Origin of the sequence: Streptomyces sp. So13.3 (genome assembly GCF_005860785.2) — a bacterium.
GTDB classification, from domain to species: Bacteria; Actinomycetota; Actinomycetes; order Streptomycetales; family Streptomycetaceae; genus Actinacidiphila; species Actinacidiphila fildesensis.
Genome location: NZ_CP048835.1, coordinates 6,018,985 through 6,075,503 on the forward strand (window position 1 = coordinate 6,018,985; position 56,519 = coordinate 6,075,503).

52 protein-coding genes (1 of these 52 running past the window's edge) are annotated in these 56,519 nt (G+C 69.9%); 33 read left to right on the forward strand and 19 right to left on the reverse strand.

The window, feature by feature from the left end:
* From C8250_RS27245 to C8250_RS27255, 3 genes are all read right to left on the reverse strand, one after another.
* Positions 1-905, reverse strand: the 5' portion of a protein-coding gene (locus tag C8250_RS27245) for a fumarate reductase/succinate dehydrogenase flavoprotein subunit (RefSeq protein WP_138351044.1). The gene continues 1,039 nt to the left of window position 1, outside the view; the window shows 905 of its 1,944 coding nt (coding positions 1-905); it begins with the start codon at positions 903-905; the stop codon falls past the left edge of the window.
* 21 nt (positions 906-926) lie between these two features.
* Positions 927-1,769, reverse strand: a complete 843-nt coding sequence (locus tag C8250_RS27250) for a hypothetical protein (RefSeq protein WP_138351043.1) — start codon at positions 1,767-1,769, stop codon at positions 927-929.
* Positions 1,770-1,853: 84 nt separating this feature from the next.
* On the reverse strand, positions 1,854-2,141 hold the full coding sequence (locus C8250_RS27255) for a hypothetical protein (protein WP_138351042.1): 288 nt from the start codon (positions 2,139-2,141) through the stop codon (positions 1,854-1,856).
* A gap of 441 nt (positions 2,142-2,582) precedes the next feature.
* Here C8250_RS27255 and C8250_RS27260 point away from each other — a divergent pair, with 441 nt between their 5' ends.
* Entirely contained in the window at positions 2,583-4,343 is a 1,761-nt protein-coding gene (locus tag C8250_RS27260) for an ABC transporter family substrate-binding protein (RefSeq protein ID WP_244809388.1), read from the forward strand.
* 287 nt (positions 4,344-4,630) lie between these two features.
* Positions 4,631-6,496 carry a translational GTPase TypA gene (gene typA / locus C8250_RS27265; RefSeq protein WP_138351040.1) on the forward strand — a complete coding sequence of 622 codons (1,866 nt, stop codon included), beginning with the start codon at positions 4,631-4,633 and terminating at the stop codon, positions 6,494-6,496.
* Positions 6,497-6,634: 138 nt separating this feature from the next.
* On the opposite strand, the gene C8250_RS27270 is transcribed toward typA, so the two are convergent.
* Entirely contained in the window at positions 6,635-7,087 is a 453-nt protein-coding gene (locus C8250_RS27270) for a nuclear transport factor 2 family protein (protein WP_164295296.1), read from the reverse strand.
* 61 nt (positions 7,088-7,148) lie between these two features.
* The gene (locus tag C8250_RS27275) at positions 7,149-7,559 is read right to left on the reverse strand and encodes a VOC family protein (RefSeq protein ID WP_187144998.1); all 411 of its coding nucleotides are present in this window, start codon (positions 7,557-7,559) and stop codon (positions 7,149-7,151) included.
* Between the two features lie 435 nt (positions 7,560-7,994).
* Here C8250_RS27275 and C8250_RS27280 point away from each other — a divergent pair, with 435 nt between their 5' ends.
* From C8250_RS27280 to C8250_RS27300, 5 genes are all read left to right on the forward strand, one after another.
* A complete protein-coding gene (locus C8250_RS27280; RefSeq protein ID WP_138351038.1) occupies positions 7,995-9,647 on the forward strand; it encodes an ABC transporter substrate-binding protein in 1,653 nt (550 codons plus the stop codon).
* Positions 9,648-9,824: 177 nt separating this feature from the next.
* The gene (locus tag C8250_RS27285; protein WP_138351037.1) at positions 9,825-10,748 is read left to right on the forward strand and encodes an ABC transporter permease; all 924 of its coding nucleotides are present in this window, start codon (positions 9,825-9,827) and stop codon (positions 10,746-10,748) included.
* A gap of 33 nt (positions 10,749-10,781) precedes the next feature.
* Positions 10,782-11,714, forward strand: coding sequence for an ABC transporter permease (locus C8250_RS27290; RefSeq protein ID WP_138351036.1), 933 nt, complete (start codon positions 10,782-10,784; stop codon positions 11,712-11,714).
* A 58-nt stretch (positions 11,715-11,772) separates the two neighbouring features.
* The gene (locus C8250_RS27295; protein WP_138351035.1) at positions 11,773-12,822 is read left to right on the forward strand and encodes an ABC transporter ATP-binding protein; all 1,050 of its coding nucleotides are present in this window, start codon (positions 11,773-11,775) and stop codon (positions 12,820-12,822) included.
* Positions 12,815-13,915 (forward strand): dipeptide ABC transporter ATP-binding protein, encoded by a 1,101-nt coding sequence (locus tag C8250_RS27300; protein WP_138351034.1) that lies wholly within the window; start codon positions 12,815-12,817, stop codon positions 13,913-13,915. The genes C8250_RS27295 and C8250_RS27300 overlap by 8 nt, the downstream gene beginning before the upstream one ends.
* Before the next feature lie 57 nt (positions 13,916-13,972).
* Here the strand turns inward: C8250_RS27300 and C8250_RS27305 are convergent, their stop codons facing one another.
* On the reverse strand, positions 13,973-14,857 hold the full coding sequence (locus C8250_RS27305) for a class I SAM-dependent methyltransferase (protein ID WP_138351033.1): 885 nt from the start codon (positions 14,855-14,857) through the stop codon (positions 13,973-13,975).
* A 169-nt stretch (positions 14,858-15,026) separates the two neighbouring features.
* Here C8250_RS27305 and C8250_RS27310 point away from each other — a divergent pair, with 169 nt between their 5' ends.
* The 5 genes from C8250_RS27310 to C8250_RS27330 all read left to right on the forward strand — a co-directional run bounded on the left by C8250_RS27310 (position 15,027) and on the right by C8250_RS27330 (position 20,741).
* Positions 15,027-16,667, forward strand: a complete 1,641-nt coding sequence (locus C8250_RS27310) for an ABC transporter substrate-binding protein (RefSeq protein WP_138351032.1) — start codon at positions 15,027-15,029, stop codon at positions 16,665-16,667.
* Positions 16,668-16,731: 64 nt separating this feature from the next.
* Entirely contained in the window at positions 16,732-17,655 is a 924-nt protein-coding gene (locus tag C8250_RS27315; protein WP_138351031.1) for an ABC transporter permease, read from the forward strand.
* Positions 17,648-18,631: an ABC transporter permease gene (locus C8250_RS27320; RefSeq protein ID WP_138351030.1), complete on the forward strand. Its 984-nt coding sequence runs from the start codon at positions 17,648-17,650 to the stop codon at positions 18,629-18,631. The genes C8250_RS27315 and C8250_RS27320 overlap by 8 nt, the downstream gene beginning before the upstream one ends.
* 12 nt (positions 18,632-18,643) lie before the next feature.
* Complete coding sequence (locus C8250_RS27325) at positions 18,644-19,669, forward strand: ABC transporter ATP-binding protein (RefSeq protein ID WP_138351029.1); 1,026 nt, start codon at positions 18,644-18,646, stop codon at positions 19,667-19,669.
* Entirely contained in the window at positions 19,662-20,741 is a 1,080-nt protein-coding gene (locus C8250_RS27330) for a dipeptide ABC transporter ATP-binding protein (protein WP_269286780.1), read from the forward strand. The genes C8250_RS27325 and C8250_RS27330 overlap by 8 nt, the downstream gene beginning before the upstream one ends.
* Before the next feature lie 117 nt (positions 20,742-20,858).
* On the opposite strand, the gene C8250_RS27335 is transcribed toward C8250_RS27330, so the two are convergent.
* The 5 genes from C8250_RS27335 to C8250_RS27355 form a co-directional block, all read right to left on the reverse strand.
* Positions 20,859-21,986, reverse strand: a complete 1,128-nt coding sequence (locus C8250_RS27335; protein WP_138351027.1) for a dipeptide ABC transporter ATP-binding protein — start codon at positions 21,984-21,986, stop codon at positions 20,859-20,861.
* A 22-nt stretch (positions 21,987-22,008) separates the two neighbouring features.
* The gene (locus C8250_RS27340) at positions 22,009-23,070 is read right to left on the reverse strand and encodes an ABC transporter ATP-binding protein (RefSeq protein ID WP_138351026.1); all 1,062 of its coding nucleotides are present in this window, start codon (positions 23,068-23,070) and stop codon (positions 22,009-22,011) included.
* A gap of 11 nt (positions 23,071-23,081) precedes the next feature.
* Positions 23,082-24,059: an ABC transporter permease gene (locus tag C8250_RS27345; protein WP_138351025.1), complete on the reverse strand. Its 978-nt coding sequence runs from the start codon at positions 24,057-24,059 to the stop codon at positions 23,082-23,084.
* Positions 24,060-24,151: 92 nt separating this feature from the next.
* Entirely contained in the window at positions 24,152-25,942 is a 1,791-nt protein-coding gene (locus C8250_RS27350; RefSeq protein ID WP_138351024.1) for an ABC transporter substrate-binding protein, read from the reverse strand.
* Positions 25,943-26,045: 103 nt separating this feature from the next.
* The gene (locus tag C8250_RS27355; RefSeq protein ID WP_232484655.1) at positions 26,046-27,080 is read right to left on the reverse strand and encodes an ABC transporter permease; all 1,035 of its coding nucleotides are present in this window, start codon (positions 27,078-27,080) and stop codon (positions 26,046-26,048) included.
* Positions 27,081-27,611: 531 nt separating this feature from the next.
* Here C8250_RS27355 and C8250_RS27360 point away from each other — a divergent pair.
* A complete protein-coding gene (locus C8250_RS27360; RefSeq protein ID WP_138351023.1) occupies positions 27,612-28,598 on the forward strand; it encodes a hypothetical protein in 987 nt (328 codons plus the stop codon).
* A gap of 46 nt (positions 28,599-28,644) precedes the next feature.
* Here C8250_RS27360 and C8250_RS27365 read toward each other — a convergent pair whose 3' ends face one another.
* Positions 28,645-30,813: a prolyl oligopeptidase family serine peptidase gene (locus C8250_RS27365; RefSeq protein ID WP_138351022.1), complete on the reverse strand. Its 2,169-nt coding sequence runs from the start codon at positions 30,811-30,813 to the stop codon at positions 28,645-28,647.
* Positions 30,814-31,002: 189 nt separating this feature from the next.
* Here C8250_RS27365 and C8250_RS27370 point away from each other — a divergent pair, with 189 nt between their 5' ends.
* The 9 genes from C8250_RS27370 to C8250_RS27410 all read left to right on the forward strand — a co-directional run bounded on the left by C8250_RS27370 (position 31,003) and on the right by C8250_RS27410 (position 40,848).
* Positions 31,003-31,197, forward strand: a complete 195-nt coding sequence (locus C8250_RS27370; RefSeq protein WP_138351021.1) for a hypothetical protein — start codon at positions 31,003-31,005, stop codon at positions 31,195-31,197.
* Between the two features lie 31 nt (positions 31,198-31,228).
* Positions 31,229-32,089, forward strand: a complete 861-nt coding sequence (gene mshB / locus C8250_RS27375) for an N-acetyl-1-D-myo-inositol-2-amino-2-deoxy-alpha-D-glucopyranoside deacetylase (protein WP_138351020.1) — start codon at positions 31,229-31,231, stop codon at positions 32,087-32,089.
* Between the two features lie 59 nt (positions 32,090-32,148).
* On the forward strand, positions 32,149-32,520 hold the full coding sequence (locus tag C8250_RS27380) for a DUF6113 family protein (protein ID WP_138351088.1): 372 nt from the start codon (positions 32,149-32,151) through the stop codon (positions 32,518-32,520).
* A 140-nt stretch (positions 32,521-32,660) separates the two neighbouring features.
* Positions 32,661-34,706, forward strand: coding sequence for a hypothetical protein (locus tag C8250_RS27385; RefSeq protein ID WP_187145000.1), 2,046 nt, complete (start codon positions 32,661-32,663; stop codon positions 34,704-34,706).
* A gap of 116 nt (positions 34,707-34,822) precedes the next feature.
* The gene (locus tag C8250_RS27390) at positions 34,823-35,779 is read left to right on the forward strand and encodes an ABC transporter ATP-binding protein (RefSeq protein WP_138351019.1); all 957 of its coding nucleotides are present in this window, start codon (positions 34,823-34,825) and stop codon (positions 35,777-35,779) included.
* Entirely contained in the window at positions 35,776-36,516 is a 741-nt protein-coding gene (locus C8250_RS27395) for an ABC transporter permease (RefSeq protein WP_138351018.1), read from the forward strand. Before C8250_RS27390 ends, C8250_RS27395 begins: the two co-directional genes overlap by 4 nt.
* Positions 36,517-36,622: 106 nt before the next feature.
* The gene (locus tag C8250_RS27400) at positions 36,623-37,804 is read left to right on the forward strand and encodes a sensor histidine kinase (RefSeq protein ID WP_138351087.1); all 1,182 of its coding nucleotides are present in this window, start codon (positions 36,623-36,625) and stop codon (positions 37,802-37,804) included.
* A 150-nt stretch (positions 37,805-37,954) separates the two neighbouring features.
* Positions 37,955-40,183, forward strand: a complete 2,229-nt coding sequence (locus tag C8250_RS27405) for an MMPL family transporter (RefSeq protein ID WP_138351017.1) — start codon at positions 37,955-37,957, stop codon at positions 40,181-40,183.
* A gap of 26 nt (positions 40,184-40,209) precedes the next feature.
* Positions 40,210-40,848, forward strand: coding sequence for a response regulator transcription factor (locus C8250_RS27410; protein ID WP_138351016.1), 639 nt, complete (start codon positions 40,210-40,212; stop codon positions 40,846-40,848).
* Positions 40,849-40,863: 15 nt separating this feature from the next.
* Here C8250_RS27410 and C8250_RS27415 read toward each other — a convergent pair whose 3' ends face one another.
* Together C8250_RS27415 and C8250_RS27420 are read right to left on the reverse strand one after the other, a co-directional pair.
* A complete protein-coding gene (locus C8250_RS27415; protein ID WP_138351015.1) occupies positions 40,864-41,688 on the reverse strand; it encodes a transglutaminase-like domain-containing protein in 825 nt (274 codons plus the stop codon).
* Positions 41,685-42,692 carry a GNAT family N-acetyltransferase gene (locus C8250_RS27420; RefSeq protein WP_138351086.1) on the reverse strand — a complete coding sequence of 336 codons (1,008 nt, stop codon included), beginning with the start codon at positions 42,690-42,692 and terminating at the stop codon, positions 41,685-41,687. Before C8250_RS27420 ends, C8250_RS27415 begins: the two co-directional genes overlap by 4 nt.
* Before the next feature lie 114 nt (positions 42,693-42,806).
* On the opposite strand from C8250_RS27420, the gene fdxA reads away from it, so the two are divergent.
* Both fdxA and dapC read left to right on the forward strand, forming a co-directional pair.
* Positions 42,807-43,133: a ferredoxin gene (gene fdxA, locus C8250_RS27425; protein ID WP_138351014.1), complete on the forward strand. Its 327-nt coding sequence runs from the start codon at positions 42,807-42,809 to the stop codon at positions 43,131-43,133.
* 88 nt (positions 43,134-43,221) lie between these two features.
* Positions 43,222-44,319: a succinyldiaminopimelate transaminase gene (dapC, locus tag C8250_RS27430; RefSeq protein WP_138351013.1), complete on the forward strand. Its 1,098-nt coding sequence runs from the start codon at positions 43,222-43,224 to the stop codon at positions 44,317-44,319.
* Positions 44,320-44,400: 81 nt separating this feature from the next.
* On the opposite strand, the gene C8250_RS27435 is transcribed toward dapC, so the two are convergent.
* Together C8250_RS27435 and C8250_RS27440 are read right to left on the reverse strand one after the other, a co-directional pair.
* On the reverse strand, positions 44,401-44,898 hold the full coding sequence (locus C8250_RS27435; protein ID WP_138351012.1) for an ATP-binding protein: 498 nt from the start codon (positions 44,896-44,898) through the stop codon (positions 44,401-44,403).
* A gap of 275 nt (positions 44,899-45,173) precedes the next feature.
* Positions 45,174-46,115, reverse strand: a complete 942-nt coding sequence (locus tag C8250_RS27440) for a heavy metal transporter (RefSeq protein ID WP_138351011.1) — start codon at positions 46,113-46,115, stop codon at positions 45,174-45,176.
* A gap of 102 nt (positions 46,116-46,217) precedes the next feature.
* Here C8250_RS27440 and dapE point away from each other — a divergent pair, with 102 nt between their 5' ends.
* The 3 genes from dapE (at position 46,218) to C8250_RS27455 (ending at position 49,320) form a co-directional block, all read left to right on the forward strand.
* Positions 46,218-47,288, forward strand: a complete 1,071-nt coding sequence (gene dapE, locus C8250_RS27445; RefSeq protein WP_138351010.1) for a succinyl-diaminopimelate desuccinylase — start codon at positions 46,218-46,220, stop codon at positions 47,286-47,288.
* A gap of 117 nt (positions 47,289-47,405) precedes the next feature.
* A complete protein-coding gene (locus tag C8250_RS27450; RefSeq protein WP_138351009.1) occupies positions 47,406-48,485 on the forward strand; it encodes an alpha/beta hydrolase-fold protein in 1,080 nt (359 codons plus the stop codon).
* A gap of 19 nt (positions 48,486-48,504) precedes the next feature.
* Positions 48,505-49,320 (forward strand): TIGR00730 family Rossman fold protein, encoded by an 816-nt coding sequence (locus tag C8250_RS27455; protein ID WP_138351008.1) that lies wholly within the window; start codon positions 48,505-48,507, stop codon positions 49,318-49,320.
* A 10-nt stretch (positions 49,321-49,330) separates the two neighbouring features.
* On the opposite strand, the gene folP is transcribed toward C8250_RS27455, so the two are convergent.
* The gene (gene folP, locus C8250_RS27460) at positions 49,331-50,191 is read right to left on the reverse strand and encodes a dihydropteroate synthase (protein ID WP_138351007.1); all 861 of its coding nucleotides are present in this window, start codon (positions 50,189-50,191) and stop codon (positions 49,331-49,333) included.
* A gap of 134 nt (positions 50,192-50,325) precedes the next feature.
* On the opposite strand from folP, the gene C8250_RS27465 reads away from it, so the two are divergent.
* A complete protein-coding gene (locus C8250_RS27465) occupies positions 50,326-50,754 on the forward strand; it encodes a cell division protein DivIVA (protein ID WP_244809390.1) in 429 nt (142 codons plus the stop codon).
* Positions 50,747-51,337, forward strand: a complete 591-nt coding sequence (locus tag C8250_RS27470) for a DNA-3-methyladenine glycosylase I (RefSeq protein WP_138351006.1) — start codon at positions 50,747-50,749, stop codon at positions 51,335-51,337. Before C8250_RS27465 ends, C8250_RS27470 begins: the two co-directional genes overlap by 8 nt.
* Before the next feature lie 13 nt (positions 51,338-51,350).
* On the opposite strand, the gene C8250_RS27475 is transcribed toward C8250_RS27470, so the two are convergent.
* Positions 51,351-52,151 (reverse strand): enoyl-CoA hydratase-related protein, encoded by an 801-nt coding sequence (locus C8250_RS27475; protein ID WP_138351005.1) that lies wholly within the window; start codon positions 52,149-52,151, stop codon positions 51,351-51,353.
* Between the two features lie 279 nt (positions 52,152-52,430).
* On the opposite strand from C8250_RS27475, the gene C8250_RS27480 reads away from it, so the two are divergent.
* Positions 52,431-52,598 (forward strand): DUF3117 domain-containing protein, encoded by a 168-nt coding sequence (locus C8250_RS27480; protein WP_069464762.1) that lies wholly within the window; start codon positions 52,431-52,433, stop codon positions 52,596-52,598.
* Between the two features lie 88 nt (positions 52,599-52,686).
* Here the strand turns inward: C8250_RS27480 and C8250_RS27485 are convergent, their stop codons facing one another.
* Entirely contained in the window at positions 52,687-53,325 is a 639-nt protein-coding gene (locus C8250_RS27485) for an O-methyltransferase (RefSeq protein ID WP_244809857.1), read from the reverse strand.
* Between the two features lie 224 nt (positions 53,326-53,549).
* On the opposite strand from C8250_RS27485, the gene sigE reads away from it, so the two are divergent.
* The 3 genes from sigE to C8250_RS27500 are packed head-to-tail and all read left to right on the forward strand — an operon-like array spanning position 53,550 to position 56,465.
* Positions 53,550-54,311, forward strand: a complete 762-nt coding sequence (gene sigE / locus C8250_RS27490; RefSeq protein WP_187145001.1) for an RNA polymerase sigma factor SigE — start codon at positions 53,550-53,552, stop codon at positions 54,309-54,311.
* Positions 54,308-55,099: a zf-HC2 domain-containing protein gene (locus C8250_RS27495; protein WP_138351002.1), complete on the forward strand. Its 792-nt coding sequence runs from the start codon at positions 54,308-54,310 to the stop codon at positions 55,097-55,099. Before sigE ends, C8250_RS27495 begins: the two co-directional genes overlap by 4 nt.
* A gap of 25 nt (positions 55,100-55,124) precedes the next feature.
* Entirely contained in the window at positions 55,125-56,465 is a 1,341-nt protein-coding gene (locus C8250_RS27500; protein WP_346268774.1) for a trypsin-like peptidase domain-containing protein, read from the forward strand.
* Positions 56,466-56,519 lie beyond the last annotated feature (54 nt).

The window sequence follows — 56,519 nt, forward strand, 5'->3', positions numbered from 1 at the left end:
TCCTGCTCGGACTGCGCGTACTTCTCCTTGAACACGTCCGGGATGTAGTCGAACATGAACCGTTTGCCGTCGCTGTTGCGCAGTACCCCGCCGTCGCCGCGGACCGACTCGGTGACGAGGATGCCCTTGACGGACGGCGGCCAGACCATCCCGGTGGGGTGGAACTGGATGAACTCCATGTTGATGAGCGGCGCGCCCGCGAGCAGTGCCAGCGCGTGCCCGTCGCCGGTGTACTCCCACGAGTTGGAGGTCACCTTGAAGGACTTGCCGATGCCGCCGGTCGCGAGGACCACGGCCGGGCTCTCGATGACGAAGAGCCGGCCCGACTCGCGGATGTAGCCGAAGACCCCGCTGACCGCCGGGCCGTCCTTGAGCACCCGGGTGACCGTGCACTCCTGGAAGACCTTGAGCCGCGCCTCGTAGTCGCCGAACTCGGCGAAGTCCTCCTGCTGCAGGGAGACGATCTTCTGCTGGAGGGTGCGGATCAGCTCCAGGCCGGTCCGGTCGCCGACGTGCGCGAGCCGCGGGTACTCGTGGCCGCCGAAGTTGCGCTGCGAGATCCGGCCGTCCTTGGTGCGGTCGAAGAGCGCGCCCCAGGTCTCCAGCTCCCACACCCGGTCGGGTGCCTCGCGGGCGTGCAGTTCGGCCATCCGCCACTGGTTGAGGAACTTCCCGCCGCGCATGGTGTCGCGGAAGTGCACTTCCCAGTTGTCGTTGGAGTTGGCGTTGCCCATGCTGGCCGCGATACCGCCCTCGGCCATCACCGTGTGCGCCTTGCCGAACAGCGATTTGCAGATGACCGCCGTGCGCATGCCCTGCTCGCGGGCCTCGATGGCGGCGCGCAGACCTGCCCCGCCCGCGCCGACGACGACCACGTCGTAAGTGTGCCTTTCGACTTGCGTCATGCTTGTTGGCATCCCCTTCGTTTAGAAGAACCGCGGGTCGTCGAAGGCGCCGCTGGCGACGAGATATACGTAGAAGTCCGCGAGGGCCACGCTGATCAGCGAGACCCAGGCGAGCAGCATGTGGTGCCGGTTGAGCCGGCCGACCCAGCCCCAGAGGCGGAACCGCACCGGGTGCTTGGAGAAGTGCTTGAGCCGGCCGCCGATGATGTGCCGGCAGGAGTGGCAGGAGAAGGTGTACGCCCAGATCAGGGTGATGTTCACCAGCATCACGAGGGTGCCGAGACCCGCGTGCCCCCAGTTGCCGTCCGCGTCCCGGAAGCTCAGCACCACGTCGTACGTCAGGATCCCGGCGACCGGGATCGCGAAGTAGAAGAAGTACCGGTGGATGTTCTGCAGGATCAGCGGGAACCGCGTCTCACCGGTGTACGTGGCGTGCGGCTCGGCGACGGCGCAGGCGGGGGGCGAGGCCCAGAACCCGCGGTAGTACGCCTTGCGGTAGTAGTAGCAGGTGAGCCGGAAGCCGAGCGGGAAGATCAGCACGATCAGGGCCGGGGAGATGCCCCACCAGCTCCCGAAGAGGTGCCAGTCGGCGCCGCCGTTCATGTCGGTGCAGTTCGACGCCAGGCACGGGGAGTAGAACGGCGAGACGTACGGCGCCGCGTAGTAGTCCCCGTTCGCGAACGCGCGCCACGTCGAGTAGACGACGAACGCCCCCAGGCCGAGCGCGGTCACCAGGGGCGGAACCCACCACCGGTCGGTCCGCAGATGTCGGTTCGGGATGGCCGCGCGCCCCTGAGTGTGGACACCGCGGCGGGCGGGACTGCTGTCGGCGGACTCGGTGCTGGAGGTGGTTCCGGTGGCCAATGCGTACTCCGGAGGGGAGCGGAAGGGGCGGGAGCCGGTGACGGCTGCGGTGCCGGGCTGGCTGCGGCTGCGGGGAGGGCGCGGTTACGGCGCGTGGCCGTGGGGCGATCCCAGGCCTTCGTCCTCGCAGTCGGACCACAGCGCGGGGTCGTACGGGGTGTCGGGCACGATCACCATCTCCACCGGGCCCGGTGGGGCGGCGGACGGTGCGGCCTCGCGCAGCAGGGTCAGGCTCTCGCGGAGGTGGTCCGCGTCGGCACGTACACGACGCATGTCGAGGCTGTTCCCGACGTGCTGCTCCAGCCGGCCCACGCAGCGGACCAGGTCGTCCAGCCGGCGCTGAACCGATGTCAGATCGTCTTGCAGGGACATGGATTTGCCCTCAGCTCTGCCGCAGTGCGGTTGGTGACGCTCATGCGGAAGCGAGTGTCGCGCGTCACATGCGCCATTGGGAAGAGCGCGTGCGGGGGAAATGGCGCCCGTTCCGGAATCGCGCCCCGGCCGCACGCCCGCGCGGGCCGCGGGCGGGCGCCCCACCGCCGTTCGGGTGGCCTGTGGCCCGCTTCGCGCCGTGTCGCGGCGCCGTGCGGGTACCTGTCGCTTTCAGTAGGTGCGATAAGCGACAAATACCGCCAACTGAGTATTACTGGTGCACGTCCCGAAGGCGTATGCCGGACCGAAGGCGGCCGGAGAGCCCGCGGAGGTACCTGACCCATGTCCCGCAGCGTCATTCCCGCATCCGTAGGCGGGGCAGAGCCCCGGCCCAGGTACCGCCCCCGGCCCGCAGGTCCGGGGCTGCGCGGTGCGGCCCTCGTGGGCGTCGCCGCGCTCGCCCTCGCCGGCTGCTCCGCCGAGACCACCGCGGCCCCGGCCGTCTCCGGCACCGACATCGCCGCCGCGCCCCGCGCCGGCGTCAAGGACGGCGGAACGCTGCGCTGGGCCGTCGACAGCGTGCCGGCCACCCTCAACGCGTATCAGGCGGACGCCGACGAGGACACGGCCCGGATCGCCGGCGCCGTGCTGCCCGTGATGTTCCGCCTCGACAACCGCGGCGCCCCGCAGCGCGACGCGGACTTCCTGGCCGACGCCTCCGTCGTCGAGACCGAGCCGAAGCAGGTCGTGTCGTACAAGCTCAACCCGAAGGCGAAGTGGAGCGACGGCCGGGCCGTCGGCGCCGACGACTTCAGCGCGCAGTGGAAGGCGCTGGGCGGCCGGAACGCCGCGTACTGGACCGCGCGCAACGCCGGCTACGACCGGATCGCCGACGTCAGCCAGGGCGCGGACAGCCACGAGGTCAAGGTCACCTTCGCCACCCCGTACGCCGACTGGCGGTCGCTGTTCACACCCCTCTATCCCAAGGCCGTGACCGGCAGCCCGGACGCCTTCAACGAAGGCGCCCGCTCCGCGCTGACCGCCGTCGCGGGGCCGTTCAGGATCAAGGACGTGAACCGTACCGGGGGCGCCGTCACCCTGGTCAGGAACCCGGCCTGGTGGGGCCAGCGCGCCAAGCTCGACCAGCTGGTGCTGACCGTCGTGCCGGCCGCCGGCCGCGCCGCCGCGCTGACCGGCGGAAAGCTCGACGTCGCGGAGCTGGACCCGACCGCCCTCGCCTCGGTCCGCAAGGCCGCCGCCGCCAAGAAGCTTGCCGTCCGCAAGGCCCCCGGGGCCGCGTACTCGCAGCTCGCCCTCAACGGCAGCACGGGCCCGCTGGCCGACGAACGGGTCCGCCGCGCGGTGGCCCGCGCCGTCGACCGGCAGGCCATCGCCGACGCCGTGCTGAAGCCGCTCGGCCTGCCCGCCAAGCCGCTCGGCAACCACCTGGTCCTCGCCTCGCAGAACGGCTACGCGGACCACAGCTCGGCCCTCGGCTCCGCGGACGCGGGCCAGGTCCAGGCGCTGCTCGCCGACGCGGGCTGGGAGCACACCGCACCGCAGTCCCGGTCCGGGGCCAAGGCCGCCAACCCGGCCAAGCCCGCCGCTCCGGTACCCACCAAGCCCGACGCGGCCGCCCCGGCCCTCGGTGTGACGGTGGTCGAGCCCAGCGGAACGCTGCGCAAGGCCGGCAAGCAGCTCAGCCTGCGGTTCGTCGTCCCCTCCACCTCGCCGGTGCTGGCCGACGTGGGGAACCGGATCGCGACGATGCTGTCGAAGATCGGGGTCCGCACCGAGATCACCAAGGTCGCCGACACGAGCTTCTTCCACGACCACGTCGCCTCCGGAAACTTCGACCTGGCCCTGTACTCCTGGCCCGGCACGGCCTACCCGGCCACCGACGACCGGCCGATCTTCGCCAAGCCGCTGCCCGCCCCCGACGGATCGCTGACCGTCGAGCAGAACTACTCACGGGTCGGCACCGACCAGATCGACCAGCTGCTCGACCAGGCCGGCTCGGAACTGGACCAGAAGGCGGCCCGCGACCTCACCGCACGGGCCGACTCCCGGATCTGGGCCGCGGCCGGCTCCGTCCCGCTCTTCCAGCGCCCCGAGGTCGTCGCGCTGCGGCCCACGGTCGCCAACGCCGGCGCCTTCGGCTTCGAGTCCCCCCGATACCAGGACATCGGGTTCCGTAAGTAGGGGTCCGCGCGCAGCGCTTTTGCCGGATCGGGCCGCCCCGCCGCCCGGATGGCGGAATACGCCCGGATACCGCCGCTGCCACGGGTCCTTCCGGTTGTCACACCGGTCCTGCCGGCTCCGGAAGGAGCCTGTGGGGCCGGTGATACCGGCGTTCAAACCTCGCTCGGGCGGCCGAGTCGCCGCGGGCCCCGTACCATGGGGTAAGGCCGCGGCTTGTCCTGCCCGGCGGGCGAGTGCGTCAACACGGAACGCGCAGCCATCCACGATCCCGGGAGAAGCGCCGCAGCATGTCCACGCGCCACGATATTCGTAACGTCGCCATTGTCGCCCACGTCGACCACGGCAAGACGACCCTTGTCGACGCCATGCTCAAGCAGGCCGGCGCATTCGCTGCCCACCAGCACCTCGATGACCGCATGATGGACTCGAACGACCTGGAACGTGAGAAGGGCATCACGATCCTGGCCAAGAACACGGCCGTGAAGTACCACCCCAAGGGTGGCGGCGACGTCATCACGATCAACATCATCGACACCCCCGGCCACGCCGACTTCGGTGGTGAGGTCGAGCGCGGCCTGTCGATGGTCGACGCGGTCGTGCTCCTCGTGGACGCCTCCGAGGGCCCCCTGCCGCAGACCCGCTTCGTGCTGCGCAAGGCGCTGACGGCGAACCTGCCGGTCATCCTGTGCATCAACAAGACGGACCGCCCGGACTCCCGGATCGACGAGGTCATCAACGAGACCTACGACCTCTTCCTTGACCTGGACGCGACCGAGGAGCAGATCGAGTTCCCGATCGTCTACGCCTGTGCCCGTGACGGCGTCGCCTCGCTGACCAAGCCGGAGAACGGCACGGTCCCCTCGGACAGCGACTCGCTGGAGCCGTTCTTCTCCACCATCCTGTCGACGGTCCCCGCGCCCGAGTACACCGAGGGCGCGCCGCTCCAGGCACACGTCACCAACCTGGACGCCGACAACTTCCTCGGCCGTATCGCGCTCCTCCGCGTCGAGGAGGGCGAGCTTCGCAAGGGCCAGCAGGTCGCGTGGATGAAGCGTGACGGTTCGGTCACCCAGGTCAAGATCACCGAGCTGCTGATGACCGAGGCGCTCACCCGCAAGCCGGCCGAGATGGCGGGCCCCGGCGACATCTGCGCCGTGGCCGGTATCCCGGACATCACCATCGGCGAGACGCTGGCCGACCTGGAGAACCCGGTCGCGCTGCCGCTCATCACGGTCGACGAGCCGGCCATCTCCATGACCATCGGTACCAACACCTCGCCGCTGGTCGGCAAGGGCGGCAAGGGCCACAAGGTCACCGCCCGCCAGGTGAAGGACCGGCTGGACAAGGAGCTCATCGGTAACGTCTCGCTCCGCGTGCTGCCGACCGAGCGTCCCGACGCGTGGGAGGTCCAGGGCCGTGGCGAGCTGGCGCTGGCGATCCTCGTCGAGCAGATGCGCCGCGAGGGCTTCGAGCTGACCGTCGGCAAGCCGCAGGTCGTCACCAAGACGATCAACGGCAAGGTCCACGAGCCGGTCGAGCGCATGACGATCGACACCCCCGAGGAGTACCTCGGCGCGATCACCCAGCTGATGGCGACCCGCAAGGGCCGCATGGAGACCATGACGAACCACGGCTCCGGCTGGGTCCGCATGGAGTTCATCGTCCCGGCCCGTGGCCTGATCGGTTTCCGTACCGAGTTCCTCACGGACACCCGCGGTACCGGTATCGCGCACAGCATCTTCGAGGGTCACGAGCCGTGGTTCGGCGACCTGCGCACCCGTAACAACGGTTCCCTGGTGGCGGACCGCGCCGGCGTCGTGACGCCGTTCGCGATGATCAACCTCCAGGAGCGCGGCGTGATCTTCGTCGAGGCGACCACCGAGGTGTACGAGGGCATGATCATCGGTGAGAACTCGCGTTCCGACGACATGGACGTGAACATCACCAAGGAGAAGAAGCTCACCAACATGCGCGCCGCCTCCGCGGACAACACCGAGAACGTGGTGCCGCCGCGCAGGCTCTCCCTGGAGCAGTCCCTCGAGTTCTGCCGCGAGGACGAGTGCATCGAGGTCACCCCGGAGACCGTGCGTATCCGCAAGGTCGTCCTGGACCAGAAGGAGCGCGGCCGCGCGTACTCCCGCGCCAAGCGCTGACGACGGCCCGGCGCCTCGCGGTGCCGGTGCGTCCCGCCCGGGCCGCTGAACGGACACCGGGCGGTCGCTGAGACGTCACAGGGGCGCCACTGAGGCGTCACCGGGAGGGGGTTCGGGGATTTTCCCCGGGCCCCCTCCTCAGCTCTTCTCAGCGCGCGCGGACGCGCTTCCCGGGACGATCCAGGCCGGGGGCTGCAGTACCGGGGTCTTCCAGTAGATGTCGAGCCGGGTGATGAGCCCGTCCTCGCCGAGTTCCATGACGTTGGCGAACGACATCACGTTCCGCTCGTCCGCCGCCGTCGGCTGGATCGTCTCGACAGCCTCGTTGAGCACCCGCCGGCCGTCGGCGCTGAGGAACGTCCGGCGGGACTCCAGCCGGTGGAAGGCCATCCGCTCCGTCACCCGTGAGACGAACGCCACATAGGCGTCCCGACCCCGGACGGTGTCGTCCTCGTCGCCGCGCATCCCGACGCGTACGAAGCCCTCCGCCAGGGTGGAGGCGACCAGCCCCCAGTCGTGCGTGTCGACCCCCCGCCAGAACGACTCCACCGTCTCCTGGCGCCGAGCGTGTTCCAACTCACTGTGGGGCACTGGGGATCCCTTCCCGCGGCCGGCTATAACCTGACGGTCAGTCAGATTAGCCGCCCCTCCGTCAGGAGGCGATGGGTGCGACCAGCTCGACCTCGAACCCCTCGGCGTTCTCCAGATAGGCGGCGTAGTGCGCCTCGCCGCCCGCGAAGGGGTGCCGGTCGGGGAACATCAGGGTCCAGCCGTGCTCCGGCGCCCGGGCCGCGAGATCGTCGGCCATGGCGCGGTCGGCCACGTGGAAGGCCAGGTGGTTCAGGCCCGGCCGGAGCCGCTCGTGCCGGTCGCCGGCGAGGGCGGGTGAGCGCTCGACCACGATGTACGTGGGGCCGAGTTTCCAGCTGCGCCCCGCGGGCCAGTCCTGGAACGGGGTGTAGCCGAGCTCGCCCAGCAGCCAGCCCCAGCTCGCGGTGGCGGCGGGCAGGTCGGCGACCCACAGTTCGACGTGATGCAACAGTCCGGAGATCTCCTGGCTCATGGGCCGATTCAACAGGCTCCGGCGGCCGGGCGGGCCCGGTCGTATCGGGGACGCGGGGAGGTGACCCGCGTAGACTTGCCGTGGATTTTTCGGACTCCCCGCAACCGATTTCGCCGGGCCTGCGTCCGCATAGCGGACGCGATTCGCCGGATGTTGCGTTAACAGTCCGTTTCGCGGGTGTCTGTCTACGTTCCAAATGTCCTAATTGTGGGCCAAGTTCATACCCGATGTGATCAAAGCGAGACCATTTGGGTGTGGTTACGCGCCTAAACGTGCCCGATAGTGGGACGCAGTTCAGCTCGGGTCAATGGGTCCAAGCGCTTATGGGGAGCGCCGACTCACGAGCAACAGAGGGCCGGTTTCGCTGTCAGGGGTGTCAGCGGATGGTCGGCCTTCTTTTCACGTAAAAACAGTGAACTCCTGAGGAGGCAATCCATGCGCGGTGCCAAGAGCGCCAAGTGGGTCGTTGGCGCGGTCATCGTTGCTCTTGCAGCGACCGCTTGCGGCGGCGACAACAAGGACGACAAGTCGTCCGCAGGTGCGGGTAAGGGCGGGGGCACCTTCAGCCTCGGCCTCGTGGAACCGGTCTCTATCGACCCGGTCAACGCGCAGGAGTCCGAGGGCATCCTCGTCACGGACAACCTGTTCACCGGCCTGTACGAGCCGACCGCAGACGGCAAGGTCATACCCGCCCTCGCGACCTCCAAGACGGTCAGCGACGACGGCAAGACCTGGACGTTCAAGATCAAGCCCGGCACCAAGTTCACCAACGGTGAGGTTGTCAACGCCGAGGCGTTCATCCGCGGTTGGACCCGTCTGGCGGCGAAGGCTTCCGCTTCGGACGTGGCCACGCCCAACGTCGGCGGGATCGACGGCTTCGAGGCGCTGCAGAAGGGCACGGGGACCACGTTCTCCGGCCTGAGCGCCCCGGACGAGAACACCCTCCAGGTGAAGCTCGCCACCCCGGACTTCGAGTTCGACGTCAAGACCACGCACACGTCGATGTCCCCGGTCCCGAAGGTCGCGGGCGCCGGCAAGAACCAGGCCTACAACGATGCCCCCATCGGCAACGGCCCGTTCAAGATGTCGGGCAAGTGGGAGCACAACAAGTCCATCACGCTGGTCCGCAACGACGACTACGGTCTGGCCAAGGCGCACCTGGACAAGGTCAACATCTCCATCCTGAACTCGGCGAACGCCTCTCAGCTGGAGTACCAGGGCTTCCAGTCGGGTCAGTTCGACTGGGCCCGGATGCCCACGGCGCAGCTGACCGCGGCCAAGGCCAAGTACACCGCGCAGGGCGAGTGGATTCAGGCCGAGACCAGTGGCATGAACTACCTGCTCCCGATCACGGACAACGGCCCGCTGAAGACCGCCAAGGCACGTCAGGCGATCTCCTACGCGATCGACCGTGACGCGATCATCGCGGGTGTCTTCCAGGGTATGCAGACCAAGTCGACGACGATCCTTCCGCCGTCGTTCGCGGATGTGTACACCAAGGACCTCTGCGTCTCCTGCATCAAGCAGGACAAGGAGAAGGCGAAGTCTCTCGCGGCCGAAGCCGGTCTCAAGCCCGGTGACGAGCTGCACTTCGGCTTCAACACCGGTGGTGGCCACGAAGAGTGGGTCCAGGCCGTCGCCCAGCAGGTCAAGGACGTCCTCGGTCTGAACGTCAAGATTGACGCGAAGCCGTTCAAGGAGCTGCTCGCGGCCCAGCAGGCGCCGGGTGCCACCGGTGCCTACCGCTTCGCGTGGGGTGCGGACTACCCGACCCCGGACAACTTCCTGTTCCCGCTGCTGGACTCCAAGTCCATCAACCCGGACGCGTCCGGCAAGGTCCAGGGCGACAACCGTGCCCGCTACAACAGCCCGGCGTTCGACGCACTGGTCGAGAAGGCCCGTAGCACGAAGGACACCACCGCCCGCAACGAGGTCTACAAGCAGGCCGAGAAGCTCGCGATGGACGACCAGGCCCTGATCCCGCTGTGGAACCGCACCCAGTTCCGTCTGGTGAACACCAAGAAGTTCGCCAACGGCGCCATGGACTTCCACGAGGACCCGAACCTCGCGCAGATCACCCTGAAGTAGTCACATTCCGCCGCACGTCGTGCGGCGCGAACCGGGGGCCGGGGAGACCGAGTCGAGACTCGGTCGCCCCGGCCCCCGGCCCCCGTCGGGAGCGGTGTGATCCACCGCCCCGTCCAGGCGCGCCCGATCCGGGCGTTGTGGCTGCTTCGGTGCGGCAGCGAGGTAGAGAGGTAAGTCATGGGAAGGTATGTGGTCCGCAGGCTGGGCCAGCTGGTTGTCGTCGTGCTCGGTGCGACGATGATCCTGTTCGCCTGCCTGTTCGTGCTCCCGGGTGACCCGGTGGGCTCGATCGGTGGCGACAAGGCGCGTGATCCCGCGGTGGTCAAGGAACTGCGCGCGCACTACGGGCTCGACGACCCGCTGGTCGTCCAGTACGTGCACTACGTGGAGAAGCTCGGCAAGGGTGACCTGGGCGAGGATTACACCCAGGGCCGCTCGGTCAACGAGATCCTCCAGCCCAAGTTGGTGAACACGGCGAAGCTCGCGGTGACCGCGATCATCTTCGACGTCATCCTGGGCCTGAGCGTCGGTGTACTGGCGGCGATGCGCAGATACTCGGTCTGGGATGTTTCGGTGACCTTCCTCACCACGCTCGCCGTCGGCGTACCTTCCATCGTTATCGGCATGATCCTGCAGCGCTTCTTCGTTGTGGAGCTGGGCTGGTTCCCGCTCATTTCGGACGGGTCGTTCAATTCGATGGTGCTTCCGGCGGTAACGCTGGCCATCATCGACGCCGCTCTCGTCGCGCAGATCGCCCGGAGCACCATGCTCGAAGTGCTGCGTGCGGACTACGTCAAGACGGCGGTGGCCAAGGGGCTGCCGCGTCGCACCATCCTCACCCGGCACATCATGCGCAACTCGGTCATCCCGGTGATCACCTACCTGGGTATCTCCTTCGGCGGTCTGCTCGGTGGCGCCCTCATCACCGAGACGATCTTCAACTGGGACGGCATCGGACTCGCGCTGATCACGGCGATTCAGTCGCAGAACAACCCGATCATCGTCGGCGTGGTGACGTACAGCGTCGCTGTCTTCATCCTGCTGAACCTGATCGTCGATCTGCTCTACGCCGCGCTCGATCCGCGCATCCGCCTCTCCTGACCCGCAGGGTCGTCCCGAATTAGGAGTCACACCATGACTGAGGTCGTCACGGGCATGGATGGGTCGGGTACCACCGCGGCCGGTCCGGCCCCGGCCGCGCCGAGCGCAGCCGAACCGAGCGTTGCGAGGATCAGCAACTGGAGCGAGATCCGCGCCCGCTTCCTCGCCAACAAGCTGGCCGTCTTCGGCCTGCTGATCGTCGTCATCCTTCTGCTGGTAGCAGTCTTCGCCCCGCTGATCGCACCCGCGGACCCGCTCCACCAGGACCTGATGAACACCCTGAAGGAGCCGAGCAGCAAACACTGGCTGGGGACCGATGCCCTCGGCCGCGACCAGCTGTCCAGAATCATCTACGGCAGCCGGATCGCGATGATCGTCGGCCTGGCCTCGATCCTGCTCGCCTGCTTCATCGGCATCACCCTGGGTGCGATAGCCGGCTACTTCGGCCGCATCTGGGACACACTGATCATGCGCGTGGCGGACGTGTTCTTCGCCTTCCCGCTGCTCGTCGGCGCCATCGTCATCATCCTGCTGATGGGTCGTGGCGTACTGCCCGTCGTGATCTCGCTGGGCATCTTCTCCTGGGCCACCTTCGCCCGTCTGCTGCGCAGCCAGATCCTGTCGGTGCGCGAGATGGACTACGTGCACGCCGCCAAGGCGCTGGGTGCGAGCCGCCGCAGGATCGTGCTGAAGCACATCCTGCCCAATTCCGTCACCTCGGTGGTGGTCTACGCGGCCAGCAGCGTCGGTATCGCGATCGTCGCGGAGGCGTCACTGTCCTTCCTGGGTGTCGGGGTGAGCCCCGAGGTCGCCGAGTGGGGAAACATGATCTTCGCCGGCAAGGACTTCATGGGTGTCAAGGACTACCTGTGGGTGTACCCCAGCCTGTCGATCGTCACCACCGCGCTCGGCTTCGTCTTCCTCGGCAACGGCCTGCGCGACGCGCTCGACCCGAAGCTCCGGTGAGGCGCCCCCATGAGTCGGACCCCCACGAGCTACGAGCAAGCAGGACGAAGGTGACGGCATGACCACGGTTGAAACGGCCGCCGAGAGCATTGGAACGACCGCCGCCGGCGGGCCCCTGCTCGAAGTGCGCGACCTGCACGTGGAATTCAAGACCCGGGACGGTGTGGCCAAGGCCGTCAACGGCGTCAACTACAGCGTGAGCGCCGGTGAGACGCTGGCGGTGCTCGGCGAGTCGGGCTCCGGCAAGTCGGTGACCGCGCAGGCGATCATGGGCATCCTGGACAGCCCTCCCGGGCGCGTGGCCCAGGGCGAGATCCTCTTCCACGGGCAGAACATCCTGGCCCTGCCGGAGAGCGAGCGGCGCAAGCTGCGCGGCAACAAGATGGCGATGATCTTCCAGGACGCGCTGTCATCGCTCAACCCGGTGCTCTCCGTCGGCTTCCAGCTCGGCGAGATGTTCCGCGCCCACCAGGGGCTGTCGAAGAAGGACGCGAAGAAGAAGGCCATCGAGCTGATGGACCGCGTCCGGATCCCGGCGGCCAAGGAGCGGGTGGGCGACTACGCGCACCAGTTCTCCGGCGGTATGCGCCAGCGCATCATGATCGCGATGGCCATCGCCCTCGAGCCCGACCTGATCATCGCGGACGAGCCGACCACCGCGCTCGACGTGACGGTCCAGGCCCAGGTCATGGACCTGCTCGCGGAGCTGCAGCGCGAGTCCAACATGGGTCTGATCCTGATCACCCACGACCTCGGCGTGGTCGCCGACGTCGCGGACAAGATCGCGGTCATGTACGCGGGCCGGATCGTCGAGACCGCGCCGGTGCACGAGATCTACAAGCGGCCGGCCCACCCGTACACCAAGGGCCTGCTCCGCTCGATCCCGCGCCTGGACCAGAAGGGCCAGGAGCTCTACGCGATCAAGGGGCTCCCGCCGAACCTGCTGGCCGTTCCCTCCGGTTGCGCGTTCAACCCGCGCTGCGAGATGGCGCAGGACATCTGCCGGACCGATGTGCCGCCGCTGCACACGGTGACCGAGGCCGACGGCGGCGAGCTGCCGGGCCGTGGCAGCGCTTGCCACTTCTGGAAGGAGACGATCCATGGCTGATCTCAGCAAGGACGATGAGACGACAGTCGAGGCCGTCGAGGCGGCGATCAACGCCCCGGTCGACCGCGGCGAGCCGATCCTCCAGGTCCGGAACCTGGTCAAGCACTTCCCGCTGACCCAGGGCATCGTGTTCAAGCGGACGGTCGGCGCGGTCAAGGCCGTCGACGGCATCTCCTTCGACCTGTACCAGGGCGAGACCCTGGGCATCGTCGGCGAGTCCGGCTGTGGCAAGTCCACCGTCGCCAAGCTGCTGATGAGCCTGGAGACGGCCACCGCGGGCGAGGTGCTCTACAAGGGCCAGGACATCACCAAGCTGTCGGGGAAGGCCCTCAAGGTCGTCCGCCGCAACATCCAGATGGTGTTCCAGGACCCGTACACGTCGCTGAACCCGCGTATGACGGTCGGCGACATCATCGGCGAGCCCTTCGACATCCACCCCGAGGTGGCGCCCAAGGGCACCCGCCGCAAGAAGGTCCAGGACCTGCTGGACGTCGTCGGGCTCAACCCGGAGTACATCAACCGGTACCCGCACCAGTTCTCCGGCGGCCAGCGGCAGCGCATCGGCATCGCCCGCGGTCTGGCGCTCAACCCGGAAGTCATCATCTGCGACGAGCCGGTCTCCGCGCTCGACGTGTCGGTGCAGGCCCAGGTCATCAACCTGATGGAGAACCTGCAGGACGAGTTCAACCTCTCCTACATCTTCATCGCCCACGACCTGTCGATCGTCCGGCACATCTCGGACCGGGTCGGCGTGATGTACCTCGGCAAGATGGCCGAGATCGGCTCCGACGCCGAGATCTACGAGTACCCGACCCACCCGTACACCCAGGCGCTGCTCTCGGCCGTCCCCGTTCCGGACCCCGAGGCCCGTGCCCACCGCGAGCGCATCATCCTGACCGGAGACGTCCCGTCCCCGGCCAACCCGCCGTCCGGCTGCCGGTTCCGTACCCGCTGCTGGAAGGCGCAGGACAAGTGCGCCACGGACGTTCCGCTGCTGGCGATCCCGGAGCGCTTCAAGGGCGTCGACTCGCCCGCCGCCCATGACTCGGCGTGCCACTTCGCTGAGGTCAAGGACGTGGTGGGCGTCGCGTAACCACGCCGCACACCGTGTGAGGGCCCCTGCTGATCCGTCCTGGATCAGCAGGGGCCCTCACGCGTTCCCGCTCGCTCGGTCCGCCACCAGGTGCGTGGTGGCGATGCGCATGTTCATGGCGCAGGGGATCGTGCCGTCCGGGAGGGCGAGGGAGGCCGCGCCCGCGGTGAAGGTCTCGCGCAGCGCGTTCGTGGCCTCCCGGGAGAGGGGGCCGAGGTCGTAGAGGGCGGAGAGGGTGACCCATACGTCCTCGAGGGAGCCGCTCAGGTCGATCCGTACGGTGTCCCAGCCGACCGGCGCGAATCCGGCCGGGGTGAGGATCGCGTCGAGCCCCGCGCGGTCGCGGGTCCGCCGGTCGCCCAGGCGGGGGATCCGGTGGGTGTCGGGCACCGCCTCGACGACGGGTCCGGTCAGGGCGATGAAGAGCTCGTACGCCTCGCCGCCCGCGGCTCCGCCGCCCAGGGCGAGCGCCAGCAGACCGCCGGGGGCGAGGACCCGGGCGAGCTCGGCGGCGACCCGGTCGACGTCGTTCATGAGCATCAGCGCCATGTGGGAGACACAGGCGTCGAAGTGGTCGCCGGGGAAGGGCAGGTCCTGGGCCCGTGCCTCCAGGAGCGTCGCACCGGCCAGCGCCGGCCGCCGGCGCGCGAGGGCCAGGTCGTCGGGGGAGAGGTCGACGCCCGCGAGCTCCCGGCCACCGGCCGGCGCCTCAGCTGCCCCCTCGTCACCGGACTGCGCGCCGGCCGTTTCCGCCACCTGCTCCAGCAGGAACCCGTCACCGCAGCCGAGGTCCAGCACCCGCCGGTGTCCGCCCACCAGGTCGCTCAGGATCCGGTAGCTGGAGCGGCCGGCGGCGTCCCGGCCGCGGGCCAGGGAGCGCGATGTCACGGCCGGGTGCTCGGCGTGAAAGGCGCGCAGGAACGATTCTTCGGCTGGTGGCATCACCCTTCTGACCCTATGTCGGACAACGTCGCTGAGTGAGGCGTTGGCCCACACGGGGTGTCGGCCGGGAGTTCGTGGGGCGACACGGGTGCGCTAGAGGTGCGTCGGTGACGGGTTTGGGGTGTCATGAGGAACTAAGTGTCATTTGTGACCCATGAGGAGGCACGCGATGCGCGGATCCACGCGCTTGAAGTGGGCCGTCTGTGCGACGGCCGTCGCCCTGGCGGCCACCGCCTGTGGCGGAGGGGGCAGCGACAGCGGTGGTGGAGGCGGCGCATCGGGAATCGTCAGTGCCTCGTGGGGAGACCCGCAGAGCCCGCTGGAGCCGGCCAACACCAATGAGGTGCAGGGCGGCAAGGTGCTGGACATGCTCTTCCGCGGTCTCAAGAAGTACAACCCGAAGACCGGCAAGGCCGAGAACATGGTCGCGGCGTCGATCACCACCACCGACTCGCAGAACTTCGCGATCAAGCTGAACCCCGGCTGGACCTTCAGCGACGGCGACCCGGTCACGTCCGACTCCTTCATCAACGCCTGGAACTACGGCGCGCTGCTGAAGAACGCCCAGAAGAACGCGAGCTTCTTCCGCTTCATCGACGGCTACGACGCGGTGCACCCGGAGAAGGAGGGCGCCGCGTCCACCGCCCAGACGCTCGGCGGGCTGAAGAAGGTCGACGACCTGAACTTCACCGTCAAGCTCGGCGCCAAGTTCTCCACCTGGCCCGACACGCTGGGCTACTCGGCGTACGACCCGCTGCCGAAGTCGTTCTTCTCCGACCACGCCGCCTGGCTGAGCAAGCCGATCGGCAACGGCCCCTACACGGTGGACTCGTACACCAAGGGCCAGACCATGAAGATGCGCAAGTGGGCCGGGTACAAGGGTCCTGACGCGGCCCAGAACGGCGGCATCGACCTGCGGGTCTACACCGACAACAACACCGCGTACACCGACCTGCAGGCCGGCAACATCGACCTGGTCGACGACATCCCCGCGTCGCAGCTCAAGAACGCCAAGTCGGACCTGGGCGACCGGTTCATCAACCAGCCGGCCGGCATCATCCAGACCGTCTCGTTCCCGCTGTACGACGCGAAGTGGTCGGGGCCGAACGCGGCGAAGATCCGCCAGGGTCTGTCGATGGCGATCAACCGCGCGCAGATCACCGAGCAGATCTTCCAGAAGACCCGTGAGCCCGCCAGCGACTGGACCTCGCCGGTGCTCGGCGAGGCGGGCGGCTTCAAGGCCGGGCTGTGCGGTGACGCCTGCACGTTCAACCCGACCGAGGCCAAGAAGCTCATCACGGAGGCCGGCGGCCTGCCCGGCGGGCAGGTCACCCTGACGTCCAACGTGGACACCGGTTCGCACAAGGACTGGTCCGACGCGGTCTGCAACAGCATCAACAACGCGCTCGGCAACGACAAGGCCTGCGTCTTCAACCCGATCGGCACCTTCGCGGACTTCCGCTCGAAGGTGACGAGCAAGCAGATGACCGGCATGTTCAGGACCGGCTGGCAGATGGACTACCCGCTGATCCAGAACTTCCTGCAGCCGATCTACTACACCAACGCGTCGTCGAACGACTCGCACTACACGAACGCGAACTTCGACAAGCTCATCAACGAGGCGAACGCCGAGCCGGACACCGCGAAGGCCGTCGCGCTGTTCCAGGACTCGGAGAAGCAGCTCGCCATCGACATGCCGGCCATCCCGCTCTGGTACCAGAACGGCACCGGGGGCTACTCCACCAAGATCTCCAACGTGACGCTGAACCAGTTCAGCGTCCCGGTCTACAACGAGATCAAGGTCAGCTGACCCGCGCGGTGGCCCGGCGCGGTGACACCGCGTCGGGCCACCGCCCGACTTTGGGGAAGGCCCCATGGGACGCTATGTGATCCGGCGCCTGCTGCAGATGATCCCGGTGTTCATCGGCGCCACGTTCCTGATCTTCGTGATGGTGTACGCGCTCGGCGACCCGGTGGCCGCGTTCTTCGGCGACCGCGCCCCCGACCCCGCCACGGCCGCGCAGATCCGGCACCAGTACGGCCTCGACAAGCCGTTGTGGCATCAGTACCTCGACTACATGGGGAACATCTTCACCGGTGACTTCGGGACCGCGTTCAACGGGCAGCCCGTCACCGAACTGATGAAGAGCGCCTTCCCGGTGACGCTGCGCCTGACGCTGGTCGCGATCTTCTTCGAGATCGTCATCGGCATCACCTTCGGTGTGATCACCGGTATGCGCCGCGGCCGCCCCATCGACACCTCGGTGCTGCTGATGACGCTGGTCGTGATCTCCATCCCGGTCTTCGTGCTCGGCTATGTGCTGCAGTACGTGATCGCGGTGCAATGGGGCATCGGCGAGCCATCGGTATCGCCGGAAGCACCGCTCAACGAACTGATCCTGCCCGGCATCGTGCTGGCGCTGGTCTCCCTGGCGTACGTCACCCGGCTGACCCGGACGTCCATCGCCGAGAACACCCGCGCCGACTACGTCCGCACCGCCGTTGCCAAGGGGCTGCCCCGGCGCCGCGTCATCCTGCGGCACCTGCTGCGCAACTCGCTCATCCCGGTCATCACCTTCATCGGGACGGACATCGGCGGCCTCATGGGCGGCGCGATCGTCACCGAGCGGATCTTCAACATCCAGGGTGTCGGATACCAGCTCTACCAGGGCATCCTCCGGCACAACTCAGCGACAGTGGTCGGCTTCGTCACCATCCTGGTGATCGTCTTCCTGCTGGCGAACCTGCTCGTCGACCTGCTCTACGCGGTCCTGGACCCGAGGATTCGGTATGCCTGAGGAGTACGACCGATCGAACGAGTCCGTCGCCCCCACCGGCATGGGCGGAGGGATGGACCTGGCCGCCTCCGAGGCCCAGACGCTCGATCACGGGCCGGGCCACGGACCGCAACCGGGCGGCCCGACGGGCAAGCCCCGCAGTCTGTGGTCCGACGCCTGGCACGACCTGCGGCGCAACCCGATCTTCATCATCTCCGCGCTGCTGATCCTCTTCCTGATCGTCATCTCGCTGTGGCCCTCGCTGATCGCCAGCGGCAACCCCCTCCAGTGCGATCTGTCCAAGTCCCAGCAGGGCTCCCAGCCCGGCCATCCCTTCGGCTACGACAACCAGGGGTGCGACGTCTACACCCGCACGGTCTACGGAGCCCGCGCGTCGGTCACCGTCGGCGTCTGCGCCACGGCGGGCGTCGCGCTGCTGGGCGGCATCCTGGGCGGGCTGGCCGGCTACTTCGGCGGCGCCTGGGACGCGGTGCTCTCCCGGATCAGTGACATCTTCTTCGCCATCCCGATCATCCTCGGCGGCCTGGTCTTCCTGTCGGTCGTCACCAACTCCACGGTGTGGCCGGTCATCGGCTTCATGGTGCTGCTCGGCTGGCCGCAGATCGCCCGTATCGCGCGCGGCTCGGTGATCACCGCCAAACAGAACGACTACGTCCAGGCGGCCAAGGCGCTGGGGGCCAACCACACCCGCATCCTGCTGCGGCACATCGCCCCGAACGCGGTCGCCCCGGTGATCGTGGTCGCGACCATCGCGCTCGGCACGTACATCGCGCTGGAGGCGACGCTGTCCTGGCTCGGGGTGGGCCTCAAGCCGCCGACCGTCTCCTGGGGCATCGACATCTCGGCGGCGTCCACCCAGATCCGCAACGCACCGCACATGCTGCTGTGGCCCGCGGGCGCGCTGAGCATCACCGTGCTCGCGTTCATCATGCTCGGCGACGCGGTGCGCGACGCCCTCGATCCCAAGCTGCGCTGACGGAGGCGTTCCATGACCAGCCTGATCACGCAGGTCGAGCAGGATCCGCCGGACCCGCAGGGGGTCCTGCTGGACGTGCGGAACCTGCACGTCGAATTCCGCACCCGCGACGGGGTCGCCAAGGCCGTCAACGGCGTCGACTACACGGTGAGCGCGGGCGAGACGCTCGCGGTGCTCGGCGAGTCGGGCTCGGGGAAGTCGGTGACCGCGCAGGCGATCATGGGCATCCTGGACTCGCCGCCCGGCTTCGTCACCCAGGGCGAGATCGTCTTCCAGGGCCAGGACCTGCTGACGATGGGCAAGGAGGACCGCCGCAGGGTGCGCGGCGAGCGGATGGCGATGATCTTCCAGGACGCGCTGTCCTCGCTGAACCCGGTCCTGAGCGTCGGCGAGCAGCTCGGCGAGATGTTCACCGTCCACCGAGGGATGTCGCGCAAGGACGCCAAGGTCAAGGCGATCGAGCTGATGGAGCGGGTGCGCATCCCCGCGGCCAAGCAGCGGGTGGGCGACTTCCCGCACCAGTTCTCCGGCGGTATGCGCCAGCGCATCATGATCGCGATGGCGATGGCCCTGGAGCCCGACCTGATCATCGCCGACGAGCCGACGACGGCGCTGGACGTGACGGTCCAGGCGCAGGTGATGGAGCTCCTCGCGGAGCTCCAGCGCGAGCTGCACATGGGTCTCATCCTGATCACCCACGACCTCGGCGTGGTCGCGGACGTCGCCGACAAGATCGCGGTGATGTACGCGGGCCGGATCGTTGAGACCTCGCCCGTGCACGAGATCTACCGCAAGCCGGCCCACCCGTACACCAAGGGCCTGCTCCGGTCGATCCCGCGCCTGGACCAGAAGGGCCAGGAGCTCTACGCGATCAAGGGCCTGCCACCGAACCTGCTGCACATCCCGGCCGGCTGCGCGTTCAACCCGCGCTGCCCGATGGCCCAGGACATCTGCCGCACCGATGTGCCGCCGCTGTACGAGGTCAGCGAGACACGGGCCAGTGCCTGTCACTTCTGGACGGAGACCATCGGTGAGTGAGACCACGACCCACTTGACGAAGGAGCCCGCCGTCGCGCCGGACAGGGAGCCGATCCTGAGTGTCCGCGGTCTGGTCAAGCACTTCCCGTTGACCCAGGGCATCCTCTTCCGCAAGCAGATCGGCGCGGTGAAGGCGGTCGACGGGGTCAACTTCGACCTCTACCGGGGCGAGACGCTCGGCATCGTCGGGGAGTCCGGCTGCGGCAAGTCCACCGTGGCCCGGCTCCTGATGAACCTGGAGACGGTGACGGCCGGTCAGGTGCTCTACAAGGGCGAGGACATCACCAAGCTGTCGGGGAAGGCCCTCAAGGTCGTCCGCCGCAACATCCAGATGGTGTTCCAGGACCCGTACACGTCGCTGAACCCGCGCATGACGGTCGGCGACATCATCGGCGAGCCGTACGAGATCCACCCGGAGGTCGCCCCGAAGGGCGACCGCCGCAAGGCGGTCGAGGACCTGCTGGACGTGGTCGGCCTCAACCCCGAGTACATCAACCGCTATCCGCACCAGTTCTCCGGCGGCCAGCGGCAGCGCATCGGCATCGCCCGCGGCCTGGCGCTGCGCCCCGAGATCATCGTCGCGGACGAGCCGGTCTCCGCGCTGGACGTGTCGGTGCAGGCGCAGGTGGTGAACCTGATGGGGCGGCTGCAGGACGAGTTCAACCTCTCGTACATGTTCATCGCCCACGACCTGTCGATCGTCCGGCACATCTCGGACCGGGTCGGCGTGATGTACCTCGGCAAGATCGTCGAGATCGGCAACGACGACGAGATCTACGAGCACCCGACCCACCCGTACACCCAGGCGCTGCTGTCGGCCGTCCCCGTTCCCGACCCGGACGCCCGCGACCGGCGCGAGCGGATCATCCTCGTCGGCGACGTACCGTCCCCGGCCAACCCGCCGTCCGGCTGCCGGTTCCGCACCCGCTGCTGGAAGGCGCAGGAGCGCTGCACGCTGGAGGAGCCGCTGCTGGCCGTCCCGGCGGTCTTCCGCGGGCTCGACTCACCCGCCGCGCACGACAGCGCCTGCCACTTCGCGGAGGAGAAGCAGGTGGTCCCGACGGAGGAGTGACCGGGCGGGCGCGGCCCCCCGCGGCCGTCAGGACGCGCGCACGCCACGGCCCGTACCCGGGTGCTGCTGGGGTGTCCGGGTACGGGCCGCGGGCCGAACGGAGGACGGAAGCCCGGGTCAAAGGGTCTTTTCGGCCGCCCCCTCGATCGCGGCCAGCGCCGGGTCGAGGATGATGTCCTCTTCCCTTGCCGCGATCGTCGGTTCTTCGGGGAAGTGGCACGCCGTGAGGTGGCCGTCCCGGTTGCCGCCGAGCTGGATCAGCGGTGGTTCCTCCGACGCGCACACATCGCGCGCCTTCCAGCAGCGCGTACGGAACCGGCAGCCCGACGGCGGGTTGATCGGGGACGGGACGTCGCCGGCCAGCCGGATGCGCTCCCGGTCCTCCCCGTCGATGTCGACCTCGGGGACCGCCGAGAGCAGCGCGTGGGTGTACGGGTGGCGCGGCCGGTTGTAGATCGAGTCCCGGTCGCCGACCTCGACGATCTTGCCGAGGTACATCACCGCGACCCGCTGGGTGAAGTGCCGCACGATGGCCAGGTCATGGGCGATGAAGAGGAAGGCGATCCCCATTTCCGCCTGGACCTTCTGCAGCAGATTGACGACCTGCGCCTGGATCGAGACATCGAGGGCCGAGACGGGTTCGTCGGCCACGATGAGTTTCGGTTCCAGGGCGAGGGCCCGGGCGACGCCGATGCGCTGCCGCTGGCCGCCGGAGAATTCATGCGGAAAGCGGTTGTAGTGCTCGGGGTTGAGTCCGACGGTCTCCAGCAGTTCCCGGACCCGTTGTTCGCGGCCACCGGGCGGATTGATGTTGTTGATCTCCATCGGCCCGCCGATGATCGTTCCCACCGTCTGCCGCGGATTGAGCGACGAGTACGGGTCCTGGAAGATCATCTGAATTTCCGAGCGGACCGGCATCATCTCCTTGCGGGTGGCACGGGTGATGTCCCGGCCCCGATAGGAGATCTTTCCGCCGGTCGGTTCCAGCAGCCGGGTGATCAGCCGGCCGGTGGTGGATTTGCCGCAGCCGGACTCACCGACCAGACCGAAACTCTCACCGGTGTGGATGGTCAGATCGATACCGTCGACCGCCTGGACCGCACCGACCTTGTGCTTGATCGGAAATCCGGCGTGGATAGGGAAATGCTTGGTGAGGCCGGTGACTTCGAGCAGCGTCTCTCCCGAGGCGCCGTCGCGCGGTGAAGGGACCGCGTCGGCCTTGGTGATGGTGGTGTCCTTGCTCATGATGCTCGCCCCAGATGACCGGTCAGCCCAGCCGGGGCTGAATCTTCTCGATGAATACGGACTGCTTCTGCTCTGCGGTCAGATGACAGGCGGACCCCCGGCCCGCCGGCAGGTCCGGCCGGTCGGTCGCGCAGCGCGTACCGCCGACCAGGTCGAGGAACTCGCACCGGGGGTGGAACGCGCAGCCGGTCGGCGGATTGAGCAGGCTCGGCGGAGTGCCGGGGATCGGGCTCAGCGGTTCGTTGACGTCCGAGGACAGCCGCGGCATCGAGCTGAGCAGACCCCAGGTGTACGGGTGCTGGGGGGACTTGATGACCTCCCGCACCGAGCCGCGCTCCACGGCCCGGCCCGCGTACATCACCAGCAGATCGTCCGCGATCTTGGAGACGACGCCCAGGTCGTGGGTGATCAGGATGATCGCCGAGCCGAACTCCTGCTGGAGGTCCTTGAGCAGGTCCAGGATCTGCGCCTGGACGGTGACGTCGAGTGCGGTGGTCGGCTCGTCCGCGATGAGCAGGTCCGGGTTGCAGATCAGCGACATCGCGATCATCGCGCGCTGCCGCATACCGCCGGAGAACTGGTGCGGATAGTCGTCCACCCGGGTCTTGGGCTGCGGGATGCCGACCTTCTCCAGCATCTCGATGGCCTTCGCCCGGCCCTCGCGCTTGCTCGCGCCGGTGTGCTTCATGAACGGCTCGGCGATCTGCCGGCCCACCGTGTAGTACGGCGAGAGCGCCGTCAGCGGGTCCTGGAAGATCATCGCCATCTTGTTGCCGCGCAGCTTCTCCAGGGTGCGGTTGCTCGCCCCGGTCAGCTCCTGTCCGTCCAGCAGGATCTCGCCGGTGACGGTGGTGCTCATCGGGTTGTGCAGCCCGAGCACCGTCAGGTTCGTCACGGACTTCCCGGAGCCCGACTCCCCGACGATGCCCAGCGTCTTGCCGCGTTCGAGGTCGAAGGAGAGCCCGTCGACGGCCTTCACGATGCCGTCCTCGGTGGAGAACCGCACATGCAGATCACGCACGGAGAGGAACGGATCGGACCCGGGCAGGGCCGGTTCTCCCTCGGTCTTGGTCATGGTGGTCACTGACGGGGCTCCTAGGAGAGGCGCACGCGCGGGTCGATGAACGCGTAGGCGGCGTCCACGATGATGTTGAACAGGACGATCAGGGCGGCGCTGAACAGCATCACGCCCATGAGCATCGGCAGGTCCGTCCTGAGCACCGAGTCCACGGCCAGTCGTCCGATGCCCGCCAGCGAGAAGGTGAACTCGGTGATCATGGCGCCGCCCAGCAGGGTGCCGATGTCCAGGCCCAGCATGGTGACGATCGGGATCAGCGAGCCGCGCCACGCGTACCGGAAGAACACATAACGGCTCGACATGCCCTTGGCGCGGGCGGTGCGGACGTGTTCCTCCTGCAGCTGGTCGATCATCGTGGACCGGGACATACGCGTGTAGCCCGCGGTGAAGATGATCGACAGGACACACCAGGGGATGAGCAGTCCGCTGAACCAGCCGACGGGATCCTCACTGATCGGGACGTACTTGGGCTGGTCCATGATCTGGTTGTTGTAGACCAGCAGGGCCAGCACGATCGGGCCGACGAAGTAGATCTGCATCGAGCTGAGCACCAGCGACACCGAGCTGAAGAACTTGTCGATGAAGGTGCCGCGCCGCCAGGCGGCCAGCATGCCGGCGCCGAGACCGACGAGCAGGAAGACCACGATGCCGCCGGCCGCGAGCGAGAGCGTGAGCGGGAAGCGGTTGAGGATGGTCGGCCAGACCGGGTCCGAGTTGGCGAACGAGTAGCCGAAGCAGGGGGCGCTGCAGTCGCCGACGCTGAAGTGGCGGCCCGCGAAGATGCCGACCATGTAGTGGAAGTACTGGACCGGGATCGGCTCGTCGAGACCGAGGTTCCGGTGGATCAGCGCGATGTTGTCGGGGGTGCAGTTCTTGCCGCAGGACAGCAGTGCCGGGTCGTGCGGGATCGCGAAGAACAGGAAGTAGGTGAAGGCGCTGATGAAGAGCAGGATGACTAGCGCGCCGAGCGTCCGGCGTACGAGGAATCGAAGCATGACAGTCGCAGCTCTCAGAGGACGGCGGCGGTGGGCTGTGCCGCCCGCCGGCGGGACCGGGACCCGGTCCCGCCGGAAGGCGTCTGCGGTGCTTACTGGTTGACGAAGAGCTTCGTCAGGTCGATTCCGGAGGTGACGTTGTTGTAGACGACGCCGCCGACCTTGGAGCCGAAGAGCTGGAGCTGCTTGTAGAACACCGTCGGGACACCGGGGATCACGTCGGTGGTGATGTAGGCGTTGAGCTTGAACCACTCGTCAGCGGCCTTGACCGGGTCGGTGATCGCCTTGATGCGGTCGATCTCCGAGTTGATCTTCGGGTCGTTGACGTGCGAGTAGTTCGGCGCCTGGTCGGCGATCGTGCGGCCGTCGAAGACCGGCGGGATGACGGTCAGGGTGCTCGGCCAGTCCGCGCCCCACGCGCTCGCGTAGATGTCGTAGGGGTTGTCGACCTTGCCGATCAGGTCGTAGTACGTGTCGGACGGCAGGTCCTTGCGCTGGACGTCGAAGCCGGCCTTCTTGAGCGCGTCCGCGATGGCGACCGAGTACTCCTGGCCCGCGGCGGTGTTGATGTACGCGTACGTGATCTTGGTGTTGAGCTTGCCCGCGTCCGTGAGGATCTTCTTCGCGGCGACCTGGTCACCGTCGGGCTTGGCGACCTTGCCCAGCGGGTCGCTCTTCTGGTAGCCGGCGAGGGTCGGGCTGATGTAGCCGCCCGCGTACTCGGCTCCGTACGAGGCACCGAGGGCCTGCCAGACCGGCTTGGTCGGGATGGCCAGCGCCAGCGCCTTGCGGATCTGGAGGTCGGTGATCTTCTTCATGTTGAAGTTGATCTGGCCCACGAACGGCTGGTAGCCGGAGACCGTGCGCTTGAAGATCGAGGCGGTCCCGACGACGGTCGGGGTGCTCTTGGTGTCCACGGCGTTCGCGAAGCTCAGCGACGTCTGGTTCTCACCGGCGTCCGACATCAGGCGCTTGGTGGAGTCCGGTGCCTGGTGGTTGAACGTGATGTCGAAGGTGTCGACGTACTGGTGGCGCGCCGGGTCGGTCTTCGGGTCCCAGTTGGTGTTCTTCACGAGCGTCATGGACTTGCCGCTCTCGAAGGACTTGATCTTGTACGGACCCGACGCGACCGGCGCCTTGTCGTACTTCTCCTTGGTGTCCTTCGCGGAGTCGACCACCGCGTAGCCCGCCATGGCCATCAGGTACGGCGTGTCCGGCTGCGCCGTCGGGAAGTGGAAGACGATGGTCTTGGCGTCCGGGGTCTGCAGCAGCGAGTCCGGCAGGTGCGCGCCCTTGTACGGGCCGTCCGGGAGCAGCTTGCGGTAGTCGGAGCCTGCGGTGTTGGCGAGCCACTGCTGGAGGTAGGCCGGGCCGTTGGTGATGAACGGCGCGAACAGCCGCTCCACCGACCAGCGGATGTCCTTCGAGGTGATCGGCGTGCCGTCCTCGAACTTGACGCCGTCCTTGAGCGTGTACGTCCAGGTCTTGCCGGCGTCGGTCTCCTTGCCGCTGTCGGTGGCGAGGTCGCCGACGACGGTGTACTTGCCCTTGCTGTCGAGCTTGTACGTCGTCAGACCGCGGTGCAGGAGGGTGGCGAGCTGGCCCTCGTTGCTGACGTAGATCTGGCCCGGGTCGAGGTGGGTGTAGCTGTCGCGCTCCAGGGCGTGCAGCGTGCCGCCGGGCTTGGCGCCCGGTACCTCTTCGGCGGGACCCGTGGAGGCGGCGGCGTCACCGAAGGTGATCTGCGACTGCTGCTGCTTCGCGTTCTGGTCCTGCTTGTCCTTGGTGTCGTTCTTGCTCGTACCGCCGCCGCCGCTGCTGCACGCGGTGAGCATCAGCGCGCCCGCCGCCACGGCCACCAGGGTGGCCTTCGTTCTACGCATGTAGACCGTCATAGCTGTCTCTACACCTACCTGTTCGTCGATGGCTGTTGTGCTGACTGACTCATCCGGTGCTGGGGCGGCGGTGCGCCCCCGCGGTACGGCTTCAGCGTCCCGATTTCGGGTCGAACGCATCCCGGACCGAGTCCCCGAGCAGGTTGAACGCGACGATGAAGATCACCATGGCGATGCCGGGGAAGAACATGTAGGTGATGTCGTTCTGGGCGATGTCACCACCCTTGGCGAACATCCGGCCCCAGTCCGGCGTGGGCTCGATGATGCCGACGCCCAGGAAGGAGAGGCCGGCCTCCGCGGTCACGAAACCGGGAAGCATGAAGGTGGCCTGCACCAGGATCGGAGTGACCAGGTTCGGCAGCAGCTCGCGGCGGACGATGCGCCACGACGACGCACCGGTGACCTTGGCCGCCTCGATGAACTCCCGTTCGCGCAGGCTGAGTACCTGGCCACGCAGGATGCGGGAGAGGCCCATCCAGCCGAGGAACCACTGGACGGCGATGAGCGCGGTGACGCGCAGGTAGGTGGGCGTCTCGTCCTGCGGATCGACGAAGATCGCCACCACGATCGGCATGAAGGCCACGAAGAACAGCTGCGAAGGGAACGCCAGCAGCAGGTCGGAGACGCGGCCGATGAAGTAGTCGGCCCGGCCGCCGAGGTAGCCGGAGGTGATGCCGAGCAGGATGGCGGTCGTCACCGTGGCCAGGGTGACCGCGACGCTGATGAACAGCGAGGTGCGGATCCCGTACAGCAGCTGGGTGAAGACGTCGCGGCCGAGCCCCGGCTCGATGCCGAACCAGAAGCTGCTGCTCACCCCGCCGTTGGGCGCCACCGGGTACCCGAACTCGTTGAGCAGGTCGGAGTTGTTCTGCCCGTAGAGGGTGTAGGGGTCCTTGCCGTACAGCTTGGAGATCACCGGCGCCAGGATCGCGATGGCGAAGAAGAAAATGACTACGAACGCGGAGAGGACTCCGGTACGGTCGCGTTTGAAGCGCCGCCACATGAGTTGGCCGGGGGAGAAGCCGACGATGTCGCCGGCCTGTTTGCCCAGGCCCTGGGTCTGAGCCGCCGGGTCGATGGAGCCGTCATCGGCGTCCGTGACCACGGCCTGGGTTTGACTCGTCATAACGAATGCCCCCACACCAGGAGTCTGTCGTCGCGACTGAAAACTTCGTCGCGGGTTGAGCGGACTTTGGCAATGGATTCATCCTCCAGTCAAGGGGGTGGCGGGGGAAGAAACCGCGCATGGGCTCTTCTTGAGCGAAGATTGTGCAGATTGCCGCGCCAGCGTGCTTGACAATGATCCTTTTCGGACGGCATTTGAGGATCTTTGCGGATCAAACGCGTTTACACGTAAGCAACTTGACTGTCGCAACACCGATATACGGACGTAGCACTCTGAACAGCGTACGGCCGTGCGGGTGCCGTGAGCCGGCCGGGACACCTGAGGGTGCCCCGGCCGACTGCCGTTCGGGGAAAGCCTGTTCCCCTCCCTGATGTACGGGTATATCTATGGGAACGGTGTGCCTGGGGGGAGATGGCCTTGAATCAGGGCAATGTGCTCGCGCGGGGAGCGCGGGTCGCGGGCGGGATCATTTGTGTCGTTCTCATTGCTGCAGAGATCATTTGGATCGGCCGGGACATCGGCAATGTGGGCGTGAAAGACACATTTCTGACCTGGATCGGACGTATTTTCTCTGGTCAGCAGCATGCGCCGCTCGGCACGTCCATCACGGACGTGATTCTGGTGGTGATCTATCTGGGCGCCCTGCTGGCGGCCGCGCAGCCGATCGCCTCCGGCGCCTTCGTGACGGCCGGAGTGCTCACGCTGCTCTACCGGCTCCCACTGCTGTGGATCCTGACCGAGGACGAAACCCGGGGCCTCCACCTGCGGGACCGTGCGCTGTACACCGCGATCGGTGCGGTCCTCGCCGCCGTGGCGCTCATCGTCGTCGCGGCCGCCGGACGGCGCCCGGTGGTCTCACCGGCCGACGGTGAGCCGCCCGCTCCGCCGCGCACCGGACCCGCGATCTTCGGCGGGCTGCTGCTGATGTTCCTCGCGCTGGCGTCCGTCGCCTGGGAGGCGTACTACATCCAGCACTTCACCTCGGACCGCATGGGACCGTTCTCGTACTGGCGCCAGTTCACCGGGAAGCAGCCCTCCGGCGTCCTGCTCGCCCCGCCGGGTTTCTGGGTGGACTGGGTGGTGATCGTGCTGTGCGTGGTCGCCGCGGTGCAGGCGTTTGCCAGGAAGCCGGTCGCGCGCCCGCTGGGCATGGCACTGGGGTGGCTGCTGGCCGCCTACGCGGTGTTCACGCTGGACATCTACGCCAAGCAGAAGATGCTCTTCGAGTTCGGCGACCTGGACACCACCGACATCCTGCAGCAGCTCACCTCCGTCGTGGAGGTCGTCGTGGGAATCCTGATCATCCTGCTGCTCGCGCTGCGCGGCACACACCGTCCGCCGGTAGTGCCCGCCTGGGGGGCGCCAGGAGGTCAGTACGGCGCGTGGGGCGCACCGCCCGCCCCAGCCCCGTACAACGACGCCCCGTACGGCCAGTCGCCGTTCGGCGGCCCGCCGCCCCTCCCGCCGGAGTACCCGCCGAACACGCCACCGCGCCCCCAGACACCGCCCGGCTGGTAGCGGGCGGGACTGCGGGCGCGGAGCGCGCGGCTTCTGCCACCGGTGGTTACGCGACGCCCAGCGTCCGCTTGAGGAACGCCACCTGGAGCAGCAGCAGGTTCTCCGCGACCTCTTCCTGCGGGGTCATGTGCGTGACCCCGGAGAGCGGGAGCACCTCGTGCGGCCGGCCCGCCGCCAGCAGCGCGGAGGACAGCCGCAGCGAGTGCGCCACCAGGACGTTGTCGTCCGCGAGACCGTGGATGATCATCATCGGCCGGACCTGGTCCGCCGCACCCGACAACCCCTCGTCGGTGACGAGGGAGTTGGCGGCGTACACCTCGGGGTGCTCGTCCGGGTGGCCGAGGTAGCGCTCCTGGTAGTGCGTGTCGTACAGCCGCAGATCGGTGACGGGCGCGCCGACGACGCCCGCGTGGAAGACGTCGGGGCGGCGCAGCACGGCGAGCGCGGAGAGATAGCCGCCGTACGACCAGCCGCGGATGCCGACCCGGTCCAGGTCCAGCGGGTACGACCCGGCCAGCGCGTGCAGCGCGTCGACCTGGTCGTCCAGCGTGATCCCGGCGAGATTGCCGACGACGGACTTCTCCCAGGCGGGGGAGCGGCCGGGGGTGCCGCGACCGTCCGCGACGATCACCGCGAAGCCCTGGTCGGCGAACCACTGCGAGACCAGGTGGGCGTTGTGCGCCGACACCACGCGCTGGCCGTGCGGCCCGCCGTACGGGTCCATGAGGACCGGCAGCGGCCCGTCGCCCTCCCGGTATCCGGTCGGCAGCAGGACCGCCGCCGGGATCCGGCGTTCGCCCGCCTCGGTCAGCCGGACGACCGCCCGCAGCGCCGGCTGCTGGGCGTACGAGGTGATGACGGCGGCCGGCTTGTCGTCCCGCAGGACCCGCACCCGGGCGCCGGCGGTCTCCAGCGTCGCGGAGGTGAGCACCGTCAGAGGCCCGGAGCGGACCGCGGAGTGCACGCCGGGCTCGTCCGAGACCCGGGTGACGCCGTGTTCGCCCACCCGGTAGACGTGGATCTCGCCGATCTCGGGGGTGTCCGCCGCGGCCCCGGCCGACGCCGAGACGAGGACGTCGTCCGCGGTGATGTCGAGCACGGCCCTGATGTGCAGCTGCGCGCCGGTCAGCGGCCGGTCGCCGACGACCAGGACGCGCGCCCCGGCCCGCCCGTCGCCCGCCACCACCCCTCCAGGGAGCTTCGCGCCCCCCTTGATGTCGGCGATCCGGACCAGCTTCCCGTCCGGCGTCCAGGCCGGCACCCCGGGGAAAAGATCAAGCCAATCCTGATCTTCCTCGGCGTGCACCGGGTCGGTGCGGCCGGAGTCGGTGTCGACGCTGAGGAAGAGCTGACTGCGCTGGTCACGCGCCTGGACGAGCAGAACGGGCGGGCCGGCCGCCGACCAGTGCACCTGCGCGAGATACGGGTAGCGCTCCCGGTCCCACTCCACGTCCACCCGGGAACCGTCGAGGCCGACCAGCGCCAGCGTCACCACCGCGTTGGCCGTACCGGCCGCCGGGTAGGCGATCTCGGCCGGGCGGCGGCCCGGATGGGCCGGGTCGGCGATCCACCAGCGCTGTACGGGGGTCTCGTCGACCCGGGCGGCCAGCAGCCGCTCACCGTCCGGCGACCACCAGAAGCCGCGGCTGCGGCTCATCTCCTCCTGCGCGATGAACTCCGCCAGCCCCCACGTCACCTCGTCGCCGTCCGGCTCCGCGAGCGCCCGGTCGTTGCCGCCGTCCGCGTCGACGACCCGGAGCGCGCCGCCCGCGACGTACGCCACCCTGCGCCCGTCGGGCGACGGCCGGGGGTCGACGACGGGGCCCGCGGTGGTCAGCTCGCGCGCCGTCCCGGCCCGCAGCTCGGCCACGAACAGCCGCCCGGAGAGCGCGAACGCCGCCAGCTCCACGGCCTGGTCCACCGCATAGCCGACCACCCCGGACGACCCCTCACGGCTGCGCTCCCGCCGCGCCCGCTCCTGCGCGGAGAGCTCCTCGCCGGCCCCCGCCAGCAGCGCCGCCGGATCCGCCGCGATGCGCTCCTGACCGGATTCCGGATCGAGGATCCACAGCAGATTCGACGCGTCGGTCCCGGACCGGGACCGCAGGAACGCCACGCGCTCCCCGTCCGGCGAGACGGTGAACGCCCGGGGTGAGCCCAGCGAGAAGCGCTGCGTCCGGGCGTGCTGACGTGGAAACGAGAGCTCTTCAGTCATGCCACCGACCCTAGAGGGCCGTACCGGCGTCGACCGGGTCTGGCGGAAAACCGGCTATGCGCCCCCGCGTGCTTCCGTGCACCGAGATATGCGGTGGCACGGAAAGTTATGATCAGTTGCCGTGTGTGGGTAAGGGTTAGTAGCAACTGGCAAGTGTCGTGCCCCTGCGTACCTGGGAGGTGAGCCGTTGTGGCGCTATCGATTTCGGCGGTGCTGCTGCTGCTGATCGTCGTGGCCCTGCTGGTCAAGAAGTCTGGGCTCAAAGGCGGCCACGCGGTGGTCTGCACGCTGCTCGGCTTCTACTTGGCGAGCTCCTCCGTGGCCCCGACGATCCAGCAGCTGACGACGAGCGTCGCGGGCATGATCGGGGGCTTCAAGTTCTGAGGGGCACGCACCGGGTCGTTACGCTCTCCCCATGAGCGATCTCCCTCCCAGGCGGCTGCTGCTCGTCCATGCGCACCCGGACGACGAGTCGATCAACAATGGCGCGACGATGGCCAAGTACGCGGCCGAAGGCGCCCATGTCACCCTCGTGACCTGCACTCTCGGCGAAGAGGGCGAGGTCATCCCGACCGATCTCGCGCATCTGGCCGCGGACCGTGACGACACCCTCGGCCGGCATCGCATCGGAGAGCTCGCAGCGGCCATGAAGGAGCTCGGGGTCACCGATCACCGCTTCCTGGGCGGGCCCGGCCGCTACCGCGATTCGGGGATGATGGGCGTCGTCCAGAACGAGAACCCGGACTGCTTCTGGCAGGCCGACGTGGACGAGGCCGCCGGCCATCTTGTGGAAGTCATCCGCGAGGTCCGGCCGCAGGTCCTGGTCGCCTACGACCCGAACGGCGGCTACGGGCACCCCGACCATATCCAGGCGCACCGTGTCGCGATGCGCGCGGCCGAGCTGGCCGCGGCCGAGGGCCACGCCATCGAGAAGATCTACTGGAACTGCGTACCGCGCTCCGTGATCGAGGAGGGCTTCGCGGCCCTCGAGGCGGCCGGCAAGGAGATCCCCTTCGAGGGGATCGCCTCGGCCGACGACGTACCGGGCGTGGTCGACGACGCGAAGGTGACGGCGGCGATCGACGGGACCGCGTACGGGGAGCGCAAGGCCGCGGCGATGCGCGCCCACTTCACCCAGATCGCGGTGGACGGCCCGTTCTTCGCCCTCTCCAACGACCTCGGGCAGCCGCTGTTCGCCTCCGAGTACTACGTGCTGGTGCAGGGGACCGCGGGCGCGGAGCGCGAGGACGACCTGTTCGTCGGGGTGCGGGTATGAGGCCGGCCACGACGGCGGGTGCGGGCAAGGAAGCACAGCGATCGGCGGGCCGCGCGGGGATGGGCGGCACGGGCCGGACCGTGTCGTATCTCGTGCTCGGGGTGCTCGCCGCGCTGGTCGGCGGGGCGGGCGCGCTGGTCCAGGACGGCTGGTTCCCCGGCGGGCTGCTGCTCGCGCTGGCGGGCGTCGCGGGGCTGTTCTACGGCGGGGTGAAGCTCACCGGCACCCGGTTGGGAGCGGCGGTACCGGGCGCCGTGTGGCTGATCACCGTGATGCTGCTGAGCTCCGCGCGACCCGAGGGCGACTTCCTCTTCGCGGCCGGTATCGGCCCGTACATCTATCTGTTGGGGGGAGCACTCGCGGGAGTGGTCTGCGCCACTTTGCCGCAATTGCCCTCATCCGGGGCTAATGACTCCCGACTTGGCGGCTGACCCGCTGTCCGTGGTGTGCTGAGGAGCGAGCGTTCCACCGGTCACGGGGATCGCTCCGGCGCCGCCCAGTATGGTGGTGCGCGCTGGCGAGCCGCCTGAGGATGGCCGTGAGGTGGCGAAGCTAACCGGGAGAGCCTGCTTTGAGTCGTGAAACTGACAGTTCGTCCTCCGGGAACCAGGGGGGTCGCGGCGGGGCCGCGTACCCGTCGGGGACCCCGCCGTACGGAACCCGCCCGTTTCCGTCGCTGCACCCGCAGGAGGGGTCGCAGGACGGCGACGCCACGCCCGAGGCACCGGTGCCGCCGGCCGCCGAGGAGCCCAGGACCGAGACCACGATGACCACCAGGATCCGGATCAACATCCCCGGATCCCGGCCGATTCCGCCGCTGGTCATGCGGACCCCCGTCGAGGACCGCACGCCCGCGGAACCGTCCGGCGACCCCGACCCGGGCCGCCCCGCGTTCAGTTGGAACGCCGTGCCGGCGCCCGCGCCCGCTGCCGAGCCGGCCGGGGAACCGGAGCCGGACGAGGCCCCCGGGCCGGAGCGGACCAGCGACTGGTTCGCCCCCCGGAAGACCTCCGCGGCGGCTCCCGCGCCGTCCCCCGCACCGGGTCCCACGCCGCCTCCGGCATCGGACAGTACCCAGCCGATCAGCGTCGCCGGCCTGCAGTTCCCCGACGACGTCCGCGACCCCCGGCCGGCCGGCGGACAGCCGACGGCGGGCCCGTACCTGGCGCCGCCGATGGGCACCCCGCTCGGTGGCCCGGGAGCCTTCCCCGGGAACCGGGACGACACCCCGTGGCCCGGCTCGAACCCGCTGGCCCCGCAGGACCCCGCGTTCAGCGACCCGTCCTACCGCGATCCCGGCTTCGCCGACCCGGCGTTCAACGGCCCCCCGTTCGGGCCGGGCGGAGCGCCCGGTGAGGGCGACCGCAGCACGCCTTTCCCCGCCTACCAGCCGCCCGCGGGCCAGGGTCCGCAAGGACCGGCGGGACCGACCACCGGCCCGGTGACCGGCGCGGCGCGGCTGCCCCTGGCGGGCCAGCCCGCCCCCGGCACCACCGGGCCCGGTGCTCCCGCCGCCCCCGGTGCTCCCGGTGGGCGCGTGTCGGGCGACACGCTGGTCAGCGGCATCCCGACGGTGCCCGCCGGCCCCAGGACGCCCAAGCCGCCGGCCGCCGGCGAGGACTCCTACCGCTTCGAGGCGGACAGCACTCCGGCGAAGCCCAAGGGCCGCTCCAAGGTGATATTGGCGGGCGGCCTCCTGGTCTTCCTCGCGGGTATCGCCTACGGCGCCGGCCTGCTGATGAACCACGCCGAAGTGCCCAAGGGCACCACCGTCCTCGGTGTCGACATCGGCGGGAAGTCGCGCGACGAGGCCGTCAAGGCGCTCGACGCGAAGCTCGGCAACCGCATCACCGCCCCGATCAAGGTGAAGATCGGCGCCCGGACGCTGGAGCTCAAGCCCTCGGTGGCCGGCCTCTCCATCGACAACCTGGCCACCGTCCGCTCCGTCGCGCACACCGACTACAACCCGGTCTCGGTGATCGGCTCGCTCCTCGGCGGAGCGCGGCCGGCCGAACCCGTGCTCGTCGAGGACGACGAGAAGCTGAAGTCCGCGCTGCAGAACCTGTCGCAACAGGCGGCCGGCGGATCCGGTTCCGAGGGCATGGTGAAGTTCGTCAGCGGCAAGGCCGTCGGCGTACCCGGCACCCCGCGGCAGGCCGTCGACGTCGACGGCTCGATGAAGAAGGTCACCGACGCGTACCGGACCCGCGCCGAGACCGGCCGGGACCAGTTGGTGGAGCTGACCGCCACGACCGTGCAGCCGAAGGTCACCCAGGCCCAGATCGACGAGGCGATCGCCGGCTTCGGCAAGTCCGCGATGGCCGGGATCGTCACCGTGAAGGCCGACGGCTCGCACAAGGTCCCGTTCGGCCCGAACAAGTCGCTGCCCAAGTTCCTGACGATGGTCGCGGACGCCAACGGCAAGCTCCAGCCGTCCTTCGACCTGGTCGTCCTCAAGGACCTGTACGGCAAGGCGTTCACCGGCGTGCTCATCGTGCGGGACAACGGCACGAAGTCCGCCGTCACCCCGAAGGACGTCGCCGACGCGATGCTGCCGGCGCTGAACTCGTCGGACCAGTCCAAGAAGACCGTGGTGATCCCGCACGTGGCGAAGTAGCGCCAGGTCGTATCGTCCTGGGCCCCCGGCAGCGGTCCGGACCATGACATCTGTCATGCGGAAGACACGATGTCCGGCACTGCCGGGAGGGCCCGCCGCTCGGCGAAGCTGATGCCATGACCGCACCAGCCGTACAGACCGCGACCGACGGGCCCACTACGGGCGAACCCGTGGTCGGCTTCAGCGGCGTGAACAAGAGCTTCGGCCCTGTGCACGCTGTCGCCGACCTCACCCTGACCCTGCACCCAGGCGAGACCGTGGCGCTGCTCGGTCCCAACGGGGCCGGCAAGTCCTCGGCCCTCGATCTGCTGCTCGGGCTGCGCAACCCCGACTCCGGCGGCATCAAGGTCTTCGGCACCACCCCGGCGCAGGCCATCGCGCAGGGCCGGGTCGGCGCGATGCTGCAGAGCGGCGGCCTCATGGAGGACGTGACGGTGCGGGAGATCATCTCCCTGGCCTGTGCGCTGCACCCGCGTGCCTACCCGGTGGACGAGGTGCTGGCCACCGCCGACATCACCGACATCGGCGACCGCAAGGTCAACAGGCTCTCCGGCGGCCAGGAGCAGCGGGTCCGCTTCGCGCTCGCCACCGCCGGCGACAACGATCTGATCGTGCTCGACGAGCCGACCGTCGGGATGGACGTCACCGCCCGTCAGGCGTTCTGGGCGACGATGCGCCGCCGGGTCGACGAGGGCCGCACGGTGCTGTTCGCCACCCACTACCTGGAGGAGGCGGACGCGATCGCGGACCGCGTCCTGGTCCTGCACCGCGGCCGGCTCATCGCCGACGGCACCGCCGCCGAGATCAAGGCGCGGGCCGGTGCCCGCCGGATCACCTTCGACCTCCAGGGCGCGATCGACGAACCCGCGCTCAGGGCGCTGCCGCACCTGGTGGGCGTCGAGGTGTCCGGGGCCACCGTCCGGATCCGTTCCGACGACGCCGACGCGACGATGCACGCGGTCTACGGCCTGGGGCTCTACCCCCGCAATCTCGAAGTCGCGGGCCTCGGCCTGGAGCAGGCGTTCCTCGCCATCACCGACGCGGCATCCGCCGAGGAGGCGGAAGAGCGATGAAGACTCTGATCAAGCTGGAGATCCTGCGCGTCCTGCGCAACAAGAAGTTCATGTTCTTCTCGGTGATCTATCCGCCGCTGCTCTTCCTGATCATCACGGCGGGCACCGACCCCAAGGCGAAGCTGCCCGGCACCGATCTGTCGACGGTCGCGTACTTCATGGTCGCGATGTCCGCGTTCGGTGCCATGACGGCCGTCCTGATGGGCAACGCCGAGCGGATCGCCCGGGAGCGCGAGAAGGGCTGGGTGCGCCAGCTGCGGCTCACCGCGCTGCCCGGCCGCGGCTACGTCACCGCGAAGATCGCCTCGGCGGCCACCATCAGCCTGCCGTCGATCCTGCTCGTCATGATCGTCGGCGCGGCCGTGAAGCAGGTGCGCCTGGACGCCTGGCAGTGGGTCGCGATCCTGCTGTGCAGCTGGGCCGGCAGCTTCGTCTTCGCGGCGCTCGGGGTGGCCATCGGCTACGTCGCGTCCGCCGATGTCGCCCGGCCGATCTCGATGATCGCCTACTTCGCGCTGGCGCTGCTGGGCGGTCTGTGGGTGCCCTTCACATCCTTCCCGCAGTGGATGCAGAACATCGCCCAGTACCTGCCGGCCCGGCCCTACGCGGCGCTCGGCCAGGCCGTCGAGCTCGGGGACGCCCCGCATGTGAAGGACATCGCGATCCTGCTGGTCTATCTGCTGGTCTTCGCGGGCGGCGCGGCGTACCTGTACCGCAAGGACACCCAGAAGGCGTGACACCGTGAAGCCCGTGAAGTCCGTGAACCCCGCCGACGGCGCCCGCGCCGGACGAGAGAACTGGGCGCCGTGGCGCGCGGAGCTGGAGGCCGCCGACTCCACCTCCATGGGCCGCGTGCCGGAGACCCGCAGGCAGGCCGTGGTCAAGCTGCTGTGGATCGCCATCTGGATGCTCTACCTGGGCGCCCCGGTGGACGACCTGGTGCACGGCGGCCACGGGACCGCGGTGGTCGTCCTGGCCTCGCTGGGCCTCACGGGATTCGTCATCGCCTATCTGTCGCTGGTCTTCCTGCGGACCAACACCGAGGAGGAGAAGCGCTGGGTGTACTGGGTGCTGTGCGCCCTCGCCGGGCTGGCGGCGGTCACCTCGGCGACCCTGGGCAAGCCCTGGCTGGTGCTCTTCGTCTACGTCTCGGTGGCGTGCGGGGCGGTTCTGCCGCCGACCCGGTCCCGCTGGCTGATCCCGGCCGCCACCGGGGCGCTCGCCCTCATCGGCTCCTTCGTCGACACCCAGCGGGACCTCTTTCCGGCGCTGCTGATCCCTTGCCTCCTCGGAGGGTTCGCGATGGTGGGCATCAGACAACTCGTCCAGACGATGCGGGAGCTGCGCGAGGCGCGGGAGGCCGTGGCGCAGCTCGCCGCGACCGAGGAACGGCTGCGGCTCGCCCGTGATCTGCACGATCTGCTCGGCCACTCGCTGTCCCTGATCACGCTCAAGAGCGAGCTGGCCGGCCGGATGCTCCCGGACCGGCCGGTGGACGCCGCGCAGCAGGTCGCCGACATCGAGAAGGTCAGCCGCCAGGCGCTCGTCGACGTCCGTGAGGCGGTGAGCGGCTACCGCCGCCCCACGCTGGCCACCGAACTGGCCGGAGCCCGCACCGCGCTGGCCGCCGCCGGCATCGCCGCCGACCTCCCGGTGGAGCTGCCGCCCACCGCGGCCGCACAGGACGACGGAACGTCCCCGGCGCTCGCCCCGGACACCGAGGGCGCGCTGGCCTGGGCCCTTCGTGAGGCGATCACCAACGTCATCCGGCACAGCGGCGCCACCCGCTGCGTGATCACCCTCACCGAGCGGTCCGACGACGGCGCCGGCACCGTCGTCCTCACCGTGACGGATGACGGCCGCGGCCCCGCCGGCGGCCCCGGCAACGGCCTCTCCGGCCTGGAGGAGCGCCTGCTGCTCGCCGGCGGCAGCCTCACCACCGGCCCGGCGGCGCCGACCGGTTTCACGCTCAGCGCGAGCGTGCCACGGCGTACCCCTGTGGTGACGGTTCCGCCCCTCGCCTGACCTGGTACGCGGCGGCGTCGCGTCCCCCCGTTCGGACGTGTGCCGGTTTCCCGCGGAGCTCCGTCGGCTACCTGTCACCAGCCGAAGACCGCCTCGGCCGGCGCCGGTCCGCCGATCGCCGTTCGCATCCCAGGGCTCCAGGGAGAACGCATGGCTGCACGACGTGCCACGAGCGCCGGACCGGGGCCCGGCTCCGAACGGGCGGGAGCACTGCGCAGGCTCGGTGAGTGGTGCGCCCGGCGCTGCGTCGTGGTCATCATCGTCTGGCTGGTCGCCCTGGCCGGGCTGCACGTCCTGCAGAACACCTTCGGCGGCACGTACTCGGACGACTTCTCGTTGCCGGGCACCCGGTCGAACACCGGCCAGCAGGTGCTCCAGAAGAACGCTCCGGCCTCCAGCGGCACCAGCGCCCAGGTGGTCATGCACGACTCCAAGGGCCAGCTGACCGGCGTCACGGACCAGATCAACCAGACCGTCGCCGCGCTCCAGAGGGTCCCGCACGTGACCTCGGTGACGAGCCCGCTGCCGGCCTCGGCGTCCGCCCCGCCGACGGGTGCGATCTCCAAGGACGGGACGATCGGCTACATCACCGTCCGCTTCGACAAGAATCCCACGTCGATCGGCGAATCCCTGGTCGGCAACGTCGACGGCGCCGTCGCCTCGCTGCGGTCCGCGGGCATCGACGTCGAGTACGGCGGACCTCTCGGCGAGGCCGCCCGGCCCGACACCAAGGACTTCACCAGCGAGGCCATCGGGTTCGCCGTCGCGGTGGTCGTCCTGCTGGTGGGATTCGGCAGCGTCATCGCCGCCGGCCTGCCGCTCGTCAGCGCGCTGATCGCGGTGATCGTCGGGCTGAGCTGTCTGAGCCTGCTGGCGGCGGCCTCCACCTTCGCGAGCGTCTCGCCGACCCTGGCCACGATGATCGGGCTCGGCGTGGGCATCGACTACGCGCTGTTCCTGATCACCCGCTACCGCCAGCTGCTGATGGACGGCGACGATCCGCCCGTCGCGGCGGGCCGGGCGGTGGCCACCAGCGGCCGGGCGGTCCTGGTCTCCGGCTGCACGGTGATCGTCGCGCTGCTCGGCCTGTACGTGTCGCGGGTCAGCTTCATCGGCAAGCTGGGCGTGGCGGCGGGCGTCACCGTGGTCACGGCGGTGCTGGGCGCGCTCACCCTGGTCCCCGCGCTGCTCGGACTGATCGGTCGCCGGATCGACCGCTTCACCTTCCGCAAGCCCGTCGCGGAGGGTACCCAGGGCCTGGAGGGCGAGGCGCAGGGCGGCTGGCACCGGTACGCCCAGCGGGTGGAGCGCCGCCCCTGGTGGTTCCTGCTCGGCGGGGTGGTGGTGATCGCGGTCCTGGCGATCCCGCTGCTGTCGATCCGGCTCGGCCATATCGATGACGGCGCCGATCCGACCAGCTTCACCGACCGGCGGGCGTTCGACCTGATCAGCGAAGGCTTCGGGCCCGGTGCCAACGGTCCGCTGACCATCGTGGTCGACCAGACCGACGTACCGGCCGCCGACCGGGCGGCGCTGGCCACCTCGGTGCAGAAGGCGCTCACCGGCGTACCCGGCGCGGCGAGCATCAGCCCGCCGCAGCCCACCAGCAACGGCCAGGTGCTGATCTCCACCGCGATCTCCGAGGTCGTTCCGCAGGCCGCGGGCACCACGGATCTGACCAACCATCTCGAGGACGACGTCCTGCCGAAGGCGGTGTCGGGCACCGCCGCCCGCACCTATCTGACCGGGACGACCGCCGCCCAGGTGGACTTCCTGGACCTGATCTCCGCACGGCTGCCGCTGATCATCGCGGTGGTGGTGGGGCTGGCCTTCATCATCATCCTGACCGTCTTCCGCGGTCTGCTGGTGGCGCTCAAGGCCGCCGTGCTCAACCTGCTGTCGATCGCCGCCTCGTACGGGGTGGTGGTCGCGGTGTTCCAGTGGGGCTGGGGCGGCCCGGCACTCGGCGTCAACGGCACGGTCCCGATCGAGAGCTATGTGCCGATGATGATGTTCGCCATCGTCTTCGGGCTCAGCATGGACTACGAGGTGTTCCTGCTCTCGCGGGTGCACGAGGCCTGGGAGCGCACCGGGGACAGCAAGGGCAGCGTGGCGCACGGTCTGGAGATCACCGCACGGGTGATCACCTGCGCCGCGCTGATCATGGTGAGCGTCTTCGCCGCGTTCATCCTCAGCGACAACATCGTCATCAAGATGCTGGGTCTCGGCCTGTCGGTGAGCGTCCTGATCGACGCCACCATCGTCCGGCTCCTGCTGGTGCCCGCGGTCATGACGCTGCTCGGCCGGCACGCGTGGTGGATGCCGCGCTGGCTCGACCGGGTGCTGCCGCACGTGGACGCCGAGGGTACGACGGCCTGACGGTGCGGCGGCCCTACTCTGGCCGTATGACTGAGGCCAGCGGCGGGCCACCCGCACGGAACGTACGAGTCCTCCTCGCCGACGACCAGTCGATGGTGCGGGAAGCGCTGGCCACGCTGCTGGGCCTGGAGGACGACATCGAGGTGGTCGCCCAGGTCGCCCGGGGCGACGAGGTGCTGGCGGCGGCCCGCGCCTACGCACCGGACGTGGCGCTGCTCGACATCGAGATGCCCGGCCTGACCGGGATCGAGGCGGCGGCGCAGCTGCGCAAGGCGCTGCCGGACATCAGGATCGTGATCGTCACGACGTTCGGCCGCCCCGGGTACCTGCGGCGCGCGATGGAGTCCGGCGCCGAGGCGTTCCTCGTCAAGGACGCGCCGGCGTCCCAGCTCGCCGACGCGGTACGGCGGGTGCTGCGCGGGGAGCGGGTCATCGACCCGACGCTCGCGGCGGCGGCGCTGGCCGACGGGGCGGACCCGCTGACCGCCCGCGAGCGGGACGTACTGCGGGCGGCGGCCGACGGGTCGGTGAACGCGGAGATCGCACGGAGCCTGCTGCTGTCCGAGGGCACGGTCCGCAACTACCTCTCGACGGCGATCCAGAAGACGGGCGCCCGCAACCGGGCGGAAGCGGTGCGGATCGCCCGCGAGAAGGGCTGGCTCTAGGGTCTGTCCGGCGGCTCAGTTCAGCAGCGCGCGCGCCGATCTGGCCTGTCCCTGGATGGACTTCGCGGCCTCCGGATCGATGATCTTCAGCATCTCCGCGTAGGCCTCCATCTCGGCCGCGCCCTGCAGGTAGTCACCGCGCCGTACGAGGAGCTGGGCGCGTTCGTAGCGCAGCCGGGCCGGGTGCCGGGGGAGCAGCAGGGCGAGCTCGACGGCCCACAGCTGCACGCCGATCTCCTCGGGCCGGGCGGCCGCCCAGGCGCGGATGTTGTTCAGCACCCGCAGCACGATGTCGAGCGGGTCGGCGGGCACCAGCATGTCCGGCGCCAGCGGGGCGCCGGTCGCGCCCGCGACGAGCAGCCCGGCGTCGTCGGAGTCGAGCACCCGGCCGCCGTGGAACGGGTCGGCGAGCACGAAGTGCCCGGCGGGATCACCCAGGCCGACGACGAAATGGCCGGGCAGGGCCACCCCGTAGACCGGGGCGCCGGCCCGCCGGCCGACCTCGATCCAGACCACCGACAGCAGGATCGGCAGACCGCGCCGGCGGCGCAGCACCTCGTGCAGCAGCGAGGACTCCAGCCGCCCGTAGTCGGCGGGCAGCCCGGCGAAGCCGCAGGTGCCGCCGAGGAGCGCGGACAGCGCGCGGGCCCAGTCGTCGGGCGTCGTGAGGCCGTAGGGCAGCATTCCGGCCAGCCGGTCGAGCTCGATCTGCGCCGTGTCCGGACCGGTCCGGCCGAACTCGGGGTCGGCCTCCGCGCCGATCAGCAGGCACAGCTCGGCGAGGTCGGGCCGCTCCTCGCGGGCCGCCTCCGCGAAGCGCTCACGCCACGGGCCCGTCACGGCGACGGCCGGCGGTAGTGGTAGCCGTGATGGGTGGTGAAGCCCATCCGGTCGTACAGCGCCCGCGCGGCGTCGTTGTCCGCCTCGACCTGGAGATACGCGAACGACGCGCCCTCCTCGACGGCCCGGCGGGCGAGCGCGGCCATCACCGCGGTGGCGAGCCCCCGCCGACGGAACGCCGGTTCGACCTCGACGGCACCGAACAGCGCCCACCGGCCGTCCACCACGCCGCGCCCGATCGCCCCGGGCGCGGTGGCGAACCAGACGGACGGCCCGCCGAGCACCACCTTCAGTGCCTGTTCCGCCAGGTCACCCGTGCGGTGGTACGACGCGAGCCAGGAATCCCCGGGCTCGCGGGTCAGGGTGACGGCGTCCGCGCCGGGCAGTTCCGCGAGCGGCGCGAGGGGTGCGGTACGGACCAGGGTGTCGGCCTCCCGGAGCCAGCCGCGCCGGTCGAGCTCGGCGGCGAGCGGCCCGTCGTCGGGGACCTGGAGGTACGGGGTCGTGCCGCGTTCGCCGTACCAGCGCACGACGAACTCCAGCGCCTCGTCCAGCGGCATCTCCGGATCACCGTGCGCGAGAACGGAGTTGGCCCGCCGCGTGAAGCCCTCCCGTCGCCCACCACCACCCTTCCGAGGGAGCGCTCCGCGCACCCCTTCTGTGGCCCGCAGCGTCCACTCGCCCAGCCGCTCGCTCTCCGTGGCCGGCCAGGCGCGCGAGGCCGCTTCCTGGAGCTCCGCCGCGCTCACCCGAGCGCTGCGGCGGACCGGAGCGGGGGGCACGACCTTTCCCGCGACCAGCGCAGATTCGGCGATCCGGACGGTTTCACCGTCCCGGCGGGTGACGCACACCACGCCGTGATCCCACGATGCGAGAACACCGAGGGTGTCGCTGAACGTAGGCTGCCCGTCAGCGATCTCCAGTACCCGCCGTACCGAAACGCGTTTCCCCACGTCAGCAGGGCTGATGCGGACCACTAGCCGTCCTGTGGCGGCAAAATCCATAGTCATCAGTGCCCCTCTTGTTCGTCTCGTGCCCAGGAACGGAGATACTAGAGGCGGGCATCGACGACGCCGCGCTCCCGCGCGAGATGAGCCCTACCGAGGAGGAACGACAGCGTGACCTACGTCATCGCGCAGCCTTGTGTCGACGTCAAGGACAAGGCGTGTATCGAAGAGTGCCCGGTCGACTGCATCTACGAGGGCTCCAGGTCCTTGTACATCCACCCGGACGAATGCGTCGACTGCGGCGCCTGTGAGCCGGTCTGCCCGGTCGAGGCCATCTTCTACGAGGACGACACCCCGGAGGAGTGGAAGGACTACTACAAGGCGAATGTGGAGTTCTTCGACGAGCTCGGATCGCCCGGTGGCGCCTCGAAGCTCGGACTGATCGAGCGGGACCACCCCTTCATCGCCGCGCTGGAACCGCAGAACCAGCCCGGCTGATCAAGACCGCACGACGCGTCGGTCCCGTACGGGGAGGCTTCCGTACGGGACCGGTGTCGTTCTCCAGTCCAGGAAAGTGAGCACCAGCGTGGCGCCAGTCTCCGACCGTCTCCCCGTCTTCCCCTGGGACCGGCTAGAGCCGTACAAGGCCGCGGCGGCCGCACACGCCGACGGCATCGTCGACCTGTCGGTGGGCACCCCCGTGGACCCGGTCCCGGCCGTGATCCGCAAGGCACTGTCCGCCGCGGCGGACAGCCCCGGCTATCCGCTGACGTACGGCACCGGCTCGCTGCGGGACGCCGTCGCGGACTATCTGCGGGACCGGCTCGGCATCGCGGGCGCCCAGCCGGCGAACGTGCTGCCGCTGATCGGCTCCAAGGAGCTGGTCGGCTGGCTGCCGACGCTGCTGGGGCTGCGCGAGGGCGATCAGGTCGCCTACCCGGAGCTGGCCTACCCGACGTACGAGATCGGGGCGCTCGTCGCCCGCGCCGAGCCGGTGACGTACGCCGACCCGGTCGCCGACCTCGACCCGGCGCGGGTCCGGCTGCTCTGGCTCAACACCCCGTCGAACCCGACCGGCCGGGTGCTGGACGCCGCCGAGCTGCGCCGCATCGTGGACTGGGCGCGCGAGCACGGCATCCTCGTCGTCTCCGACGAGTGCTACATCGAGCTGGGCTGGGACGCGGCACCGGTCTCCGTGCTGCACCCCGACGTGTGCGGTGACAGCCACGACGGGCTGATCGCCGTCCACTCGCTCTCCAAGCGCTCCAACTTCGCCGGGTACCGGGGCGCGTTCCTGGCCGGCGACGCGGCCGTCGTCAAGGAGCTGCTGGGGGTGCGCAAGCACACCGGCATGATCGTCCCGGCGCCCGTGCAGTCCGCGATGATCGCCGCGCTCGGCGACCGCGAGCACGCCGTCGTGCAGAAGGAGCGCTACGCCCGGCGGCGGGCCGTGCTGCGGACCGCCTTCGAGGGCGCCGGATTCCGGATCGAGCACAGCGAAGCCAGCCTCTACCTGTGGGCGACGCGTGGGGAGTCCTGCTGGGACACCGTCGGTGACCTGGCCAAGCAGGGCATCCTGGTCGCGCCGGGCGAGTTCTACGGTCCGACGGGCGCGCACTTCGTACGGGTCGCGTTCACCGCGCTCGACGAGCGGGTGGACGCCGCGGTGCGCCGGCTGGCCTGACGTCCCCTGTTGTCCCCGCAACGCCGGAAGGGGCCCGGAGAGCGCGCGCTCTCCGGGCCCCTTCGCGTGGGTCCGCCGTGCCTAGCCGCCGATCGGCAGGCTGCTGAGCGGCAGTGCGTCGGTCGGGAGGGTGCTGATCGGGAGGGTGCCGGCCGACGGGAGCGAGGAACCGCCGGGCATGCCGGCGACCGGGAGGGTGTCGGCGCCGGACAGGCCGGCCGCGCCCACGGACTTGGTGGTCGAGCCGAGGAGATCGCCGGTGGAGCCGGCGGCGTCGCCTGCGGCCTTCTGGGCGGCCGGGGCGGCGGTCTTGCCGGTGGTGCCGACCGTCCGGCCCGCGGCCGGGACGGCCGTCTGCACGGTCTTGCTGCCGGCCTCGGTGGCCAGGCCGCTGGCCTGCTGGGAGGCGCCGTCGAGGGTGTTGCCGAGGCTCGCGCCGTCAAGGTTGGTCAGTCCACCCAGGTCAGCCGTCTGCGGCAGCTCGGCGGCCGACGCGGCGCCGGCGCCCAGCAGGGGAGCCGCGGCCGCACCGATCAGCAGGGCAGCACGGGCGATCCGACGCGAAAGGGGGAGGGACATGGTGCTCCTTTTACGGAGGGGGGACGGGACATGTCCGCCGGGCGGACGTGCTGACTACCGCTCCAGGAGCCCGAAGGTTGCGGCCGTTCGAGGTAAAGAGTTGGTAATGCGTCGCATAATAGTGCTCCGGCAAAATGGTCCATTCCGGTCACGGCGCAAAGAAGTGAGGAAACGTCACATCGCTTGCGTCACAAGGGAGTTGGCGGCCGGTCGGGGGAATTGGCCGCTTCCGGAGTTTGACGTAGCCGCTATGCGCCTGCGGGTGATGCGCCGCACTATTGCGCGACCGTGATCCGTACGTCGCCGTCGGCGGTCTCGGCCGCACTGGTGTCGGACTTCTGCCAGCCCTTGCCGGAATCGGCCGCCCGCCACTGCTTGTCCCGGAACGAGACCTTCTCGACCTTCAGCTCCGCGGAATGGGCCACCGCCCACTGCGCCAGCTCCCAGCCGCGGCGCTTCCCGTCCCCCTCCGCCGCGCCTCCGGCGGGGGTCGACGGCACCTGGACGGTCCGCTCGCGCGCCGTGCCGCCACCGGCCCTGCCCTCGGCCGGGCGCGGGGTGACCTGCGGTCCGAACTCACGGGCCAGCTGCTTGCGGACCCGCGCGGGATCGCCCGTCGTAACGGTCTCGCCCGAGCTCAGGGTGCAGCTGAGCGCGCCGGGCTGCCGGCCGGTCAGCGCCGAGGTCAGCAGGGTCGCGTCCGCCTCGTGCTTCGCGTACGCCTGGGGGAAGCCGCTCTTCTGCACCCGCTGGGCGGCCACGGTCAGCGGCAGCCGCGCATAGCCCTCGATCTTCACCAGGCCGTCGAAGAACTCGTTCGTGGCGTGCACCGGGTCCATGATCTGTGCCGGGGTGCCCCAGCCCTGCGAGGGCCGCTGCTGGAACAGGCCGAGCGAGTCCCGGTCGCCGTGGTCGAGATTGCGGAGCATCGACTCCTGCATCGAGGTGGCCAGCGCTATCGTCAGCGCCCGCTCCGGCAGCCCCCTGGACGTCGCGACCGCGGCGATCGTCGAGGCGTTCTCCGCCTGCTGCGATTCGAGCTCCATGGTGTTGTCGTCCGCCGCGACCGTGCACCCGGCGCGCTGGGAGCGGCTCTCGACGACGTAGTAGGCGCCGTATCCGGCGATCCCGAGCAGGACGAGGCCCGCCACGGTCAGCCGGAGTCGGCGGCCGTTCCGGCGAGGACGCCGCTCCGGCGTCGGCGAAGGCTGGGACATGAGGCCCACCGTACCCACACACCGCTCCCGGAGCCCGAACGCCGACGCCGGACGTGCGCACGTCGCGGGAGGCCTCCGGGCACCGCCGGTAGGGTCGGGGGCATGACCGCAAGCCCGCTCGACCTCAGCCAGGATGCCGCCGCCGTCACGGCGCAGCTCGTGGACATCCCTTCTGTCAGCCTCGCCGAGAAGGCGCTGGCCGACATCGTGGAGGAGGCGCTGCGCGCCCTTCCGCACCTGACCGTGGACCGGGACGGGGACGCGGTCGTGGCACGGACGAACCTGGGCCGCGCCGAGCGGGTGGTGCTCGCCGGACACCTCGACACGGTGCCGATCGCGGACAACCTGCCGTCCCGGCTCGACGCCGACGGACTGCTGTGGGGCTGCGGCACCACCGACATGAAGTCCGGCCTCGCCGTACAGCTGCGCCTCGCCGCGACCGTGCCCGAGCCCAACCGCGACCTCACCTTCGTCTTCTACGACGCCGAGGAGATCGCCGCCCAGTTCAACGGCCTCAAGCGGCTCGTCGAGAACCACCCGGAGTGGCTGGCGGGCGACTTCGCGGTGCTCCTGGAGCCCACCGACGCCCAGGTGCACGGCGGTTGCCAGGGCACCCTGCGGGTCAGGGTGCAGACCACCGGCCGCCGCGCCCACTCCGCGCGCAGCTGGCTCGGTGAGAACGCCATCCACAAGGCCGCGCCGATCCTCGCCCGGCTCGCCGCCTACGAGCCCCGCCGGGTCGTCATCGACGGGCTGGTCTACCCCGAGGGCCTGAACGCGGTGATGATCGAGGGCGGGCACGCGGGGAATGTGATTCCCGACACGTGCGCCGTGATCGTCAACTACCGGTTCTCGCCCGATCAGACCGAGGCCGAGGCGCTCGCGCACGTCACCGAGGTCTTCGAGGGATTCGAGGTCGTGCCCACCGACAGCGCGCCCGGCGCGCTGCCCGGACTGTCCCAGCCGGCCGCCGCCGCGTTCGTCGCGGCCATCGGAACTGAGCCTTTCGGCAAGGAATCCTGGACCGACGTGGCCCGTTTCTCCGCCCTCGGCATCCCGGCCGTCAACTACGGTCCCGGCAATCCCAAGCTGGCCCACACCCGCGAGGAGAATGTGTCGGTGGCCGCCGTCCTGGAGGCCGAGGAGCGGCTGCGGGCCTGGCTCACCGCCTGACGCCCAGGACCCGGCGGGGGGGCTGGGTGGGAACCGCACGGGCCGTTATCCGCGTGATGTTCCCACCATGGTGTGATCGGATGCAACCGATCGTGTGGGGGGAAAGAAGGCCGTTCCATGGGACTGACCAGTCCGCTGTTCTTCGTGGTGCTCATCGTCGCGGCCGTCGTGGCCGTGGCGGGGGCCGTGCTGCTGTGGGGGCGTGTGCCGGGCCCCCGGCTGGTCCGGCTGCCCGCCCGCGTCGGGATGATCGTGGTGTGCCAGCTGACGGCGGTCTTCGTGGTGATGGCCGGGGTGAACAACCAGTACGGCTTCTACGCCTCCTGGGACGACCTGCTCGGCGGCGGCAGCGGGGGCGGCAGCATGAACACCTCCGCGAAGCACAAGGCGCCCCCGCCGGGACCGGCGCAGCTGACGGTGAAGTTCGCCCCGTACGCGCAGGGGTTCCGCAAGGCGGACGTGCCCGGCGCCAAATCCGGCGCGTCGGGTGACGTCATGGTCTGGACGCCGCCGCAGTACGACAAGAAGGAGTACGCGAACACCCGCTTCCCGGTGATCGTGGTGCTGCACGGCCTGCCCGGGAGCCCGCGCAGCTTCCTGCGCGCCATGCGGCTCGGCCAGATCATGGAGCGGCAGATCACCGAGGGCAAGGCCGAGCCGGCCATCCTCGTCCTGCCGACGATCACGCCCAAGGGCGCCAAGGCCGGCTGCGCCGACGCGCCGGGCCGGGGCAAGGGCGGCACCTGGCTCGCCCAGGACGTGCCGGACGTGGTCGCGCACAACTTCCGTACGCTGCCCGCCCCGAGCGGCTGGGCGGTGATGGGCATATCGACCGGCGGCTACTGCGCCGCCCGGCTCGCCCTCGACTACCCCTCCCGGTACGTGGCGGGCGCCGCGCTGGCCCCCGACAACCCCGCCGAGGGCCCCCGTTCACCGCTGTGGCTGGCCCACAACACCAAGCCGAACGTGGACCTCCTGGTGGGGTCGAGCGTCCAGGACCCCGAGAGCCCGCCGCGGTTCGCCGAGTGGCTCGGCCACGCGGTGCAGGCGCCGACGACCGTCACCCCGATGCTGCTGGACACCGGCGGCCACAACTGGAAGACCTGGGGACGGATGTTCCCCGACGCGCTCACCTGGGTGAGCAGCCACCTGGAGGCTCCGCGCGTTGTGCCGCTGGCCAGCCCGGACGCGCCGTGATGCGTCGTACGCTGCTCGCATGAGTACCGCACGCAGGGACACGAGCAACGCGCAGGAGGCGGCAGCGGCGGCCAACGAGGCGGCCGAGCACTCTTCTCCGCAGGGACAGGGCTGGCCGGAACGGCACACCGGGCCGGTGGTCCGGAGGCGCGGCCAGGTACAGGCCGGCACCACCGACCAGCGGTTGCTGGACAGCCGCGGCCCCTCGGAATGGGTGCACGGCGATCCCTGGCGGGTCATGCGCATCCAGTCCGAGTTCGTCGAGGGATTCGGCGCCCTGGCCGAACTCGGCCCCGCGGTCAGCGTGTTCGGCTCCGCGCGCACCCCGGTCGACTCCGTGGAGTACGCGGCGGGCATCTCGATCGGCCGCGCGCTGGCCGAGGCCGGCTTCGCGGTGATCACCGGCGGCGGCCCCGGTGCCATGGAGGCCGCCAACAAGGGCGCGGGCGAGGCCGGCGGGGTGTCCGTCGGGCTCGGCATCGAGCTGCCCTTCGAGCAGGGCCTCAACCCCTACGTCGACATCGGGGTGAACTTCCGCTACTTCTTCGTCCGCAAGACGATGTTCGTGAAGTACGCGCGCGGCTTCGTCGTGCTCCCCGGCGGTTTCGGCACCCTGGACGAGCTGTTCGAGGCCATCACCCTCGTCCAGACGAAGAAGGTCACCCGGTTCCCGATCGTCCTGTTCGGCACCGCGTACTGGAGCGGCCTCGTCGACTGGGTCCGGGGCACCCTGATCGAGGGCGGCAAGGCCTCCGCGGCCGATCTGGAGCTGTTCCATCTGACCGACGACGTGGACGAGGCCGTGGCCCTGGTGACCAAGGAGACCGAGGGCTGAGCCGCGCCCCTTACGCCAGCCCGCGGCGGGCGACCGCGGGCGGCCGGTGGCCCGCGATGGAGGCCACCATGTCCAGCACCTGGCGGGTCTCGGCGACCTCGTGGACGCGGTACACCCGGGCCCCGAGCCAGGCCGAGACCGCGGTGGTCGCCAGCGTCCCGATCAGCCGTTCCTTGACCGGGCGGTCGAGCGTCTCGCCCACGAAGTCCTTGTTGGACAGCGACACCAGCACCGGCCACCCGGTCTCCGTCATCTCCGGGAGCCGCCGGGTCGCCTCCAGCGAGTGCCGGGTGTTCTTGCCGAAGTCGTGCCCGGGGTCGATGAGGACGGCGTCGCGCCGCACACCGAGCCCGACGGCCCGCTCCGCGAGGCCCACGGTGACCCGCAGGATGTCCGCCATGACGTCCTCGTACCCGGTCCGGTGCGGGCGGGTGCGCGGCTCGACGCCGCCGGCGTGCGTGCAGACCAGCCCGGCGTCGTAGCGGGCGGCGACCTCGGCCAGCTTCGGGTCGACGCCGCCCCAGGCGTCGTTCAGCAGATCGGCGCCCGCCTCGCAGGCCGCCTCGCCCACCTCGTGCCGCCAGGTGTCGACGCTGATCACGACGTCCGGGTGCCGCCGGCGGACCTCGGCGACGAAGGCGACCGTGCGGCGGATCTCCTCCTCGGCCGAGACGTCCTCTCCGGGACCGGCCTTGACCCCGCCGATGTCGATGATCGCGGCGCCCTCGGACACCGCCCGTTCCACGCGCAGCAGGGCCGGTTCATCGCTGAACGTGGCGCCCTGGTCGTAGAACGAATCGGGTGTCCGGTTCACGATCGCCATGATGACCAGCTCGTCGTCGCCGAACTCCCGCGTGCCCAGCCGCAGCATTTGCGTGTGCCTCCTGTAGATCGCCCACCGGCGACGATAGCCGCAGGAGGGTGCCGGCTCCCCACAGGAGGGTCCGGCGGGGGCCGGACATGGCACCATCGTGCAAACACATCGCGCGGCCCCGGGAGACGGTCTTGTTCTGGTTCATGCTCATCGCGCTGGTCGCGGTGGTCGCCGCAGTGGCACTGGCCGTACTCGGCGACGGCGGCCCGCTCCGCGACGCGGACCCGGACCGGATCGACGACCGGCTGCCCGTCGACCGCCCGCTGGTCCGCGCCGACATCGACGGGCTGCGGCTGCCGGTGGCCGTACGCGGCTACCGGATGCTCGACGCGGACGAGGTGCTGGACCGCCTCGCGGCGGAGCTGGCCGAGCGGGACGCGCGCATCGCGGATCTGGAGTCGGCCCTGGCCGGCGCCCAGGCGACCGCCCTGGGCACTCCGGCACTGCTGGACCCGCCGCTCTCGCCGTCGGTCCTCGACCAGCCGCCCATGCGGCCGGACGCACCGTCGGACACCCCGCCCTCGCTGCGCAAGGACCCGGAGGACCGCCCCCATGAGTGAGCGCGGCACGGTCACCGGCGAGGACGGCCTGGCCCGCTGCCCCTGGGGGCTGTCGGCGCCGGATTACGTCTCGTACCACGACGGCGAGTGGGGCCGCCCGGTGCACGGCGACGACGCGCTCTACGAGCGGCTGTGCCTGGAGGCGTTCCAGTCCGGGCTCTCCTGGATCACGATCCTGCGCCGCCGCGAGGGCTTCCGCGCCGCCTTCGCGGACTTCTCCATCAAGGCGGTCGCGGCGTTCACCGACGAGGACCGGGAAAGGCTGCTCGCCGACCCCGGCATCATCCGCAACCGCGCCAAGATCGACGCGTCCCTCGCCAACGCCCACGTGGCCGCCGGGCTGGGCGCCGGCGGCCTCGACGAGCTCATCTGGTCGCACGCGCCGGACCCGGCGGGCCGGCCGGTGCCGCGCACGCTCGACGACGTACCGGCGACCACGCCCGAGTCGGTGGCGCTGGCCAAGGACCTCAAGAAGCAGGGCTTCCGCTTCGTCGGACCGACCACGGCCTACGCGATGATGCAGGCCTGCGGCCTGGTCGACGACCACCTGGCCGGCTGCCACGTGCGGACCACCAGGTCGTAGACCTGTTGCGCCGCTACCGGCCCAGGTAGCGCGGCGGCTCCTTCTTGAGGAACGCCTCCACGGCGATCCGGTGGTCCTCCGACGCGCCCGCGATGGTCTGGAGCTCGTCCTCCTTCTCCAGCGTCTCCAGGAGCGAGTGGTCCGTCCCGTACGCCAGCGACGCCTTGATCGCCGCGTAGGCCACCGTCGGCCCCGCCGCGAGGCTCCGTGCCACCGCCAGGGCCTCAGCGGCCAGGTCCGCGGCCGGGACGACCTTGTTGGCGATACCGAGCTCCAGGGCCTCCTGGGCGGTCACGTTGCGGGGGAAGAGCAGCAGATCGGCGGCGCGGCCGTGGCCGATCAGCCGGGGGAGGGTCCACGACGCGCCCGAGTCCGCGGTCAGTGCCACCTTCGCGAAGGACGTGTTGAAACTCGCCGTGTCGGCGACCACCCGGTAGTCCGAGGCGAACGCCAGACCCGCGCCGGCGCCCGCGGCGACCCCGTTGATTCCCGCGACCACCGGCTTCGGCATCGTCGCGAGGGCGGTGACGATGGGGTTGTAGTGCTCCCGGACCGTCGACATCGTGGCGCCCGTGCCGGACTCGCGGTCCTCCATCAGCAGGCCGACATGCTCCTTGAGGTCCTGGCCGACGCAGAAGGCGCGCCCGGTTCCGGTCAGCAGAACGGCCCTGACCTGGGAATCCGCCGCCGCGCCCCGGACGGCCTCGCGGAGCGCGACCTTGGTCTCGACGTTCAGGGCGTTCATGGCATCGGGACGGTTCAAGGTGATGGTCGCGAGCCCGTCGCTCACCTCGTACAGCACGCTGTCGGACATGGATGATCCCCTTCGTCGCGGCTCCGGTCCTGGCCAGCATGCCGGACATCGCCACAGGCGAACATGTGACGTACGTCAAACATTCAACGGGGCGAATGCGGCACGGAACGGGAGTGCGGCGGCGAAGTATCGCAGTCTCATCACCGAATTGGCCGGTTTTGTGGGAGGGGTTTCTCGAACGGATGGGAACCGATGTTGGTCATCGGGTCGGCACATGCGGGATAATGGTCGAGAACCAATGTGTTCGAGTCCGAGCTGGTTTCAGGAAGGGGAACGAGCATGGCGGCCATGAAGCCGCGGACGGGTGATGGCCCGCTCGAGGTCACCAAGGAGGGGCGGAGCATCATCATGCGCGTTCCGCTCGAGGGCGGCGGACGGCTTGTTGTCGAGCTGACTCCTGACGAGGCGGATGCCCTCGGCGACGCGCTGAAGAAGGCCATCGCCTGACACGAGCGCGTTCCCAATAAACGTCACGGCCCCGATTCCTGACCGTTCCAGGTCCGGAACCGGGGCCGCTGCCGTGTCCGGGACCCGGCTACGGGCCCCGGCGGACCGCGCAGAGCAGCCCGTCGTCGGTGGGCAGCAGGACGGGCGCGAACGCCTTGCTCTCGCGGACCGCGCGCATCAGCTCGCGCAGCCGCACGGCCTCGGTGTCCTGATGGGCCGCGTCGAGCGTGCGGCCCTGGGCGAAGGTCCCCTCGAAGCAGACCAGCCCGCCCGGACGCAGCAGGCGCAACGATTCGCCGAGGTAGTCCAGGTACTCGAGACGGTCCCCGTCGCAGAAGACGAGGTCGTACCCGCCGTCCGCCAGCCGCGGCAGGACCTCCAGCGCGCGGCCGGGGATGAACCGGGCGCGGTTGGCGGCGAAGCCGGCGTCCCGGTAGGCCTCGCGGGCCAGTTGCTGGCGGTCGGGTTCCGAATCGACGGTGGTCAGCACGCCGTCCGGCCGCATCCCGAGCAGCAGATGGATGCCGGACACACCGGTGCCGGTGCCGATCTCGACGACGGCCTTGGCGTCGGAGGCGGCGGCGAGCAGCCGCAGCGTCGCGCCGGTTCCGGGGGACACAGGGCGCAGACCGGACTCGTGGGCGCGCCGCCGGGCTCGTATCAGCGCGTCGTCTTCGGCGACGAAGGCGTCGGCGAACGCCCAGCTCGCCTGCCGGTTGCCGGTAATGGCCCTCTCCCTGTCCCCGTCGGTGTTGCGGCCCGCCCGGCGACTGTATCCTCCCCCAGCTACCGCTGGGTGGGACCCCCGAGCCGGGAACCTGCTGATGGGACTGCGCGTTAGTAGGGCGGGACCGAGAACGTGCGGTACGCGGGAAGTGCCTCCGTGCAGCCGCCCCGACCAGGTCCCCGGCGAGACAGCGCACTTATCCGGAGCTAACGGGCGAGGTGGATATGGTAGTGGCTCTACTGGAGACCACCAGAGCCGACAGGGGAGGTGCGGCTGCGGCCGGTGATCGGGGAGTGCTCCGGCATATTCTCAGGTCCTCCGGACAGCCGAAATCCGTGACCAACACTGCTGACCGTTCACGCAACGACGTACCCGCCAACGCGACTTTCGCCACCGACGGGGAGAACCAGGCGTGGACGCCTCCTTCCTGGGAGGAGATCGTCAGCACGCACAGTGCCCGCGTCTACCGCCTGGCGTACCGCCTGACGGGCAACCAGCACGATGCCGAGGACCTCACACAAGAAGTCTTCGTCCGTGTCTTCCGTTCCCTGTCCACGTACACGCCCGGCACCTTCGAGGGCTGGCTGCACCGCATCACCACCAATCTCTTCCTGGACATGGTGCGGAGACGTCAGCGGATCAGGTTCGACGCGCTCGGCGACGACGCGGCGGAGCGGCTCCCGAGCCGTGAGCCGTCCCCCGCACAGCACTTCAACGACACGCACTTCGACGCGGACGTCCAGCAGGCGCTGGACACCCTCGCGCCGGAGTTCCGCGCCGCCGTCGTGCTCTGTGACATCGAGGGGCTGTCGTACGAGGAGATCGCCGCCACCCTCGGCGTGAAGCTCGGCACGGTCCGGAGCCGGATCCACCGCGGCCGTTCCCACCTGCGCAAGGCTCTTGAGCACCGTTCCCCCGCGGCCCGACCGGGCCGTGCGCTGGCCGCCGCCGTACCGAAACCGGGCCTGGAGGGCGGGAGAGCGTGAGCAGTAGCGGTACCGGCCAGCGACACGTCGCATCTGCCGAGCAGCATCTCGGCGATCGGCTCGCCGCGTTCGTCGACGGCGAGTTGCCCGATGACACCCGGGACCGGGTGCTCGCGCATCTGGTGACGTGTCCCCAGTGCAAGACAGCCGCCGATGAGCAGCGCCGGCTGAAGAACGTCGTGGCGACCACGGCGCCGCCGACCCTGTCCGCGGGCCTGCTGGCCCGGCTCCAGGGACTGCCGGGCGGTGGCGACGACGAGGGAAGAGGCCCGTTCGACGGCGGCCTCTTCAGTGCTGATGTGTTCGGGCAGAGCGCGGCGGAGGAGTTCTCCTTCCTGTCCCCTGGTCCCGATCTCGCCGCACCGACCGATGTGCGGTCCCGCGGTTTCCGGATCCATGAGGTCGAGCGTTCGGCGTCCTCGCCCGGTTCGGCCTCGCGCGGCCGGCGGTTCGCCTTCGCGGCGGCCGGCGCGTTCTCGATGGCGGCCATCGCGCTCGGCGGTGCGCTCCCGATGGACGCGTCGATCGACAGCGGCGCCCCGCGCCCCGAGGAACAGGGCCCCGCGGTCGCCCCGCTCAGCGGCGTCAACTCGGTCTCCGACCTCAAACCGCTCCGCAACGACCTGGTGAACTCGGCGGAGGACCGCTATCTGCGGCATCCCCCGCTGGCGGGCGCCACGCCGGCCTCGGTGACCCGTCCGCTGATGGCGTCCGTGCCGGTCACCAAGCCCGCACCGACCGCCTCGCTGACCCCGGCGGCCACTCCAGGACCTGCCGTACACCGCTGACCCGCACGGCTGAGGCCATCCGGCCGTGTGGCACTTGCGGACTTCCGCATACCGCCCGCAGGCTCGAAGAATGAGCGATGAGGCGGACCGGCCGCAGTGGTGGAGTCGCCCGTCGGGCCCGGTGCCCGGCGCGGGCGGCGCGGAGGCGGCAGGACCCGCCCCGGACGAGGCGTTCCCCGACCCGTACCTGCTCAACCGCATGTCCGGCGGCGCCGCTGAGCCCGCTCCCTGGCACGGTCCCGGCACCCCGGCCCGCCCCCGTCGCGGACGGGCGGCCCCGCTGATCGCGGGCGCCGCGCTGGTGGCGCTGCTCGCCGGCGGGATCGGCGGAGCGGCCGGCGTCTACGCCGAACGGCACAGTGCCCAGGACGGCGATCAGGTGACACTGCCCCAGGTCTCCGAGGGCAGCGCCGACCGGGCGGGCGACAGCGTCGCGGGGATCGCGGCCAGGACCCTGCCGGGCGTCGTCTACATCCATGTGAAGGGCGCCGCGGGCGAGGACACCGGCACCGGGTTCGTGCTGGACGCCAAGGGCCACATCCTCACCAACAACCATGTGGTCGGCGCCGCCGGCAAGGGTGCCGACATTCAGGTCACCTTCAACGGCGGCCAGCTGAGCAAGGCGAAGGTGGTCGGGGTGGACAGCGGCTACGACCTCGCCGTCATCGAGGTCAGCGGGGTGTCCGGGCTGCGGCCGCTCACCCTCGGCAACTCCGATTCGGTGCGGGTCGGCGATCCGGTGGTCGCCATCGGCGCCCCGTACGGCCTCGAAGGCACCGTCACCGCGGGCATCATCAGCGCCACCCGCAGGCCGATCACCGCCGGCGGCGCCACCGACGGCACCGACGTCAGCTATGTGGACGCGCTGCAGACCGACGCACCGATCAACCCCGGCAACTCCGGCGGCCCGCTCGTCGACGGGCAGGGGAGGGTGATCGGGATCAACAGCGCGATCCGGGCGGCCGACGACGGCGGCCCGGCCGGCGGCCAGGGCGGCAGCATCGGCCTCGGCTTCGCCATCCCGGCCAACCAGGCGAAACGGGTCGCAGAGGAGCTGATCAACACCGGCAAGGCCACCCACCCGGTGATCGGGGTGACCGTCGAGATGACCTACGAGGGGGACGGCGCCCGGGTCGGCGGCAAGGCGGGCACCACCGCGGTGACCCCCGGCGGTCCCGGCGACCAGGCCGGCATCGAGGCCGGTGACGTCATCACGGCGGTCGACGGCGAGCGGGTGCACCGCGGCGAGGAGCTGATCGTCAAGATCCGCAGCCACCGACCGGGTGACCACCTCGCACTCACCCTGGTGCGCGCCGGAACGGAGCGTACGGTCGAGCTGACCTTGGGTTCGGCCACCGGGGGCTGACCCTTTACCCGGTGTCGACGTAGTGTTGGCCCAAGCCACTCCCGCGCTGCCCGC

What these genes read in the sequence shown, in the direction of transcription:
- C8250_RS27255 (WP_138351042.1), bottom strand. Translation starts at nt 2,141, where the DNA reads ATGTCCCTGCAAGACGATCTGACATCGGTTCAGCGCCGGCTGGACGAC.
- typA (WP_138351040.1), top strand. Translation starts at nt 4,631, where the DNA reads ATGTCCACGCGCCACGATATTCGTAACGTCGCCATTGTCGCCCACGTC.
- C8250_RS27275 (WP_187144998.1), bottom strand. Translation starts at nt 7,559, where the DNA reads ATGAGCCAGGAGATCTCCGGACTGTTGCATCACGTCGAACTGTGGGTC.
- C8250_RS27280 (WP_138351038.1), top strand. Translation starts at nt 7,995, where the DNA reads ATGCGCGGTGCCAAGAGCGCCAAGTGGGTCGTTGGCGCGGTCATCGTT.
- C8250_RS27285 (WP_138351037.1), top strand. Translation starts at nt 9,825, where the DNA reads ATGGGAAGGTATGTGGTCCGCAGGCTGGGCCAGCTGGTTGTCGTCGTG.
- C8250_RS27290 (WP_138351036.1), top strand. Translation starts at nt 10,782, where the DNA reads ATGACTGAGGTCGTCACGGGCATGGATGGGTCGGGTACCACCGCGGCC.
- C8250_RS27295 (WP_138351035.1), top strand. Translation starts at nt 11,773, where the DNA reads ATGACCACGGTTGAAACGGCCGCCGAGAGCATTGGAACGACCGCCGCC.
- C8250_RS27300 (WP_138351034.1), top strand. Translation starts at nt 12,815, where the DNA reads ATGGCTGATCTCAGCAAGGACGATGAGACGACAGTCGAGGCCGTCGAG.
- C8250_RS27305 (WP_138351033.1), bottom strand. Translation starts at nt 14,857, where the DNA reads ATGCCACCAGCCGAAGAATCGTTCCTGCGCGCCTTTCACGCCGAGCAC.
- C8250_RS27310 (WP_138351032.1), top strand. Translation starts at nt 15,027, where the DNA reads ATGCGCGGATCCACGCGCTTGAAGTGGGCCGTCTGTGCGACGGCCGTC.
- C8250_RS27315 (WP_138351031.1), top strand. Translation starts at nt 16,732, where the DNA reads ATGGGACGCTATGTGATCCGGCGCCTGCTGCAGATGATCCCGGTGTTC.
- C8250_RS27320 (WP_138351030.1), top strand. Translation starts at nt 17,648, where the DNA reads ATGCCTGAGGAGTACGACCGATCGAACGAGTCCGTCGCCCCCACCGGC.
- C8250_RS27325 (WP_138351029.1), top strand. Translation starts at nt 18,644, where the DNA reads ATGACCAGCCTGATCACGCAGGTCGAGCAGGATCCGCCGGACCCGCAG.
- C8250_RS27335 (WP_138351027.1), bottom strand. Translation starts at nt 21,986, where the DNA reads ATGAGCAAGGACACCACCATCACCAAGGCCGACGCGGTCCCTTCACCG.
- C8250_RS27345 (WP_138351025.1), bottom strand. Translation starts at nt 24,059, where the DNA reads ATGCTTCGATTCCTCGTACGCCGGACGCTCGGCGCGCTAGTCATCCTG.
- C8250_RS27350 (WP_138351024.1), bottom strand. Translation starts at nt 25,942, where the DNA reads ATGCGTAGAACGAAGGCCACCCTGGTGGCCGTGGCGGCGGGCGCGCTG.
- C8250_RS27355 (WP_232484655.1), bottom strand. Translation starts at nt 27,080, where the DNA reads ATGACGAGTCAAACCCAGGCCGTGGTCACGGACGCCGATGACGGCTCC.
- C8250_RS27365 (WP_138351022.1), bottom strand. Translation starts at nt 30,813, where the DNA reads ATGACTGAAGAGCTCTCGTTTCCACGTCAGCACGCCCGGACGCAGCGC.
- mshB (WP_138351020.1), top strand. Translation starts at nt 31,229, where the DNA reads ATGAGCGATCTCCCTCCCAGGCGGCTGCTGCTCGTCCATGCGCACCCG.
- C8250_RS27380 (WP_138351088.1), top strand. Translation starts at nt 32,149, where the DNA reads ATGGGCGGCACGGGCCGGACCGTGTCGTATCTCGTGCTCGGGGTGCTC.
- C8250_RS27390 (WP_138351019.1), top strand. Translation starts at nt 34,823, where the DNA reads ATGACCGCACCAGCCGTACAGACCGCGACCGACGGGCCCACTACGGGC.
- C8250_RS27395 (WP_138351018.1), top strand. Translation starts at nt 35,776, where the DNA reads ATGAAGACTCTGATCAAGCTGGAGATCCTGCGCGTCCTGCGCAACAAG.
- C8250_RS27400 (WP_138351087.1), top strand. Translation starts at nt 36,623, where the DNA reads ATGGGCCGCGTGCCGGAGACCCGCAGGCAGGCCGTGGTCAAGCTGCTG.
- C8250_RS27405 (WP_138351017.1), top strand. Translation starts at nt 37,955, where the DNA reads ATGGCTGCACGACGTGCCACGAGCGCCGGACCGGGGCCCGGCTCCGAA.
- C8250_RS27410 (WP_138351016.1), top strand. Translation starts at nt 40,210, where the DNA reads ATGACTGAGGCCAGCGGCGGGCCACCCGCACGGAACGTACGAGTCCTC.
- C8250_RS27420 (WP_138351086.1), bottom strand. Translation starts at nt 42,692, where the DNA reads ATGGATTTTGCCGCCACAGGACGGCTAGTGGTCCGCATCAGCCCTGCT.
- C8250_RS27435 (WP_138351012.1), bottom strand. Translation starts at nt 44,898, where the DNA reads ATGTCCCTCCCCCTTTCGCGTCGGATCGCCCGTGCTGCCCTGCTGATC.
- C8250_RS27440 (WP_138351011.1), bottom strand. Translation starts at nt 46,115, where the DNA reads ATGTCCCAGCCTTCGCCGACGCCGGAGCGGCGTCCTCGCCGGAACGGC.
- dapE (WP_138351010.1), top strand. Translation starts at nt 46,218, where the DNA reads ATGACCGCAAGCCCGCTCGACCTCAGCCAGGATGCCGCCGCCGTCACG.
- C8250_RS27450 (WP_138351009.1), top strand. Translation starts at nt 47,406, where the DNA reads ATGGGACTGACCAGTCCGCTGTTCTTCGTGGTGCTCATCGTCGCGGCC.
- C8250_RS27455 (WP_138351008.1), top strand. Translation starts at nt 48,505, where the DNA reads ATGAGTACCGCACGCAGGGACACGAGCAACGCGCAGGAGGCGGCAGCG.
- folP (WP_138351007.1), bottom strand. Translation starts at nt 50,191, where the DNA reads ATGCTGCGGCTGGGCACGCGGGAGTTCGGCGACGACGAGCTGGTCATC.
- C8250_RS27470 (WP_138351006.1), top strand. Translation starts at nt 50,747, where the DNA reads ATGAGTGAGCGCGGCACGGTCACCGGCGAGGACGGCCTGGCCCGCTGC.
- C8250_RS27475 (WP_138351005.1), bottom strand. Translation starts at nt 52,151, where the DNA reads ATGTCCGACAGCGTGCTGTACGAGGTGAGCGACGGGCTCGCGACCATC.
- C8250_RS27480 (WP_069464762.1), top strand. Translation starts at nt 52,431, where the DNA reads ATGGCGGCCATGAAGCCGCGGACGGGTGATGGCCCGCTCGAGGTCACC.
- sigE (WP_187145001.1), top strand. Translation starts at nt 53,550, where the DNA reads ATGGTAGTGGCTCTACTGGAGACCACCAGAGCCGACAGGGGAGGTGCG.